This window comes from Micromonospora sp. NPDC018662, assembly GCF_044391475.1.
Lineage (GTDB): Bacteria > Actinomycetota > Actinomycetes > Mycobacteriales > Micromonosporaceae > Micromonospora.
The window spans coordinates 680368-736631 of the sequence record NZ_JBISAC010000003.1 but is presented as its reverse complement, the minus strand read 5'-3'; the positions used below and the strand labels follow the sequence as shown (position 1 = coordinate 736631).

General features: G+C 74.8%; 55 protein-coding genes (1 of these 55 running past the window's edge). 34 read left to right on the top strand and 21 right to left on the bottom strand.

Annotation, left to right across the window (positions count from 1 at the left end; genetic code table 11):
- Positions 1 to 534, bottom strand: the 5' portion of a protein-coding gene (locus ACH495_RS12900; protein WP_396857896.1) for an MFS transporter. The gene continues 702 nt to the left of window position 1, outside the view; 534 of the gene's 1236 nt are visible here — the first part of the coding sequence; the start codon lies at positions 532 to 534; its stop codon lies off the left edge, out of view.
- A 119-nt stretch (positions 535 to 653) separates the two neighbouring features.
- Here ACH495_RS12900 and ACH495_RS12895 point away from each other — a divergent pair, with 119 nt between their 5' ends.
- Positions 654 to 1643 carry a LacI family DNA-binding transcriptional regulator gene (locus ACH495_RS12895; protein WP_396857895.1) on the top strand — a complete coding sequence of 330 codons (990 nt, stop codon included), beginning with the start codon at positions 654 to 656 and terminating at the stop codon, positions 1641 to 1643.
- An 11-nt stretch (positions 1644 to 1654) separates the two neighbouring features.
- On the opposite strand, the gene ACH495_RS12890 is transcribed toward ACH495_RS12895, so the two are convergent.
- Positions 1655 to 2803, bottom strand: coding sequence for an aromatic acid exporter family protein (locus ACH495_RS12890; RefSeq protein WP_396857894.1), 1149 nt, complete (start codon positions 2801 to 2803; stop codon positions 1655 to 1657).
- Positions 2804 to 3009: 206 nt separating this feature from the next.
- Between ACH495_RS12890 and ACH495_RS12885 the strand changes: the two genes are divergently transcribed.
- The 17 genes from ACH495_RS12885 to ACH495_RS12805 all read left to right on the top strand — a co-directional run bounded on the left by ACH495_RS12885 (position 3010) and on the right by ACH495_RS12805 (position 18361).
- On the top strand, positions 3010 to 3507 hold the full coding sequence (locus ACH495_RS12885; protein WP_396857893.1) for a nitroreductase/quinone reductase family protein: 498 nt from the start codon (positions 3010 to 3012) through the stop codon (positions 3505 to 3507).
- A 131-nt stretch (positions 3508 to 3638) separates the two neighbouring features.
- Positions 3639 to 4451: an LppM family (lipo)protein gene (locus tag ACH495_RS12880; RefSeq protein ID WP_396857892.1), complete on the top strand. Its 813-nt coding sequence runs from the start codon at positions 3639 to 3641 to the stop codon at positions 4449 to 4451.
- Positions 4452 to 4763: 312 nt separating this feature from the next.
- The gene (locus ACH495_RS12875) at positions 4764 to 5108 is read left to right on the top strand and encodes a hypothetical protein (protein WP_355518374.1); all 345 of its coding nucleotides are present in this window, start codon (positions 4764 to 4766) and stop codon (positions 5106 to 5108) included.
- A 14-nt stretch (positions 5109 to 5122) separates the two neighbouring features.
- Positions 5123 to 5731, top strand: a complete 609-nt coding sequence (locus tag ACH495_RS12870; RefSeq protein WP_396857891.1) for a glycine zipper family protein — start codon at positions 5123 to 5125, stop codon at positions 5729 to 5731.
- Entirely contained in the window at positions 5728 to 6411 is a 684-nt protein-coding gene (locus tag ACH495_RS12865; RefSeq protein ID WP_396857890.1) for a carboxypeptidase regulatory-like domain-containing protein, read from the top strand. Before ACH495_RS12870 ends, ACH495_RS12865 begins: the two co-directional genes overlap by 4 nt.
- Positions 6412 to 6428: 17 nt before the next feature.
- Positions 6429 to 7652: a phage tail sheath family protein gene (locus ACH495_RS12860; RefSeq protein WP_396857889.1), complete on the top strand. Its 1224-nt coding sequence runs from the start codon at positions 6429 to 6431 to the stop codon at positions 7650 to 7652.
- A gap of 1 nt (position 7653) precedes the next feature.
- The gene (locus ACH495_RS12855; protein WP_396857888.1) at positions 7654 to 8133 is read left to right on the top strand and encodes a phage tail protein; all 480 of its coding nucleotides are present in this window, start codon (positions 7654 to 7656) and stop codon (positions 8131 to 8133) included.
- Positions 8134 to 9406: 1273 nt separating this feature from the next.
- Positions 9407 to 9811, top strand: coding sequence for a hypothetical protein (locus tag ACH495_RS12850; RefSeq protein WP_396857887.1), 405 nt, complete (start codon positions 9407 to 9409; stop codon positions 9809 to 9811).
- Entirely contained in the window at positions 9811 to 10569 is a 759-nt protein-coding gene (locus ACH495_RS12845) for a hypothetical protein (RefSeq protein WP_396857886.1), read from the top strand. Before ACH495_RS12850 ends, ACH495_RS12845 begins: the two co-directional genes overlap by 1 nt.
- Positions 10566 to 12137 carry a phage baseplate assembly protein V gene (locus ACH495_RS12840; RefSeq protein WP_396857885.1) on the top strand — a complete coding sequence of 524 codons (1572 nt, stop codon included), beginning with the start codon at positions 10566 to 10568 and terminating at the stop codon, positions 12135 to 12137. Before ACH495_RS12845 ends, ACH495_RS12840 begins: the two co-directional genes overlap by 4 nt.
- Complete coding sequence (locus ACH495_RS12835; protein ID WP_396857884.1) at positions 12137 to 12475, top strand: hypothetical protein; 339 nt, start codon at positions 12137 to 12139, stop codon at positions 12473 to 12475. The genes ACH495_RS12840 and ACH495_RS12835 overlap by 1 nt, the downstream gene beginning before the upstream one ends.
- On the top strand, positions 12472 to 12957 hold the full coding sequence (locus tag ACH495_RS12830; RefSeq protein ID WP_396857883.1) for a GPW/gp25 family protein: 486 nt from the start codon (positions 12472 to 12474) through the stop codon (positions 12955 to 12957). The genes ACH495_RS12835 and ACH495_RS12830 overlap by 4 nt, the downstream gene beginning before the upstream one ends.
- Positions 12954 to 15602 carry a putative baseplate assembly protein gene (locus ACH495_RS12825; protein WP_396857882.1) on the top strand — a complete coding sequence of 883 codons (2649 nt, stop codon included), beginning with the start codon at positions 12954 to 12956 and terminating at the stop codon, positions 15600 to 15602. The genes ACH495_RS12830 and ACH495_RS12825 overlap by 4 nt, the downstream gene beginning before the upstream one ends.
- Complete coding sequence (locus ACH495_RS12820) at positions 15583 to 16179, top strand: phage tail protein (protein WP_396857881.1); 597 nt, start codon at positions 15583 to 15585, stop codon at positions 16177 to 16179. Before ACH495_RS12825 ends, ACH495_RS12820 begins: the two co-directional genes overlap by 20 nt.
- Positions 16176 to 17096: a hypothetical protein gene (locus ACH495_RS12815; protein ID WP_396857880.1), complete on the top strand. Its 921-nt coding sequence runs from the start codon at positions 16176 to 16178 to the stop codon at positions 17094 to 17096. Before ACH495_RS12820 ends, ACH495_RS12815 begins: the two co-directional genes overlap by 4 nt.
- On the top strand, positions 17093 to 17569 hold the full coding sequence (locus ACH495_RS12810) for a hypothetical protein (RefSeq protein WP_396857879.1): 477 nt from the start codon (positions 17093 to 17095) through the stop codon (positions 17567 to 17569). Before ACH495_RS12815 ends, ACH495_RS12810 begins: the two co-directional genes overlap by 4 nt.
- A gap of 27 nt (positions 17570 to 17596) precedes the next feature.
- Complete coding sequence (locus ACH495_RS12805; protein WP_396857878.1) at positions 17597 to 18361, top strand: hypothetical protein; 765 nt, start codon at positions 17597 to 17599, stop codon at positions 18359 to 18361.
- Here ACH495_RS12805 and ACH495_RS12800 read toward each other — a convergent pair.
- The 8 genes from ACH495_RS12800 to ACH495_RS12765 form a co-directional block, all read right to left on the bottom strand.
- Positions 18354 to 18968 carry a bifunctional 4-hydroxy-2-oxoglutarate aldolase/2-dehydro-3-deoxy-phosphogluconate aldolase gene (locus tag ACH495_RS12800; RefSeq protein WP_396857877.1) on the bottom strand — a complete coding sequence of 205 codons (615 nt, stop codon included), beginning with the start codon at positions 18966 to 18968 and terminating at the stop codon, positions 18354 to 18356. The two genes, ACH495_RS12805 and ACH495_RS12800, sit on opposite strands and share 8 nt — an antisense overlap.
- A complete protein-coding gene (locus tag ACH495_RS12795) occupies positions 18965 to 19948 on the bottom strand; it encodes a sugar kinase (protein WP_396857876.1) in 984 nt (327 codons plus the stop codon). The genes ACH495_RS12800 and ACH495_RS12795 overlap by 4 nt, the downstream gene beginning before the upstream one ends.
- Entirely contained in the window at positions 19945 to 20796 is an 852-nt protein-coding gene (locus ACH495_RS12790) for a PmoA family protein (RefSeq protein ID WP_396857875.1), read from the bottom strand. The genes ACH495_RS12795 and ACH495_RS12790 overlap by 4 nt, the downstream gene beginning before the upstream one ends.
- On the bottom strand, positions 20793 to 21437 hold the full coding sequence (locus tag ACH495_RS12785; protein ID WP_396857874.1) for a hypothetical protein: 645 nt from the start codon (positions 21435 to 21437) through the stop codon (positions 20793 to 20795). Before ACH495_RS12785 ends, ACH495_RS12790 begins: the two co-directional genes overlap by 4 nt.
- The gene (locus ACH495_RS12780; protein ID WP_396857873.1) at positions 21434 to 22306 is read right to left on the bottom strand and encodes a carbohydrate ABC transporter permease; all 873 of its coding nucleotides are present in this window, start codon (positions 22304 to 22306) and stop codon (positions 21434 to 21436) included. Before ACH495_RS12780 ends, ACH495_RS12785 begins: the two co-directional genes overlap by 4 nt.
- A complete protein-coding gene (locus ACH495_RS12775; RefSeq protein WP_396857872.1) occupies positions 22303 to 23283 on the bottom strand; it encodes a carbohydrate ABC transporter permease in 981 nt (326 codons plus the stop codon). Before ACH495_RS12775 ends, ACH495_RS12780 begins: the two co-directional genes overlap by 4 nt.
- A gap of 26 nt (positions 23284 to 23309) precedes the next feature.
- Positions 23310 to 24653: an ABC transporter substrate-binding protein gene (locus ACH495_RS12770; protein WP_396857871.1), complete on the bottom strand. Its 1344-nt coding sequence runs from the start codon at positions 24651 to 24653 to the stop codon at positions 23310 to 23312.
- 97 nt (positions 24654 to 24750) lie between these two features.
- On the bottom strand, positions 24751 to 25797 hold the full coding sequence (locus ACH495_RS12765) for a LacI family DNA-binding transcriptional regulator (protein ID WP_396857870.1): 1047 nt from the start codon (positions 25795 to 25797) through the stop codon (positions 24751 to 24753).
- Between the two features lie 238 nt (positions 25798 to 26035).
- Here ACH495_RS12765 and ACH495_RS12760 point away from each other — a divergent pair, with 238 nt between their 5' ends.
- The 9 genes from ACH495_RS12760 to ACH495_RS12720 all read left to right on the top strand — a co-directional run bounded on the left by ACH495_RS12760 (position 26036) and on the right by ACH495_RS12720 (position 39062).
- Entirely contained in the window at positions 26036 to 27364 is a 1329-nt protein-coding gene (locus ACH495_RS12760; protein ID WP_396857869.1) for a Gfo/Idh/MocA family protein, read from the top strand.
- 15 nt (positions 27365 to 27379) lie between these two features.
- A complete protein-coding gene (gene uxaC, locus ACH495_RS12755; RefSeq protein ID WP_396857868.1) occupies positions 27380 to 28813 on the top strand; it encodes a glucuronate isomerase in 1434 nt (477 codons plus the stop codon).
- Positions 28810 to 30111 (top strand): enolase C-terminal domain-like protein, encoded by a 1302-nt coding sequence (locus tag ACH495_RS12750; RefSeq protein WP_396857867.1) that lies wholly within the window; start codon positions 28810 to 28812, stop codon positions 30109 to 30111. Before uxaC ends, ACH495_RS12750 begins: the two co-directional genes overlap by 4 nt.
- On the top strand, positions 30102 to 31592 hold the full coding sequence (locus ACH495_RS12745) for a mannitol dehydrogenase family protein (protein WP_396857866.1): 1491 nt from the start codon (positions 30102 to 30104) through the stop codon (positions 31590 to 31592). The genes ACH495_RS12750 and ACH495_RS12745 overlap by 10 nt, the downstream gene beginning before the upstream one ends.
- Before the next feature lie 67 nt (positions 31593 to 31659).
- Positions 31660 to 32865 (top strand): Gfo/Idh/MocA family protein, encoded by a 1206-nt coding sequence (locus ACH495_RS12740; protein WP_396857865.1) that lies wholly within the window; start codon positions 31660 to 31662, stop codon positions 32863 to 32865.
- Entirely contained in the window at positions 32858 to 34237 is a 1380-nt protein-coding gene (locus ACH495_RS12735; protein WP_396857864.1) for a polysaccharide lyase family 1 protein, read from the top strand. The genes ACH495_RS12740 and ACH495_RS12735 overlap by 8 nt, the downstream gene beginning before the upstream one ends.
- Positions 34238 to 34429: 192 nt before the next feature.
- The gene (locus ACH495_RS12730) at positions 34430 to 34840 is read left to right on the top strand and encodes an ATP-binding protein (protein WP_396857863.1); all 411 of its coding nucleotides are present in this window, start codon (positions 34430 to 34432) and stop codon (positions 34838 to 34840) included.
- 95 nt (positions 34841 to 34935) lie between these two features.
- The gene (locus ACH495_RS12725; RefSeq protein ID WP_396857862.1) at positions 34936 to 38295 is read left to right on the top strand and encodes a hypothetical protein; all 3360 of its coding nucleotides are present in this window, start codon (positions 34936 to 34938) and stop codon (positions 38293 to 38295) included.
- Positions 38296 to 38342: 47 nt separating this feature from the next.
- Complete coding sequence (locus tag ACH495_RS12720) at positions 38343 to 39062, top strand: HD domain-containing protein (protein WP_396857861.1); 720 nt, start codon at positions 38343 to 38345, stop codon at positions 39060 to 39062.
- A 70-nt stretch (positions 39063 to 39132) separates the two neighbouring features.
- Here the strand turns inward: ACH495_RS12720 and ACH495_RS12715 are convergent, their stop codons facing one another.
- The 3 genes from ACH495_RS12715 to ACH495_RS12705 all read right to left on the bottom strand — a co-directional run bounded on the left by ACH495_RS12715 (position 39133) and on the right by ACH495_RS12705 (position 43190).
- The gene (locus tag ACH495_RS12715) at positions 39133 to 39597 is read right to left on the bottom strand and encodes a barstar family protein (protein WP_396857860.1); all 465 of its coding nucleotides are present in this window, start codon (positions 39595 to 39597) and stop codon (positions 39133 to 39135) included.
- Positions 39598 to 39655: 58 nt separating this feature from the next.
- Entirely contained in the window at positions 39656 to 40096 is a 441-nt protein-coding gene (locus tag ACH495_RS12710) for a ribonuclease domain-containing protein (protein ID WP_396857859.1), read from the bottom strand.
- 184 nt (positions 40097 to 40280) lie between these two features.
- On the bottom strand, positions 40281 to 43190 hold the full coding sequence (locus tag ACH495_RS12705; protein ID WP_396857858.1) for a M36 family metallopeptidase: 2910 nt from the start codon (positions 43188 to 43190) through the stop codon (positions 40281 to 40283).
- Positions 43191 to 43313: 123 nt separating this feature from the next.
- Here ACH495_RS12705 and ACH495_RS12700 point away from each other — a divergent pair, with 123 nt between their 5' ends.
- Positions 43314 to 43850: a hypothetical protein gene (locus ACH495_RS12700; RefSeq protein WP_396857857.1), complete on the top strand. Its 537-nt coding sequence runs from the start codon at positions 43314 to 43316 to the stop codon at positions 43848 to 43850.
- A gap of 82 nt (positions 43851 to 43932) precedes the next feature.
- Here ACH495_RS12700 and ACH495_RS12695 read toward each other — a convergent pair whose 3' ends face one another.
- Both ACH495_RS12695 and ACH495_RS12690 read right to left on the bottom strand, forming a co-directional pair.
- Complete coding sequence (locus tag ACH495_RS12695) at positions 43933 to 44865, bottom strand: HNH endonuclease (RefSeq protein WP_396857856.1); 933 nt, start codon at positions 44863 to 44865, stop codon at positions 43933 to 43935.
- Between the two features lie 68 nt (positions 44866 to 44933).
- Complete coding sequence (locus ACH495_RS12690) at positions 44934 to 45776, bottom strand: alpha/beta fold hydrolase (RefSeq protein WP_396857855.1); 843 nt, start codon at positions 45774 to 45776, stop codon at positions 44934 to 44936.
- A gap of 74 nt (positions 45777 to 45850) precedes the next feature.
- Here ACH495_RS12690 and ACH495_RS12685 point away from each other — a divergent pair, with 74 nt between their 5' ends.
- A complete protein-coding gene (locus tag ACH495_RS12685; protein WP_396857854.1) occupies positions 45851 to 46621 on the top strand; it encodes a phosphotransferase enzyme family protein in 771 nt (256 codons plus the stop codon).
- A 6-nt stretch (positions 46622 to 46627) separates the two neighbouring features.
- Here the strand turns inward: ACH495_RS12685 and ACH495_RS12680 are convergent, their stop codons facing one another.
- Positions 46628 to 46867, bottom strand: a complete 240-nt coding sequence (locus ACH495_RS12680; protein ID WP_396857853.1) for a winged helix-turn-helix domain-containing protein — start codon at positions 46865 to 46867, stop codon at positions 46628 to 46630.
- A 313-nt stretch (positions 46868 to 47180) separates the two neighbouring features.
- Here ACH495_RS12680 and ACH495_RS12675 point away from each other — a divergent pair, with 313 nt between their 5' ends.
- Positions 47181 to 47459, top strand: coding sequence for a DivIVA domain-containing protein (locus ACH495_RS12675; RefSeq protein WP_396857852.1), 279 nt, complete (start codon positions 47181 to 47183; stop codon positions 47457 to 47459).
- On the opposite strand, the gene ACH495_RS12670 is transcribed toward ACH495_RS12675, so the two are convergent.
- Both ACH495_RS12670 and ACH495_RS12665 read right to left on the bottom strand, forming a co-directional pair.
- Positions 47450 to 47575 carry a hypothetical protein gene (locus tag ACH495_RS12670; protein WP_396857851.1) on the bottom strand — a complete coding sequence of 42 codons (126 nt, stop codon included), beginning with the start codon at positions 47573 to 47575 and terminating at the stop codon, positions 47450 to 47452. The genes ACH495_RS12675 and ACH495_RS12670 overlap by 10 nt on opposite strands.
- A gap of 137 nt (positions 47576 to 47712) precedes the next feature.
- Complete coding sequence (locus ACH495_RS12665; RefSeq protein WP_396857850.1) at positions 47713 to 48258, bottom strand: hypothetical protein; 546 nt, start codon at positions 48256 to 48258, stop codon at positions 47713 to 47715.
- 521 nt (positions 48259 to 48779) lie between these two features.
- Between ACH495_RS12665 and ACH495_RS12660 the strand changes: the two genes are divergently transcribed.
- Positions 48780 to 49667: a hypothetical protein gene (locus tag ACH495_RS12660; RefSeq protein WP_396857849.1), complete on the top strand. Its 888-nt coding sequence runs from the start codon at positions 48780 to 48782 to the stop codon at positions 49665 to 49667.
- Positions 49668 to 49838: 171 nt separating this feature from the next.
- Here the strand turns inward: ACH495_RS12660 and ACH495_RS12655 are convergent, their stop codons facing one another.
- Entirely contained in the window at positions 49839 to 51590 is a 1752-nt protein-coding gene (locus ACH495_RS12655) for an ABC transporter ATP-binding protein (RefSeq protein ID WP_396858049.1), read from the bottom strand.
- A gap of 119 nt (positions 51591 to 51709) precedes the next feature.
- Between ACH495_RS12655 and ACH495_RS12650 the strand changes: the two genes are divergently transcribed.
- Positions 51710 to 52129: a MarR family winged helix-turn-helix transcriptional regulator gene (locus tag ACH495_RS12650; RefSeq protein ID WP_396857848.1), complete on the top strand. Its 420-nt coding sequence runs from the start codon at positions 51710 to 51712 to the stop codon at positions 52127 to 52129.
- An 86-nt stretch (positions 52130 to 52215) separates the two neighbouring features.
- Here ACH495_RS12650 and ACH495_RS12645 read toward each other — a convergent pair whose 3' ends face one another.
- The gene (locus tag ACH495_RS12645; RefSeq protein ID WP_396857847.1) at positions 52216 to 53463 is read right to left on the bottom strand and encodes an RNA polymerase sigma factor; all 1248 of its coding nucleotides are present in this window, start codon (positions 53461 to 53463) and stop codon (positions 52216 to 52218) included.
- Entirely contained in the window at positions 53460 to 53810 is a 351-nt protein-coding gene (locus ACH495_RS12640) for a YciI family protein (RefSeq protein WP_396857846.1), read from the bottom strand. The genes ACH495_RS12645 and ACH495_RS12640 overlap by 4 nt, the downstream gene beginning before the upstream one ends.
- A 122-nt stretch (positions 53811 to 53932) precedes the next feature.
- Here ACH495_RS12640 and ACH495_RS12635 point away from each other — a divergent pair, with 122 nt between their 5' ends.
- Both ACH495_RS12635 and ACH495_RS12630 read left to right on the top strand, forming a co-directional pair.
- Complete coding sequence (locus tag ACH495_RS12635) at positions 53933 to 55258, top strand: flavin monoamine oxidase family protein (RefSeq protein ID WP_396857845.1); 1326 nt, start codon at positions 53933 to 53935, stop codon at positions 55256 to 55258.
- Positions 55259 to 55383: 125 nt separating this feature from the next.
- Complete coding sequence (locus ACH495_RS12630) at positions 55384 to 56130, top strand: lysozyme (protein ID WP_396857844.1); 747 nt, start codon at positions 55384 to 55386, stop codon at positions 56128 to 56130.
- Positions 56131 to 56264: the final 134 nt, after the last annotated feature.

Sequence of the window (56264 nt, the reverse complement as noted above, 5' to 3'; positions counted from 1 at the left end):
GATCGGTACGCCGAGCCGCGCGGCCCCCGCGCCGAGCCCGGCCCCGGCCACCGAGCCGAGACTCCAGGCGGCGTGGAAGCGGGGCATGATCGTCCGGCCGAGCCGCTTCTCCACCGTCGCGCCCTCGACGTTCATCGCCACGTCACACAGGCCGGAGCCGAAGCCGAACGCGGCGATCCCGAGCCCGACGCCGACCGCCCAGCCGGCCAGGCCGGTGGCGAGACCGGCGACCGTCATGCCGAGCGCGACCAGCACGGTCGCCACCACCACCGTGCGGGCCGGGCCGAGCCGCTGGCTGACCAGACCGGCCGCGGGCATGGCCAGCAGCGCGCCCACCGACATGCAGAGCAGCAGCAGGCCGAGCCGGCCCGGGCTGAGGCCGAGCGCCTCCCGGACCGCCGGCACCCGGGAGAACCAACTGGCCACCGCGAGCCCGTTGAGGGCGAAGACGACGGCGACGCCGGTGCGGGCGGCCAGCACCGGCCGGGAAGCCGGTGGCCGCGGCGCGGCCGACGCGTCGAGGGTGTTGCTCACGGTGCGGTCGTCCCTTCCCCGGAATGGTTCCCGACGACCATCGCACACCTGAGAGCGCTACCACCACAAGCGCTCCCGCCCCTTACCGTGCACGCGCCGGACCGGGCATGATGCGCGACATGAGTACGCCGACCGCACGACCGGCCACGCTCGACGACGTGGCCCGGGCCGCCGGGGTGTCCCGGGCCACCGCCTCGCGGGTGCTCGGTGGCTACGGGTTCGCCTCGGCGGCGGCCCGGGCCCGGGTGGGCGCCGCCGCCGACCAGCTCGGCTACGTGCCGGACGTCACCGCCCGGGCGCTGGTGCGGGGCGCCGGCGTCCGGCTGGTGGTGGCCGTGGTGGGCCGGGACGACACGGTCTTCGACGACCCGTACGTGCACCGGGTGGTGAGCGCCGCGTCGCGGGTGTGCGCGCCGCACGGGATCGGGGTGGCGCTGGAGTGGCTGCCGCTGGGCGACCCGTCCGGCCTGGTCCGGCTCGGCGCGGACCGCGGTGTCTGCGGCGTGATCCTGGTCAACACCACCCAGGCGGCGCTGGACGCGGTGCCGGCCCGGCTGCGCGGCCGGGTCGCCTCGATCGGTCAGGGGTCGGCCGCCGTGCCCTCGTTCGACGTGGACAACGCCGCCGGCGCCGGCGCGGTGCTGCGTCACCTGTACGCCACCGGCCGCCGCCGCATCGCCATGGTCACCGGCCCGCGCTGGCTCACCTGCGCGGAGCGGTCGGTGACCGAGTACCGGGAGCTGATGCGGGCGGCGGGGTCGCCGGAGCGGCTGGTGACCGGCGACTTCACCGCGGCCCGGGGCGGCGCGGCGGCGCTGGCGGCGCTGCGCCGGTGGCCGGACCTGGACGCGGTCTACGCGGCCAGCGACGAGACCGCGTTCGGGGTGATCGCCGCGTTGCGCGGGCAGGGCGTGGGGGTGCCGCACGACGTGGCGGTGGCCGGTTTCGACGACCTGCCGTACGCGGCGATGAGCAGCCCGGCGTTGACCACCGCGACCCACCCGGTCGACCGGATCGCCGCCGCCGCGGCCACCGCCGTGCTGGCCCAGGCGCCGGTGGCGGCGAGTACCGCGTTCGCGTCGACGCTGGTGACCCGGGAGAGCGCCTGAGGTGACGGTGGTCAGCGCTCCGGCCCGGTGACCGCCGCGTCGACCCGGCTGAGCACCGTCGCGGCGTCGTCCACGCCCACGCCGCGCAGCAGGTCGATGGCGGTGGCCCGGACCTGGCCGATGATCAGCGCGAGCGGCAGCGTCGGACCGGCGGCGAAGAGCCGGCCGACCGACCGCACCGCCGCCAGCGCGGCCGTGTCCGCCCGGGCGGCGTGCGCGTCGGCGATCTCCTCCTGCCCGCCCAGGTCGGCGGCGAGCGCGTCGCCGGCGGAGCGGACGGCGTTGGCCAGCGTGCGTACCGCGGCACCCAGGTCGGTCGGGACGGGCGCGTCGCCGCGGGTGACCGTGACCGCGGCCCGGGCCAGCACGCGGACGTTGCGCACCGCGTAGTCGATCTGCCGGATCGAGCCCGCCACCGAGCGCAGCCGGCCGAGGTGCCGGCGACGGCGGACGTTGAGCCGGAGCGCCTCGCCGGCGGCCTGGACCGCGTCGCGCAGGCGCTCCACCCCGGCGTCGGCCTGCCGGGCCCGGTCCAGCGCGGCCAGGGCGGCCTCGTCGTCGGCGTGGTCGAGCGCGTCGGCGATCTCGTCGAGCACGCCGGCCAGCTCCGCGAACGTGTGCCGGAACTCGGCCACCAGCGGGGCGAGCGGCCGGCGGGCGTCGACGAGCTGACTGGCGACCACCGCCACCGCGCCGCCGATCAGCGCGTCGACGAACCGGAACGGGATCAGCGACTCGGTCGGGGGCGAGACCACCACCAGGTAGAGCGCGGAGACCGCGGCCTGGACCACGGTGACCGAGCTGGCCCCGACCGCCACCGCCAGCGCGACGGTGAGCAGGATGACGGTGAACACGGTCCAGGTGGTGCGCGGGCCGAGTGCCTGGACCACCAGGTCGGCGACGAGCACGCCGGCGGCCACCCCGAGCACCACCTCCACCGCCCGGCGAATCCGCTGTCCCCGCGCCTGCCCGAGCACGATCAGCGCGGCGGCGGGCGCGAAGAACGGCTGCGGGTGCCCGACCAGCCGGGTGGCGAGCATCCAGGCGACGGTGGCGGCGAGCGTCGCCTCGACCACCGGCAGCCAGCCCCGCCGCAGCCGCCCGGCCGCCGCCCGCACCGCCGCCGCGCTCCGCCGCCGGCCACCGCGTACCCCGCTCATCGCTGCCTCCCGTCCCACCCGGCCCCTATCCTGCGGGACCGGCCCGCACCCCGCGCGCGATCTTGCGCTTCCGGCCCGCGCGTCGGGTCGTTCACCCGGTTTGTCGGGGCGGGAACCGCAAGATCGACGCATGGGGTGCCGATCGACCCTGGTCGTCGCCGCCCGCGCCGGTCCTGAATGGAGACGGAGGAGAGAGGGGACGACTGATGCGTACCGGATTGTGGCGACGGCAGGTGAGGTGGTTGTACCGCGACGGCCGGCCGAACCGGCTCGCCCGGGTGTTGAACGGGCTCGCCGCCCGGCAGCACGGCGCCGGGCTCGGCCCCCGGAACTGGGTGACCCTGGAGGTGCGGGGCAGACGTACCGGCCGGACCGTCGCCCTGCCGCTGGTGGTCGCCGACCACGAGGGCGAGCGGTACCTGGTGTCGATGCTCGGCGACCAGGTCAACTGGGTGGCGAACGTCCGGGCCGCCGGCGGGCGGGCGGTGCTGCGCCACGGCGGCCGGGAGCCGGTCCGGCTGGTCGAGGTCGACGTGGCCGACCGGCCGCCGATCCTGCGTCGCCACCTCGCGCTCGCGCCCGGTGCGCGCCCGCACGTGCCGGTGGACCGGCACGCGCCGCTCGCCGAGTTCGCGCGGGTCGCCCCGGGCATCCCGGTCTTCCGGATCAGCACGGACCGGCCGGCGCCGGAAAAGGCGGAGTGACAACCTTTCAGGATATCGATCGCGTACGTTGTCGGGGTCGTCCGAATGGGAGAGTGCACCGGTAAGATCGGCGACAAATCGGCGGCTGATCGCTGACTGCCGAACCCGTCCCGACCGCCCACACTGGGCGCATGAATACGAGACTCCGCCGCAGCCGGGCATTCCGCCTCGCGGTGTGTCTCGCCCTCGTGGCGACGCTGAGCGGCTGCATGCAGCTCAACCTCGGGCTGACCGTGAGCGCCGACGACACGGTCTCCGGCCAACTCCTGCTGACCGCCGAGAAGTCCGTGCTCAAGCAGCGCAACCCGGACGTCGCGGCGGCCTTCGCCGAACTGCGGCAGAACATTCCGACGCTTCCCGCCGGCACCGAGAGCCGATACGAGGACGCCACCTTCTACGGCATCCAGATCACCTACCGGAAAACACCGCTGTCACAATTCACCAGCGAGAGCGTGAATCTTGTCCGGGATGACGATCTCTATCGCTTCTCCCTTCCGCTCGATCCGAAGAAATACGGCGGAAAGGTGGCCGAACAGGATCCGCGGAACCAGGCGGCGTTCATGACCCTGATGGCGTTCGAGATATCCGTGACGTTCCCGGGGCGGGTGCTCGACACCAACGGGACGATCAACGGACGCTCGGTGAGCTGGAAGGTGGTCGCCAACCAGCCCAAGCCGGCCGAGCTGCGCGCCGTCGCCGAGGCGCCGCCACCGCCGGCCACCACCGCTGCCGCCGCCGTGACCGGTGACGGTTCCCTGCCCTGGCTGCCGCTCGTCGCCGGAGCGGTCGCGCTGCTGCTGGTCGTCGCCGTGGTGATCGTCCTGCTGCGGCGCCGTTCCCGGGGCGGGCCGGCCGCCCCGGCCGCAGCGCCGCCCGCACCCACTCCCTCCCCCGCTCCGACCGACCCGACCGCGCCGACGCCCCCGAGCGACCGGCCGACCTGAGTCCGGCGGCCACACCCGCCGGCCCGGTCCTCCCCGCCGGCCCCGAGACCTCCCGACCGACCCGAGACTCCCCGGCCGACCCCGAGACCTCGCGAACGACCCGAGGTTTCCCGGCGGGCCCCGAGACCTCCCGACCACATCGCTCGTCCCGTTCCCACCGATCCGCGCCGACGACCTCCGGGTTGGCGGACCGCGACCCGACCGACCGGCGGCACCCCGCCGGTGCGCCACCACCGACCGGGCGGGCACCCGTGGCCGCCGCACCATCCCACCCGAGACCGCACCACCGCACCGTCGAAAAGGGGGATCGCCGTGAACGATCTCTTCACCTGGGCCGCCCTGGGCAGCCTCACCGGCGCCAGCGCCGCCACCCTGCTCGCCACCAACGTCATCGGCGGCCTCATCGGGCCGAGCGGCGACAAGGCGCGCAAGTGGATCGCGCTGGGGTTCGCGCTCCTGCTGTCGTACCTGACCGCCGCGTTCGCCGCCGACGCCGGGCCGGAGAAGTGGATCATCGCGTTCTTCAACGGCCTGGTCATCTTCTCCGCCGCGCTCGGCATCAACCAGCTGCCCCCGGGCAACCGGCAGGCGACGCAGGCGTCGCCGACCCAGCTCGCCCAGGGGCGCGAGCCCCGCTTCGTTCGCTCCTGGGTCTGAGAGAGGTGACCGTCATGGTCTTCGGCATCCTCAGCGCCGCCGCGCAGATCGTCTTCGGCGCGGTGCTCGGGCAGGCCGCCGCCGGCACCGTCGGCCTGCTGGTCGGCGCGGTCGTCGGGCTGCTCGTCGGCGCACCGTTCGGCTGGGCGACCGCCTCGGCCGGCACCTACGGCGGCGGCGCGAAGGGCATCGTCCGCTTCGTGGTCGACCACACGTGGAGCCTGCTCAACACGTTCGCCGGGGCGCTCTACCTGGCCCTGCACCTGGTCGTCGGCCACCAGCTCGACCGGGTCGTGTCGGCCGGCAGCGGCCGGGTCAACGTGGTCGAGGGCGTCTCGCCCCGGTACGCCACCACCATCGGCACGGTCTGCGCCGGGTCCAGCCCGGGCATCCAACGGCACGAGGACGTGCACGTGTTCCAGGCCCGGCTGCTCGGCCCGCTCTACCTGCCGCTGGTCGCGCTCAACTACGCGCTGTTCACCGTCGCACCGGTGTGGCTGCTCTGGCACGACCACACCAACGCGCCGATCAACCGCTTCACCCGCTACTTCGAGATCGGCGTCTACCCGCACGTCTGGAACGAGGCCATCGCGTACCGGATCCAGGGGACGCCGCCGCGATGACCGGCGCCATCGAGGCGGCCGTCGCGGACGTCGCGGACTGGCTGACCGGGACGGCGGGTGAGCCCGTCCCGGTCGGTCCGCCCCGCGACGACCCGGCCGGCGGGCTCACGGTCTGGCCGCTGGAGCTGCGACCGGCCCGGCAGACCGCGGCCGGCGGCGCGGCGCGCGAGCCGTACCGGTTCGTGGTCCGGCTGCTGGTCACCGGCGGCGGGCCGGCGGCGCTGCCGGCGCTGGACCGGGTGCTCGCCGCCGCCACCACCGGGACCGGCCGGGCGGAGCTGGTGCTGGCAGCCGGCGACCCGGCGCTGTGGCGGGCGCTCGGCGTACCGCCCCGGCCGGCGCTGCTGCTCGACGTGCCGGCCCGGATCGACCGGCCGGCGCCGACCGCGCCGCCGGTACGCCAGCCGCTGCGGCTGCGGCAGCTCGCCATGCGCACGCTCGACGGCCGGGTGGTCGGGCCGCAGGACCAGCCGCTCGCCGCGATGCGGGTGGAGCTGGTCGGCGCCGCCCAGGCCACCGAGACCGACGTGGCCGGCCGGTTCCGGCTGGTCGGCGTGCCGCACGACCCCGACGTCCCGGACCGCCCGGTGCGGATCCGGCTGATCGGCCGGGGGCGCGTCCACACCGCCGAGTTCGACCCGGCCACCGACGACGTGGTCGTCGTGCCCGCCCCCGACTGACGTCCCGAGGAGGACCGATGCCCACCTACTTCTCCCCCGGCATCTACGTCGAGGAGGTGCCCTCCGGGGCCCGCCCGATCGGGCCGGTCGGCACCAGCACCGCCGCGTTCGTCGGGGTCGCGCCGAACCGCACCGCCCACGTCGACCGGCCACTGGCGGTCAACAGCTGGACCGAGTTCCTGCGCCTCTACGCCGACGGCGAGCACCTGGAGAGCACGCCGCTGGCCCGGGCCGTGTTCGGCTTCCTGGACAACGGCGGCACCCGCTGCTGGGTGGTCAACGTCGGTGAGGGCGGCCAGCTCACCGGCACCGGCGGGCGGCGAAGCGGCCTGCAACTGCTGGAGGCGATCGACGAGATCGCCATCCTGGCCGCGCCCGGCTACCACGACCCGGTCTCGCACGAGGCGCTGATCAGCACCGCCGAGCGGCTGCGCACCATGGTGGCGATCTGCGACCCGCCGCCCGAGGTCACCGACGTCTCCCGGCTCACCCGGGTCGCCACGCCCGGCAAGCCCACCACCGGCAAGCCCGCGGAGGGTACGCCGGCCGGCGACGACGACGCGCCCGGCACCGGCGGCGACCGGCCCCGGCAGTCGGACTTCGCCACCTTCTACTTCCCCTGGATCCGGGTCCGCGACCCGCTCGGCGGCGACCTGGTGCTCACCCCGCCGAGCGGGCACGTGGCCGGCATCTGGGCCCGCACCGACGCGCTGCGCGGCGTGCACAAGGCGCCGGCCAACGAGCCGGTACGCGGCGCGGTCGACCTGGCGTACCGGGTCACCCGGCCGGAGCACGACGTGCTGAACCCCAAGGGCGTCAACGTGATCCGGTTCTTCGCCGGCGAGGGCATCCGGCTCTGGGGCGCCCGTACGCTCGCCGCCGAGGCCAGCGAGTGGCGCTACCTGAACGTGCGCCGGCTCTCCATCTCCATCGAGCAGGCCATCGCCAACGGCACCCGGTGGATGGTGTTCGAGCCGAACGACTTCACGCTGTGGCGCTCGATCCGGCGCGACATCGGCGCGTTCCTGACCCGGGTGTGGCGCGACGGCGCGCTGCTCGGCCGTACGCCGGAGGAGGCGTTCTTCGTCAAGTGCGACGAGGAGACGAACCCGGCCGACGTGCGCGACGCCGGGATGGTGGTGGCGCACATCGGCATCGCGGTGGTCAAGCCCGCGGAGTTCGTGGTGTTCAAGCTGAGCCAGTGGGCCGGCGGCACCGAGACCGAGACGATCGGAGGCTGACATGCCGACCACGGCCACCCCGCAGCCGGGCGCGCCCGTCGACCCGTACCGGGCCTACCACTTCAAGCTGCTCATCAACGGCATCACCAACGGGCACTTCACCGAGGTCAGCGGCTTCGAGGTGGCGATACCGTCGCTGGCCTACCGGGAGGCCGGCAACGAGCGCATCCGCGCCGTGCCCGGGCAGGTGGAGTACGCCCCGGTCACCCTCCACTTCGGCCTGACCAACGCCCGGGAGCTGTGGGACTGGGTGAACGCGGCGGCGAAGGGCACGGTCAACCGGCGCAACGTGTCGGTGGTGCTGCTCGACCCGGCCGGCACCGCCGAGGTGCTGCGCTGGAACATGATCAACGCCTGGCCGACCCGGTGGCGGGGCGCCCACCTGAACACCCTCTCCCAGGAGATCGCCATCGAGGCGCTGACCCTGGCGTACGAGGGACTGGAGCTGGAGTCCGGCAGTGCGGCCGCCCCGACCGCGTGACCGGCTGGCCCGCGCCCTGCGGGCCACCGCCGACCGCCTCACGGACCGGCCGCCCGCCGCCCGCCGGCCTCCCGCCGTGCCGTCGGCGGCGCTGCCGTCGCGCCACCCCGGCGAGCCCCCCGAACACTGGCTCCGCCTGGTGGCCGCCCACGCCCCCGGCCTCCTCCGGGACCTTCCCCACCCCACGCCCCCCGGCGGTGATCAAGGAGTTGGCGTCGGCTCCGACCCCGTCGCCGACCCGAACTCCTTGATCACCGGACGGTCCGCGAGGGGCGGGGCGGGGTGGGGCCGGGTGGGACGGCTGTGGCGTGGGTGGAGGGCGCGGCCGACCGATGGCGTGGGCTGGTCACGACGGCTCGGCTGGCCGAGATCTTGGTACGAAAGGGCCCCCTGGGGGGCCGATTCCTACCAAGATCTCGGCCAGGTCCCGATCATTGGGACGAGTGTCCTGTCCAGTGGTAGTGAGACGGGCGGTGGGGGGTGGCGGCGCGGCGGGTCGGATGCGGCGGCGGTGATCGGCTCCGACCTGGACGGCGGGACGGCGCGGATCGACTCGGAGTGGCGGCCCGGCCCGAGGGAAGCGGGTGCCGGACCGGCCCGGGTGGCGACGGGACGGGATCCGGACGACACGACACCGGCGGGCCGCGGCATGCCGCCGGCCTGGGCCGACCCGACGCGGGCAGCGTCCGGGGCGGTGTCCTCCGGCCCCCGGGCCGATGCCGGACCCCGCTCTGCCGGACCCCGCTCTGCCGGATCCCAGGCTGCCGGATCCCAGGCTGCCGGATCCCGGGTTGCCGGGTCGCCGGCACCTGACGCAGCGGCTTCCGGAGTCTCCGCGGCATCCGCTGGCGGCACCACGAGGCGCCACGGCACACCGAGGCGGAACGATGCCGCGGAACCGGCCGACACGGGGTGGCCGGCCGACACCAGACGGCCGAGCGACACCAGACGGCCGAGCGACACCAGACGGCCGAGCGACACCAGACGGCCGAGCGACACCAGACGGCCGAGCGACACCGGACAGCCGAGCGACACCGGACAGCCGGCCGACACGGGGTGGCCGGCCGACACCCGATGGCCGAGCGGCACCCGAGGGCCCGACCAGGGCGCGGACCGGGTGGACGTACCCGGTGGAGCCGGGCCGGGCTGGTCGCGGGCGTCGGGCCGACGCGCGGCGGCCGACTCCCCTCGTGGTGGCCGGGAAGGGCGTCGGCCCGACGCCGCCGTCGGGTCGGCGCGCGCCGGGGCGGACGGGTGGTCGGAGCGGGCGGGTGTGCTCCCGCTGTCGTTCGGGCCCGCGCCGCGGGGCCCGGTCGACGGATCCGACCGGGCCGGACACGACGGGGTCGACCCGGTGCGCGGCGGCGGGTTTCCGGTGCCGCCGTCGTGGCGGCGACCGCATCCGTCGCCGCCGCCGCCGGAGCACGACGGAGGCCGGCGCCGGCCGGTCGACCCGTGGCCGGCCCTGCCGGACGAGACCGGCACGGGCCGGGCCGGCGGCGCGGGGCGACCGTTCGGGGTGGGGCAGCCGACCGGCGCGGGCGGGACGACGCAGGCGGGCACGGCGCACCGGGACCCGTGGCCGGCGCTGCCGGACGAGCCGGCGGTCCGGCTCCCGGTCGCGGGTGGCGTCCTGTTCCGGGACGCCCGGCTGGACCGGGAACAGGCGGGTGGCTGATGGAGCGCGTCGCCTTCCTCGTGGACGAGTCCGGCACCCGGGTCGACTGCCTGCTCAATCCGGAGACCGTGCAGGTCACCCGGCTGGCCGGGGTACGTCGGCGCGGCGGGCCGGACGGGTCGCTCACCGGCGCCGGCCTGGCCGACGATCCGTTGGTCTTCACCGGCGGCGGGCGCACCGAACTGGTGCTGGACCTGCTCTTCGACCTCGACTTCGTGGAGTCCCCGGCCCGTCCCGAGGACGTCCGCGCGCTGACCCGCCCGCTGTGGATGCTCGCCGAGAACTCGACTGTCGAGCACGGCTGGCCCCGTCCGCCGCTGGTCCGGCTGGTCTGGGGCAAGACCTGGAACGTGCCGGGCGTGATCGCGGCGATCGCGGAACGCTTCGACGCGTTCACGCTCACCGGCACGCCCCGGCGTTCCTGGCTGCGGCTGCGGCTGGTCCGGGTGGCGGAGAGCGCCGAGGCGGCCCAGGCCGGCTTCGAGGCGGAGCTGGCCGCCGCGAGCACCCCGACCGTGGCGCCCGGCTCGGCGGTGGTGGCCGCCGCGGACGGCGCGGCCGAGCCGGGCTGGTCGGGGGTGCGCTTCGACCTGCTGGCCCACGACGCGTTGGGCTCGCCGCTGCGCTGGCGGTTGCTCGCCGAGCACAACCGGATCACCGACCCGCTCGCCGTGCCGGCCGGCACCGCACTGGCGGTGCCCCCGACCGACGCCGTCGCGCCCCCACCCGGGGCGACGGCCACGGGAGGCGTGCGGTGAGGCGGGCAGTGGCGGTACGGGTGGACGGCCGGCCGCTGACCGAGCCGGGGCGACTGCGTGGGGTCCGGGTCGCCGCCCGGCTGGACCAGCCGACGCAGTGTGAGCTGGCGCTGGCCACCGCGCCCGGCGCGGGCGCCCTCGACCCACCGGTACGCCCCGGCGCGACGCTCGACGTCCGCCTGGACGGCCACCCGGACGCGCTGTTCACCGGCGAGGTGACCGCCGTGGAGGTGGAGTACGCGGGCGACGGCGCCGCGCTGCTGCGGCTCCGGGCGTACGACCCGCTGCACCGGCTGCGCAAGCGGCAGGAGCTGCGGGTGTTCGAGTCGGTGACGGCCGCCGAGCTGGCCGGGGAGCTGTGCGCCGGGCTGGGGCTGGAGGTGGCCGCCGAGGCCGACGGGCCGCGCCTGGACCGGCTGCTCCAGCACCGGCACACCGACCTGGAGCTGCTGTGCGAGGTGGCCGGTCGGGCCGGGCTGCACCTGAGCGTGGACGGCGACCGGCTGCGGCTGCTCACCCTCGACGGCCACGGCGAGCCGGTGCCGCTGACGCTCGGCGAGAGCGTGCACGCGCTGCGCGTCACCGAGAACCTGGACCGGGCCGGGGCGGAGTGCGCGGCGCTGGGCTGGCACCCGCAGCGCGCCGAGCCGCTGGGCCAGCGGGCCGGTGAGGCGCGCAGCGGACGGCGGATCCCGCTGCGCCCGGCGCCCGGCGACGTCGGCGCGGACGGGGTGCGTACCGCGGTGGACCAGCCGGGGCGCAGCGACGACGAGCTGGCCGCGCTGGCCCAGGCGGCACTGGACGCGCGGGTCGCCGCGCTGGTCACGGTCGAGGGCACGGCCGAGGGCGACCCGGCGTTGCGGCCGGGTCGGCGGATCGCGCTGGCCGGCGTCCCGGAGCCGGTGGCCGGCGTGTACGTGCTCACCGAGGTGGTGCACACGGTGGACGCCGACGGCCACCTGACCCGGTTCTCCACCGCCCCGCCCGAGCCGCCGCCGGTGGCCGTGCCGCCGGCGGCGACCGTCACGCTCGGCACGGTCACCGACGTCGACGACCCGGACGCGCTGGGCCGGGCCCGGGTGACGTTGCCGGCGTACGGGGACCTGGACGCCGGCTGGCTCGCCGTGCTCTGTCCGGGTGCGGGCCGGGGCAAGGGGATCGTCGCGCTGCCCGACCCGGAGGACACCGTGCTGGTGGCGTTGCCCGGTGGCGAGCCGGCCTCGGGCGTGGTGCTCGGCTCGCTGTTCGGCGCGGTCGAGCCGTACGACGCGGGGATCGTGTCGGGGCGGTCCCGCCGCTGGTCGATGCGGACCGGCACCGGCCAGTCCATCGTGATCGACGACGACGGGCGCACGCTGCGGCTGGCCACCGACGCGGGCAGCTTCGTCGAGCTGCGTCCCGAGCTGACCACCGTGCACGCCGCCGGTGACCTGGTGCTCTCCGCGCCGGGCCGGGCCATGGTGGTGCGCGCGAAGACAGTCGACTTCCTGCACGCCCCGGCGGTCGAGGACGCCGAGACCGCCGCCACGCAGGCCCGTACGCTCGCCCGTTCCTCCGGAGGTGGCTGATGCGCTGGATCCACCGTGACTCGCTGATCACCTGCGGCCACGACGGGCGGGTGGCGAACCGTCCGTCGCAGCGCTGGGTCACCGTTCGGGGCGTGCCGGTGCTGGTGCGGCCGGACCCGGAGGGGCGCGACATCACCGCGTGCCCGAACTACGGCCCGACGGTCAAACCCTGCCTGCACACGATGACCGTGACGGTCGGCTACAGCGCCTGGCTGCGGGTGGACCGGCAGCCGGTGGTGCTGTCGCACCTGGACGGCCTCACCGACGGCACGCCGCCGGGGACCGTGCACCACCAGGTCCGCGACCCGCGGCAGATGTTCCTGGGGGCGGACCGGTGAGGGCCTTCCGGTTCGTCGGCGCCGGCTTCGACGCCGGCCGCGCCGGCGGGCTCGCGCTGACCGCCGCCGGCGGGCTCGCCATGACCGACGGCGACGAGACGGTACGCCAGGCGCTGTACCTGCTGCTGTCCACCACGCCGGGCGAGCGGCTGATGCGTCCCGGGTACGGGTCGCGGCTGCACCGGCTGGTCTTCGCCCCGAACGACGACACCACCGCCGGTCTGGCCATCCACTACGTGCGGCAGGCGATCCGGCGCTGGGAGCCGCGGGTGGAGGTGCTCGACGTGGACGCCGGGCCGGACCCGGACGACCCGTGGCGCCTGGTGATCCGGCTGGACTACCGGGTGCGGGCCAGCCTCTCCCCCGGCCAGCTCGTGTTCTCCGTCGACCTGCTGCCGCCCGACGACGAGCCCGGTGACGACCCGGGCGACCGGCCCGGCGGCCGCCCCGGCGGTTGCCCCGGTGAGGAGGCCACGCCATGACGCTGCCGGTGCCGCACCTGGACGACCGCGCCTTCCTCGACCTGGTCACCGAGGCCCGGGAACGGATCCGCCGCTCCTGCCCGGACTGGACCGACCTGTCCGCGCACGACCCGGGGATGGCGCTGCTGGAGGCGTTCGCCTACCTGACCGAGGTGATGATCTACCGGCTGAACCAGTTGCCGGAGAAGGCGTACGTGGCGTTCCTGAACCTGCTGGGCGCGACCCGGCACCCGCCGGCGGCGGCCTGGGCGGACGTCCGCCTCGTCCGCACCGGCCCGGATCGCGGCCCGGTGCGGGTGCCGGCCGGCACCCGGGTCGCCGCCGCCCGCGGCGTGGACCCCCGGCCGGTCGTCTTCGTGACCACCGAACCGGCCGTGTTGTCCGCCGGCGAGACCGAGGTGACGGTACGCGTGCACCACTGCGAGCCGGTCGAGGCGGAGCTGCTGGGCACCGGCACCGGCCAGCCCGGGCAGGCGTTCCGGGCCGCCCGCGCGCCGCTGACCCGGACCACCGAGACGCTGGACCTGCTGCTCGGGGTGGAGGTGCCGGCCGGCGCGGTGGAGCCGGGCGCCGCGGCCCGCGAGCACGAGGGGCGCACGTACGAGATCTGGCGGCCGGTGGACAGCTTCGCCGGCCTGGGCCCGCAGGCCAAGGTCTACCTGGTGGACCGGGCGTCCGGGGTGGTCACGTTCGCGCCCGCGCTGGACCTGCGCCCGGCCACCGGCGACGGGAGCGGGCCGGACGCCGGGAGCGGGGGCGGCCCGGCCGTCGAGGGGGCGGCCGGGGCGACCACGGTGGCGGCGGTGCCGCCGGCCGGGCGGCAGGTGCGGCTGTGGTACCGGTGCGGCGGGGGGCCGGCCGGGAACGTGGCCGCCGGCGTGCTGACAAGCCTGCGGGACCCGCTGCCGGGGCTGAGGGTGGAGAACCCGCTCCCGGCCACCGGCGGCCGGGAGCTGGAGTCGCTGGAGTCGGTGCTGGCCCGCGGGCCGTACGAGTTCTTCGCCCAGCAGCGTGCCGTGACCGCGCGGGACTTCGAGATCCTCGCCACCGGCTCCGGCGCGGTGGCGCGGGCGCGCGCGTTCACCCGGGCCGCCGTCTACAGCTTCGCCCGGCCGGGCGAGGTGGAGGTGGTGCTGGTGCCGTACGTGCCGGCGGCGGCCCGCCCCGGCGGCCGGCTGCCGGTGGCGGTGCTGCGCGAGCACGAGGTGGAGGAGGCGCGCCGCCGGGTCGAGGCCGACCTGGAGCGGCGCCGCGCGCTGGGCACGGCGGTGCGCGCCGGCTGGGCGCGGTACAAGGCGGTCTCGGTCCGGGCCCGGGTGGTGGTGCGCCGGGAGGAGGACGTGGACGCGGTCCGCCGCCGCATCCACGACCGGCTGCACCAGACGCTGAGCCCGCTGCCCACGCCGCTCAACCCGGCCGGCTGGGCGTTCGGCGAGCCGCTGCGCGCGTCCAACGTCTACCGGATGCTGGAGCACGCCGAGCCGGGCGTCCGGTACGTCGAGTCGGTGCGGTTCGTGGTCGACGAGGCGCCGGACGCGCAGGTCCGGACCGTCGCGGTCGACCAGTACCAGCCGGACACCTGGTACGCCGGGCGCGGGCCGGTGCTGTTCCGGTCGACCGACGCGGGCGCGGGCTGGGAGCCGGCCGGCCGGTTCGACGACGAGACAGTGGTGCGGGTGGCGCCCGCGCCCGCCCCGGTACGCCCCGGCGTGGTGCCCCGGGCCGGTTCGGTGGCGGTGGTGACCGCCCGCGACGCCGGTGGTTCCCGGGTGCGGCTCAGCACCGACCTGGGCGAGACGTGGACGCTGCTCACCGATCTCGACTCCGGCGTGCGGGACCTCGCCTGGATCGACCGGGACGGCACCGGCGCGCTGCTGCTGGCCACCGACGCCGGCCTGTACGAGGTGCCGCTGCTGCCGGGCGCGGTGCCGTTGCAGATCCTGGTCGACCCGGCCGACGCGGACCGCGGCTTCTACGCGGTGCGGTCGTTCGTCTCCGAGCGCGGCGCACCCGGCGTGGCGGTCGCCGCGCAGGCCGGCTTCGGCGTCTACCTGTCCACCGCGGCCGGCCGCCCCGGCACGTTCACCCACGTCGGCCTGGCCAACGTGGACAACCGGGTGCTGGCCGTGCAGTACGACGGCCCGGCCACGCTGCTGTGGTGCGGCGCGGGCGAGCCGGACCCGAAGAAGCCCGGCCAGGGCGCGCACCGCACCCGGCTGTTCGAGTCCGACGTGCGGTGGCAGTCGATGGCCGCCGGTTGGATCGGCGGCACCTGCCGGGACCTGGCGTTCAGCGGGCCGCTGGCGTTGGCGGCCACGCAGAGCGGCGGCGTGGTCCGGCTGGACACCCTCGCCGGGCAGCCGCAGTGGCGGCCGGTGATGGTCAACTGCGGGCTGCCGCTGCGGGACCGGACCCGGTTCGTGCCGGTGGACGCCATCGCCGCGACCGCGCCGTCCGCCGGCGGCGACCGACTGGTGCTGGCCGGCGGCGAGCGCGGCGTCTACCGCAGCGGCGACGGCGAGGACTGGTCGGCCAGCGCCAACCAGTCCACCGCCGACGTGGTCACCGTCCCCGGCACCTGGCTGCTCTGCTCCGGCGAGCACGACATCGAGGTGGTGCGGCAGGATGCGCCGAACGGCGATTGAGCGGCTGTTGCCGGCCGCGTACCAGCGGGCCGCCGGCCCGGGCAGCGTGCTGGGCGCGCTGCTGGACGTGATGGCGGAGCTGCACGCCCCGGACGAGGCGGTGCTCGCCGACGTGGACGCGTTGTTCGGGCCGTACCGGACGCCCGACGGGTTCGTGGCGTACCTGACCCGCTGGGTGGCGATGGACCACGTGGTCGCCGCGCCGCGCGTCGACGCGCCGCTGCCGCTGCCGTTGGGCCGGCTGCGTGACCTGGTCGCGCACGGCGCGCTGCTGGCCCGCTGGCGGGGCACCCCGTACGGGTTGCGCACCGCGCTGGAGCTGGCCACCGGCGTGACCGGGTTCGTCCTGGACGAGCCGGCGGACCGGCCGTTCCATCTGGTGGTGCGCGTGCCGCCGGCCGCCGCCGACAAGCTGGCGCTGGTCGGCCGGATCGTCGAGGCGGAGAAACCGGCAGCGGTCACCGCCGAGGTGGTCGGCCCCGCCGACGACCCACCCCCGCCCGGGCCGGTACGCGCGGTCGGCCGGGCGCACGTGCCTTCATCCCCGTCCCCCGAGCCGCCCGAGGAGCCGTCATGACCACCGAATGGACAGTCGTCGCCGCCGCCGAGCAGTTCACCCTGGACGCCCGCAACGCCGGGGAGCTGACCTTCACCGTGTCGAACCCGGGCCCGGCGCCGGACACCGTGGTGGTCGACGTGGCGCCCGGCGAGGGCAGCCAGCGGGCCTGGTTCACGGTGACCGAGCCGCAGCGGGTGGTGCCCGGGCAGGGGTCGGTGTCGGTGCTGGTCCGGGTCGCCGTGCCGCCCGGCACCCCGCCCCGGCGGTACGACATGACCGGGTTCGCGTACTCGGCGAACACCGCCCCGGAGGAGAGTTCCCGCTCCAGCGGACGGGTGACGTACGACGTGCGGGCCGTCGCGCCGCCGAAGCGTACGCCGTGGCCGTGGCTGGCCGCCGCGGCGGTGCTGCTGCTGGTGGTGACCGGCGTGGCGGTCTGGCTGGTGACCCGGGGCCCGGACACCCCGCCGACGCCGCGGGCCGGGGCGGTGACCGTGGAGGCGGAGACGCTGGTGACCGCCGCCGAGGTCAGCTCGACCACCGCCGCCAAGGCGGCGGTGGTGGCGCAGCAGAACTGCTGCGACGTGACCTGGTCCGGCGACGCGCAACTGTTCTTCCTGGGCCGGGCGGTCGGCGACCGGGTGACCGTGCCGGTGGACCTGCCGGCGGACGGCGCCTGGCGGTTCTCCACCGTGCGCACCACCTCGCTCGACTACGCGAACACCATCTGGCTGGTCGACGGCCGGCAGGTGGGCGACGCGTTCCTCGGCTTCACGCCGACTGTGGTGCGCACCGCCGACGTGGAGGTGGGCACGCTGGAGCTGACCCGGGGCACGCACAAGCTGACGCTGGTGGCGGTGAGCCGGACCCAGGGCACCGACCGCTACTTCGCCGGCGTCGACCAGATCCGGTTCACCCCGGTCGGCCGGCCATGAGCGGTCGGCAGAAGCTGCTGGTGGTCGCGCTGGCCGGGCTGCTGGTGGCGCTCTACCTGGTGGCGGCGGCCGGGCGGCACGGCGACGTCGGTGACCCGGCCGCCGGGCCGGGCCCGCTGGCCCGGCTGGGGCGCGGCGCCGGCACGGTGGACCCGGCGACGGTGGGCGTGGCGTGCGTGCCGCCGGCCACCGACCCGACCACCACCGCCGACGGGGTGGTGGTCGCGTTCGGCGCGACCTGCCGGCTGCGCGTCGCCGACCCGGGCGCGCTGCGCACGCTGGTGCTGCGCGGCGCGACGCCGTTCCAGGTGACCGCCCGCACGCCCGGCGACGCGGACGTCACGGTCACCGACGAGGTCACCCCCGGGCCGGACGGCGCGACGGTGGCCAAGGTGGCGGTGGACCGGGAGACCGAGGTGCTCCTGCGCTGCCCGGGAGGTGGCGGGTGCACGGTCACGCTCGCCCGGTCCTGACCGGGCCCGGCCGCCGGGAGGCCCGACGTGGGTGAGCTGCGGAAGCCGTTCCTGCTGCTGGCGCTGCTGGCGGTGGCGCTGGTGGTCGGCGTGGAGCTGGGCGCGGCGGCGCTGACCGGCGGCGGGGACGCGGGCACCGCGCTGCGGGACAGCGCCGGCGGGCTCGGCGTCGAACTGGGCAACGTCGGCGCGGTGGCCGAGCCGTCCGGCCGGGGCACCGGCTACCTGGCGCTGATCGACGTGGTGGCGCTCTGGACCACCGGGCTGTTCGCGCTGAGCCTGGTGCTGCCGGACCGGGTCCAGGGCCGGGTGCAGGGCGCGGCCACGCTGGTCTTCTCGGTGGTGCTGCTGCTGGTGTCGCTGGTGCTGCTGGTCGTCGCGTTCGTCGAGCTGACGGTGATGGTCTCGCTGTTCCTGGCGGCCCCGTTCGGCACGCTGGCGTACCTCGCGGTGTGGGGGTTCTTCCCGGTCGGCGACGCGGCCGTGCTGCTCGGGCTGGCGCTGCTGCTCAAGCTGGTCTGGGCCGGGCTGCTGCTGGCCGCGCAGCCGCGCTTCCTGCGCAACAAGGGGCTGGTGCTGCTGGCGTTGACCACGCTGCTGTGCACGGTGGTGTTGCAGTTCCTGCACGGCCTGGTGCCGGTGATCCTGGTCAGCGTCGTCGACGACCTGGGCGCGGTGGTGTTCGCGGTGGTGGCGATCATCTGGGCGCTGGTGCTGCTGGTCGGCTCGATCCCGGCGATCGTCAAGGCGGTGCGCGCCACCGCGACGACGTCGGGCCGCACGGTCAGCTGACCGGGTCGCCGGCGGCGAGCGCGGCCAGGCGCGGGAGCTGCGCCGGGTCGGTGAGCGCCGAGCCGACCGCCACCACGCGTACCCCGGCGGCCAGGAAGTCGCCCGCGTTGCCGGCGTCGATGCCGCCGGTGGCCACGAACCGCGCCTCCGGCAGCGGCCCGGCGACCGCCCGGAACCAGGCCGGGCCGAGGCTGACCGCCGGGAACGCCTTGAGCCAGACCAGGCCGTGGTCGAGCGCCCGCTGCGCCTCGGTCGGGGTGGCCACGCCGGGCAGGTGCGGGATGCCGTAGCCGCGCGCCGCGTCCGCGACGGCCAGGTCCAGGCCGGGGGCGACGGTGAACGCCGCGCCGGCGCTCATCGCCTGGCGGACCTGGGCCGGGGTGCGGACCGTGCCGGCGCCGACGATCCGGTCCCGGCGCCGTCCGGCGGTGACGGCGGCGCGCAGCGCGGGCACCGCCCCCGGGGTACGGATCGGGACCTCCACCACGCCGATGCCGAGGTCCCAGGCCAGCTCCGCGAGCCGGACCGTCTCCTCCGGCGGCAGGTCGCGCAGGATCACCATGACCCGCGCGTCGCCGAACAGTGGTGCGAAGTCGTGTTCGATCATGTGCTGCTCCCTCCGTCGCGCCGCCTCGCCGGCGCCGCCCATTCCCGGTCCGTCAGTGCCAGCGCCCGGGCGATCCCGGCCGGGTCGGGTGGCGGCGCGGTGTCGCCCGGCGCGGCCAGCACCGGCGCCGCGGTGAGGTGTCCCATTCGCAGGCAGGCGCGCAGGTCGAGATCGCGCAGCAGCCCGGCGAGGAAGCCGGCGGCGAACGCGTCCCCGGCGCCGACCGGTTCCACCACGTCCACCGGCGGCGTCGGCACGAAGACCGCCGGCCCGGTACGCGGCAGCGCGGTCGCGCCGACCGGCCCGTCCTTGACCACCACCAGCTCCGGGCCGGGCAGCAGGTCGCGGACCGCGCCCGGGTCGGCGCTCCCCCAGAGCGTCGCCGCCTCGTCCAGCCCGACGAGCACCACGTCGGCGCGGTCGGCCAGGTCGCGCAGGACCGGTGCGGCCCGGTCGGCGGCCCAGAGCGCGGGCCGGTGGTTCACGTCGAACGTGGTCCGGGCGCCGGGCAGCGCCGGACCGCTCAGCGCGTGCGCGAGCAGGTCCCGGCAGGAGTCGGAGAGCGCGGCGGTGATCCCGGACAGGTGCAGCAGCCGCACCCCGCCCAGTCGCGGGTCGGCGAGGTCCGACGCGCCGAGCCGGCTCGCCGCGGATCCGGCCCGGTGGTAGTGGACCCGGGTGCCGGCCGGCCCGGGGTCCTTGAGGTAGACGCCGGTCGGCGCGACCGGGTCGACAGTGACCGTGCGGACGTCCACCCCGGCGGCGGCGATCTCGGCGACCACCCGGCGGCCGAACGGGTCGTCGCCGACCCGGCTGACCCAGGCGGCGCGGTGGCCGAGCCGGGCCAGTCCCATGGCCACGTTGGACTCGGCGCCGCCGACGCCGACCGCCAACCGGACGGCGTGCTCCAGCGGTCCGCCGTCGTCGGGCGTGAGCACCACCATGGTCTCCCCCACGCAGGCGACCTCCGGACCGGTCATGACACCACCGTCATCCGCTCCCGGATCTCGGTCCGGTCCAGGTGGCCGTCCACGACCAGCACCCGGTGCCGGTTGCGGCGGGGCCGGTCGGCGGCGACCACCGCCGGCCGGTCGAACGCGTACGCGACGCAGACGCCCGGGTACATCGCGGTGCGAACGAACCACCTGTCGCCCGGCCCCAGACCGCTGAACACCAGCGTGTACGCGCCGCCGCCCGGTGCGGTGCCGGACAGCGCCAGCCAGGGCGCGGCCGAGCCGTTGACCGCCTCCTCGCCGGCCGCGTCCACCGTGCACACCCGGGGTTCCGGGTCGGCGAGCGCCCGCCAGAAGAAGCCGCCGTAGCCGGCGCCGCCGGGGCGGCCGTTGGTGGCCGGGCTGCCCAGGTGGACGTCGGCGCCGGTGGCGGACGTGAGCGTGGCGGACAGGTCGAGCCACCAGGCGTCGTCCCCGGCCGGCCCGACGGTGAGCCGGCGGTGCTCGCGCAGCAGCGTCCGGCCGTTCCGGTCCCGCCATTCGAGGTCGTGGTCGAGCCGGTCGGCGGCCCGGTCCCGCCAGCCGGTGTGGGCGATGACGCCGTGGTCGTCCCGCCAGGTGTAGCCGGTGTCCCGCACGTACGTCCGGCCGCCCCAGAGGTTGGCGCCGGCCACGTCCTGCACGGCGAGGGACGCGCCGAGGTGCCAGACGTGGTCGGCCGGGAGCGCGTCGGTGACCGGGGTACCGGCCCGGGTGCGCACCGGGTGCAGGTAGGGCCGGGGGCCGTGGCGCGGGTCCAGGTCGGGCCGCACCACGTAGCGGGCCACCTCGACCCCGGCCACGGTCAGGCGTTCCTCGGCGGGATCGGCGGTCACGACGCCACCGGCCCGATCGTCGCGGGGTGGGCGTCGACCGGTTCCGGCGCGCGCGCCCGGCGTCGGGCGTCGACCGCGTGCAGCGCGGCCAGGGCGTACCCGCCGAGGATCGGCACCGCCACCGGGGTGACCAGCGCGGCGAGCAGCGCGGCGAGCGCGCAGAGCCCGGCCGCGGCGGCCCACCCGCCGGGGTGCCGCGCGCAGGTGCGTGCCGTCGACCGGGCGGCGGACCGCCAGCCCCGGCCACCGGTGCGCCCGACCGCGACGGCGACCAGGCCGGCGTACCCGAGCACTGCCGCGACCACGACGGCGGTGACCGCCAGGGCGGGCCCGCCGCCGGGCACCCGGCCGGCGGCCAGCGCCAGCAGGTCGACGGCGAGCAGCGCGGCGACCGCGAGCGCGACGGCGCTGACCGCCGCGCCGGCGGGCGCCGCGCGGCCGAACCGGGTCAGGCTGGTCCGGACCGGCGGCCAACTTCCGGTGACGGACCGGTCGTGCAGCGCGGCGGAGGCGGTGGCGACGGCCGGGGCGAGCGTGAGCACCGGCAGCGACGCCACCGCCACGGCGAGGCCGAGCAGCGCCAGGTCGGCCGCCTCGGCCACGGTGTCCCGCCAGTCCCGGCGGGGGGCGTCGGCGCTCATCCCTTCAGCCCGCTGGTGTTGATGCCCTCGACCAACATCCGCTGGAAGGCGAGGAAGAACAGGAACACCGGCAGCAGGGACAGCACCGACATGGCGAACATCGGGCCGACCGCGCTCTGGCTGGTCGAGTCGATGAACAGGGTCAGCGCCACCGGGACGGTGTAGTCCTCCAGCGTGGACAGGAAGACCAGTTGCCGGAAGAAGTCGTTCCAGGTCCAGATGAACGAGAAGATCGCGGTGGTGACCAGCGCGGGCCGGCTCAGCGGCAGGATGACGTGCCGGAAGACGCCGTACGGCGACGCACCGTCGATCTTGGCGGCCTCGTCCAGCTCGCGGGGGATGCCGCGCATGAACTGCACCATGAGGAAGACGAAGAACGCCTCGGTGGCCAGGAAGTGCGGGATGAGCAGCGGCAGGTACGGCCAGTCGCCGCCGACCAGGCCGAGGCTGCGGAACAGGATGTACTGCGGCACGATCAGCACGTGCCCGGGCAGCAGCAGGGTGCCGATCATGACGGTGAACCACGCCTTGCGGAACCGGAACCGCAGCCGCCCCAGGGCGTACGCGGCCAGCAGGCAGGACAACGCGTTGCCGACCACGGTGAGCAGGCTGACCATGGCGCTGTTGAGGAAGAACCGGCCGAAGCTGACGTCGAAGTTGGTCCAGCCCTCGGCGTAGTTGCCGGGGGTGAACGTCTCCGGCAGCAGGCCGATGTTGTTGACGATCTCGGCCTGCGACTTGACCGAGGTGCCGAGCATCCAGATCAGCGGGTAGAGCACCACCGCCACGATCGCCACGAGCACCGCCAGGCGCAGCGCCTGCCGGTTGCGCGGGCGGCGGCGGACCGGAGCGGCGGTCACCGCGGTCATGAGTCCTCCCCGTCCGAGTAGTGCACCCAGAACCGGCCGGTGCTGAAGAAGACGGCCGTGATGAGCGCGATGGCCAGCAGGAACACCCAGGCCATCGCCGAGGCGTAGCCCATCTCCAGGTCGGTGAAGCCGGAGATGTAGAGCTTGAGCGTGTACATCAGGGTGGAGTCGACCGGGCCGCCGGTGCCGTTGCTGAGCACGAACGCGGCGGTGAAGCCCTGGAAGCCGTGGATGGTCTCCAGCACCAGGTTGAAGAAGATCACCGGGGAGAGCATGGGCAGCGTGACCGCGCGGAACTTGCGCCAGGTGCCGGCGCCGTCGACCGAGGCCGCCTCGTACAGCTCGGTGGGGACCTGCTTGAGCCCGGCCAGGAAGATCACCATGGGCGCGCCGAACTGCCAGATCGCCAGCACCATCAGGGTCTGCAACGCCCAGTCCGGGTCGGCGACCCAGGGCAGCCCCTCGACGCCGAAGAGCGCGAGGAACGAGTTGAACGCGCCGTCCCGGTTGAACATGTTCACCCAGACGATGGCCAGCGCGACGCTGCCGCCGAGCAGCGACGGCAGGTAGAACAGGCCGCGGAACAGCCCGACGCCGCGCCAGGTGCGGTTGAGCAGCAGCGCCACGCCGAGCGCGGCGGCCAGCTTCAGCGGCACGGCGACCAGCGCGAACGTCAGCGTGACCCGCACCGCGTGCCAGTACGACGGGTCGGCGGTGAACATCCGCTCGTAGTTGGCCAGCCCGACCCAGCGCACCTCGGACAGCGGGGTGAGGATGTCGTAGTCGGTGAAGCTCAGCCAGAGCGAGAGCAGCATGGGGAGCGCCGTGATGCCCATCAGTCCGATGAGCCAGGGCGAGAGGAAGACGTACCCTGCCAGGCCCTCGCCGTACCGGGCCCGGCCGGCCCCGCGCCGCGTGGGGCGAGGGCCGACCGGTCCGGTTCGTGGGCTCCGGCCGGGCGCCGTGGTGAGGGCCACGGATCCGGGTCCTTTCCGTCGAGGGGTCAGGCGATCGCGGCTTTGCAGGCGGTGACGAACTGCTCCGCCGCCTGGGCCGGGGTGGCGCGGCCGTACTGGGCGTTCTCGGCGGCCTTGGTCAGCTCGGACTTGACCTTGCTGTGTCCCTTGATCGGGACCTGCGGGGACGGGCCGAACTTCTGCGCCAGGTCGGACTCGACCTGGATGGACTGCTTCATCGCCGGGTCGGTGGCGGTCTCGCTGACCTTGGCCCGCAGGTCCATGTTGGACGGCAGGCCCCGGTCGGTGCCGAGCAGCGCGACCGCCTCCGGGTCGTTGTTCAGGAAGTTGATCACGTCGACCGCGGTGTCGCGGTGCTTGCTGCCCTTGAACACCGACCAGTACATCGAGGCGCGGGCCCACTGGGCGCTCGGGTCGCCCGGGTACGCCACCACGCCCAGCTCGTCCTTGGTGTTCTTCTTCAGGTCGGGCATCTGGTTGGCCCAGACCCAGGAGGTGGCCGCCTTGCCGGTGACCACGAGCTGCTTGGTGATGTCGGTGGCGTTGCCCTGGTGGATGACGTCGGCGGTCGGGGTGGCGCCCCGGTCGCGGGCGCCCTTCCACAGCTCGAACCACCTCGTCACGTCCTCGACGGTGAAGCCGAGTTCCTTGCCCTTGTAGAGGTCCTTGCCCTGCTGGCGCAGCCAGACCCAGAGCGCCTTGTAGTCGGCGCTCGGGTCCTGGGTGCCGGGCACCTTCGTCTTCTTCGTCACCTGCTCCGCCCAGGCGATGTGCTCCTCCCAGCTCATCCCGGTGGTCGGCTCCGGCAGCCCGTTCTTCGTCAGCAGCGTCTTGTTGTAGACCAGCCCCTGGGTGTTCTCCCCGGCGGCCACCCCGGCGAGCTTGCCGTCGACCACGCCGTACTCCAGCAGGCTCTTCGGGAACTTCGACACGTCGAGCTTGCCGGAGTCGCGGTAGCTGCCCAGGTCGAGCGTGGTGCTGCGGCCGGCGTACTCGGCCAGGTAGTTGTCGTCGATCTGGAACAGGTCGGGCGGGTTGCCGCCGGCGGTCAGCGTGGCGAGCTTGTCGAAGTAGCCCTGGTTGGCCTGCCAGGTCTTCTCGAACGTCACGTCGGGGTGCTTCTTCGTGTAGAGGGCGAGGGCGTCCTCGGTGAGCTTGGCCCGGGCCTCGCCGCCCCACCAGAAGACGGAGAGTTTGACCGGGCCGCCGTCGCCGGCGGCGTCGTCGTCGCCGCAGCCGGCCGCGCCGAGCGCGAGCGGCGCGGCCAACGCGACGACGGCCAGGCCGCGCACGAATCGGCGTCGGGACAGGGGGGTACGGTGGGTCCGCCCGGCGGGTGCGCCGGCGGTGGGGGGCGTTGCGGCGTGCATCTGCGCTCACTCCTCGGCTGTGGGAGGCGACGACGTCACCGGCGGCCGTCCACGGGTCGCCCGGGTCCGCACCGCTATGCGGGCCCGGGCCACCTGCTCAGGCCCCGGTGCCGTCCCGACCGGGCTCGGGAACGGGCCCGGTCGAGTCGCGGACGACCAGTACGGTCTGGAGCATTACCTGTGCGGTGGTGCGACGGTCGCCGGCCGACGCGCCCCGGCCCCGCACGCCACGCGGCGCGTCGGAGTCGAGTTGCAGCAGCATGTCGACGGCCGTCCGGCCGGCGGCCGCGGTCGGCGTGGCCACCGTCGTCAACTTGGGGCGGGTGAGCCGGCTCAGCGCGATGTCGTCGACGCCGACCACGCTGACGTCCTGCGGCACCCGGAGCCCCAGCGCGTCCAGCCCCTCGATCAGGCCGAGCGCCATCAGGTCGTTGTAGGCGAGCACGGCGGTGACGCCGCTGCGGCGTACCTGGTCGGCGAGCGCGCCGCCGCCGGTCTCGGTGGGTTGGTTGGGCCCGAGCACTGTCAGCTCGGCGCCGCCGGCCCGGGCCGCCGCCGAGGCGGCCCGGCGCATCTCCCGGGCGGTCCAGGAGCCGCGCGGGCCGCCGAGCAGCGCGATCCGCCGGTGGCCGAGGCCGAGCAGGTGCTCGATCGCGGACCGGGCGCCCTGCCCGACGTCCATCATCACGCAGGGCAGGCCGGCGACCTGGCGGTTTATCACCACCACCGGAACCTCGCGACTGACCTGCTCGATCAGGCTGTTGCTCATCCGGGGGCTGCACAGCAGCACGCCGTCGACCTGCTTGGCGAGTGCGTGGACCAGGTCCTCCTCGGCGGCCACGTCCTCGTTGGTGTCGGCCACGAACACGTGGTAGTCGCGGTGCCGGGCCTGCCCCTCCGCCGCCTTGATCAGCGGCGGGAAGAACGGGTTGGCGATGTCGGCCACGATCAGGCCGATGTTGTGCGTCCGGCCGGTGATCAGGGCCCGGGCGGCCCGGTTGGGCCGGTAGCCGAGGTCCTCCGCGCAGGCCAACACCCGGACCCGGGTCTCCGGGTTGACCAGGTGCGGGGCCGAGAACGTGCGGGAGACGGTGGAGATGTGCACGCCGGAGGCCCGGGCGACGTCCCGGATGGTGGCTGGCACGGTGGGCTCCCTCGTCCGATGTGGTGGGGGTCACGGGGTGCCGCCAATTAATGCAAACGGTTGCGCCGGTGTCAACGGTCCATTGTTGCGGCTCGATTGCGGTACCGCTCCCGGTGGGCGCACAAAAACGCACCAATGCGGATTCATGGGGCGGGATGTCCATCGACCGTTGACGACCTCTCGCCCGACGTGGTTTCTTCGGCTGCAAACCTTTGCATAACCGCGGGAGGCCGACGTCATGTCACCACCGGCCCGGAAACGGGTCCGCCACGCCCTGGTCGGCGCCGGGGCGCGCGCCGAGATGTTCGTCCGCGCGCTCGCGCTCGACCACGCCGACACCGCCGAGCTGGTCGCCCTGGCCGACGTCAACCAGCGGAGGATGGACGCGCACAACCGCTGGCTCGCCGACCTCGGCCACCCGCCGGTGCCCACGTACGCCGCCGCCGACTTCGCCGCCATGCTGGCGAAGGAGCGGGTCGACGTGGTGCTGGTGACCAGCGTCGACGTCACCCACGACGAGTACGTGACCGCCGCGCTGCGGGCCGGCTGCGACGTGGTCACCGAGAAGCCGATGACCGTCGACGCGCCCCGCTGCCGGCGCATCCTGGACGCGGTGGCGGAGACCGGCCGGCACGTCACCGTCGCGTTCAACTACCGCTACAACCCCCTGCACGAGCAGCTTCGTCGGCTGCTCGCCGACGGCGCGGTGGGCGAGATCGGCTCGGTGCACTTCGAGTGGCTGCTGGACGTGCGGCACGGCGCCGACTACTTCCGCCGCTGGCACCGGGACAAGGCCACCTCCGGCGGCCTGCTCGTGCACAAGGCCAGCCACCACTTCGACCTGGTCAACTGGTGGCTGGACGCCCGGCCGGTCGAGGTGTACGCGGCCGGCCGGCTGTTCTTCTACGGCGAGACCGGCCGCCGGCACGGCTACGCCCGCGACTACGACCGCGCACACGGCGCCCCGGCCGCCGCCGACGACCCGTTCGCGCTGCGGATGGCCGAGCACCCCCGGCTGCGCGAGCTGTACCTCGACGCCGAGGCCGAGGACGGCTACCACCGCGACCGCAACGTGTTCGCCCCCGGCGTGACCATCGAGGACGACCTCGCGGTGCTGGCCCGCTACTCCACCGGCGCGACCATGACCTACCACCTCACCGCCTACGCGCCCTGGGAGGGCTACCGGGTGATGGTCAACGGCAGCCGGGGCCGCCTCGAACTGGAGGTCACCGAGAGCGACCACGTCAGCCCCGGCGGCGCGTCCGCGCTCAAGGGCGCCGCGCTGCACGGCGACGAGGCCGCGGTGGAACGCGGCGCGGCCCGACTCACGCTGCGACCGTTCTGGGCGCCGCCGGTGGAGATTCCGGTGGACGGCTGGACCCGGCGCGGGCACGGTGGCGCGGACGCCCGGATGACCCGGGTGCTGCTCGGCGGCGAACCCGACCCGCTCGGCCGCGCCGCGACCGCGTACGACGGCGCGCTCGCGCTGCTCACCGGGCTGGCCGCCAACCGCTCGCTGGAGACCGGCGCGCCCGTCCGGGTCGCCGACCTGCTTCCCCTGCCCTGACCGAGGAGCCCCGCTGTGTCGATCGTCTCCCCCAGCGATCTGCTGCTGCCCGCCGAGCCCGGCCAACGCGCCCTGGCCCGCGAGCTGTACGCCCTGGCGGCCACGCAGCCGATCATCTCCCCGCACGGGCACGTCGACCCGGCGCTGCTGGCCGAGGACCGCCCGTTCCCCGACCCGGCCCGGCTGCTGATCGTGCCCGACCACTACCTGACCCGGATGCTGCTGAGCCAGGGTGTGCCGCCGGCCGACCTGGGCGTGCCGAGCGTCGACGGCAGCCCGGTCGAGACCGACGGGCGGACCATCTGGCGGCGGTTCGCCGCGCACTGGCACCTGTTCCGGGGCACGCCGTCGCGGCTGTGGCTGGAGCAGACGTTCCGGAACGTGTTCGGCGTGCACACGCCACTGAGCCCGGCCACCGCCGACGCCGTCTACGACGCGCTCGCCGACCGCCTCGCCGAGCCGGCGTACCGGCCCCGGGCGCTCTTCGAGCGCTTCGGCATCGAGGTGCTCGCCACCACCGAGTCACCCCTGGATGACCTGGGCCGGCACGCCAAGCTCGCCGCCGACGGCTGGGGCGGGCCGGGCGGGCGGGTGGTCACCACGTTCCGCCCGGACGACGTGGTGGACATGGAGTTCGACGGCTGGGCGGCCAACGTGGACCGGCTCGCCGACGTCTCCGGCGAGGACACCGGCACGTACGCCGGCTACCTGGCCGCGCTGCGGGCCCGGCGGGCCGCCTTCGCCGCCGCCGGCGCCACCTCCACCGACCACGGCCACCCCACCGCCCGTACCCTCGATCTCGGGCCGGCGGAGGCGGCGGCGCTCTACGACAAGGGCCGGCGCGGCCTCGCCGACCCGGGCGACGCGGAGGCGTTCCGGGCGCACATGCTGCTGGAGTTCGCCCGGATGTCGCTCGACGACGGCCTGGTGATGCAGCTGCACCCGGGCGCGGTGCGCAACCACAACCGGTGGCTGCACGCCCGGCACGGCCGCGACGTCGGCGGCGACGTGCCGCAGGCCACCGACTACGTGCACGGGCTGGCACCGCTGCTGGACGCGCACGGCAACGACCCGCGGCTGACAGTGGTGCTCTACACGCTCGACGAGGACACCTTCACCCGGGAACTCGCCCCGCTCGCGGGCGGCTACGCGGCGCTGCGGCTCGGCGCGCCCTGGTGGTTCCTCGACTCGCCGGAGGTGCTGCGCCGGTTCCGGGAGGCGGTCACCGAGACCGCCGGCTTCTACAACACCGCCGGGTTCGTCGACGACACCCGCGCGTTCTGCTCCATCCCGGTGCGCCACGACGTGGCCCGCCGGGTCGACGCCGGCTTCCTGGCCCGCCTGGTCGCCGAGCACCGCCTCGACGCCGACGAGGCCGCCGAGACCATCGTCGATCTGGCGTACCGGCTGCCCAAGCAGGTCTTCAAGTTCTCCGGAGGGCGCTCATGACCAGGATCGTCGACGTCGAGGTGCACGACGTGCGCTTCCCCACCGCCGCCAGCGGCGACGGCTCGGACGCGATCAACCGGGGCGACTACTCGGCCACCTACGTGGAGCTGACCACCGACGGCGGGCCGACCGGCGCCGGGTTCACCTTCACCAACGGCCGGGGCAACGAGATCACCTGCGCGGCGGTCCGCGCGCTCGCCCACCACGTGCGGGGGCGCACGGTCGCCGAGATCGCCGCCGAGCCGGTGGCGTTCTGGCGCTCGCTCACCGCCGACGTGCAACTGCGCTGGCTCGGGCCCGAGAAGGGGGTCATCCACATGGCCACCGGCGCGCTGGTCAACGCGGTCTGGGACCTGCGCGCCAAGCTCGCCGGCAAGCCGATGTGGCGGTTCCTCGCCGAGATGCCCACCGACGAGCTGGTGGCCACCGTCGACTTCCACCACATCACCGACGCGCTCACCCCGGACGAGGCGGCGGCCATCCTGGACAAGGGCCGCGACGGGCTCGGCGACCGGCTGGCCGGGCTGGAACGCGACGGGTTCCCCTCGTACACCACCTCGGTGGGCTGGCTCGGCTACCCGGACGAGCAGGTGCGCGCGCTGACCCGCGACGCGTACGCGGCGGGGTGGCGGGCGATGAAGATGAAGGTCGGCGGGCGGCTCGACGACGACCTGCGGCGGGCCCGGATCATCCGGGCCGAGATCGGCCCGGACGCGTTGCTGATGATGGACGCCAACCAGGTGTGGGACGTGGACGAGGCGATCGCCGCGATGGCGGTGCTGGCCGAGGTCGACCCGTACTGGATCGAGGAACCCACGCACGCCGACGACGTGCTCGGGCACGCCCGGATCGCCCGCGCGGTGACCGAGCTGTCCGGCGGCCGGTGCCGGGTCGCCACCGGCGAGGTCGCGGCCAACCGGGTCATCTTCAAGCAGTTGCTCCAGGCCGAGGCGATCGGCGTGATGCAGATCGACGCGTGCCGGGTCGGCGGCGTCGACGAGGTGCTCGCCGAGCTGCTGCTGGCGGCGAAGTTCGGGGTGCCGGTCTGCCCGCACGCCGGCGGCGTCGGGCTGTGTGAGTACGTGCAGCACCTCGCGGTCTTCGACCACCTGCGGGTGAGCACCGGCCTGGACGGCCGGATGGTCGAGTACGTGGACCACCTGCACGAGCACTTCGTCGACCCGGTCCGCACCCGCGGCGGGCGCTACCTGCTGCCCACCGCGCCCGGCTACAGCGCCACCATGCGGCCGGAGTCGATCGCGGAGTTCCGCTTCCCGGAGGGACCGGCATGGCGCTGACCGTCGACACCGGCCGGCTCGGGCTGGCCACGCTGCGCCGGCTGCCCGAGGCGAGCCGGCCGCTGCTGCGCCCCGGCACCGTGCCGGCCGGCGTCGTCCACCTCGGGCTCGGCGCGTTCCACCGCGCCCACCAGGCGGTGCACACCGAGGCCGCGGTCGGCGCGGCCGGCGGCGACTGGGGCATCATCGGTGTGGCGCCGCGCAGCACCGACGTGGTCGAGGCGCTGGCCGCGCAGGACGCGCTGTTCAGCGTCACCACACTCGCCGCCGGCGGCGCGTCCACCCGGGTGGTCGGCGCGCTGGCCGGGGTACGGCACGCCGCCGCCGACCCGGACGCGGTGGTGCGCCTGCTCGCCGACCCGGCGATCCGGGTGGTCACGCTGACCGTCACCGAGAAGGCGTACCAGCTCGACCCGGTGACCGGCGCGCTGGCCGCCGACGCGGAGCTGACCGCCGACCTGACCACCGACCGGCCGCCGCGCACCGTGCCCGGGCTGCTGGTCCGCGGGCTGCTCGCCCGTGCCGCCGCCGACGCCGGGCCGCTGGCGCTGGTGAGCTGCGACAACCTGCCGGCCAACGGGCGCCGGCTGCGCTCGCTCGTCGACCAGTGCCTCGCACTCGCCGGGGTGCCCGACGCGACGCTGGACCGGGTGGCGGCGCAGGTGACCTGCCCCGGCACCATGGTCGACCGGATCGTGCCTGCCAGCACCGACGAGACCCGGGAGACCGCCCGACGGGCGCTCGGCGTGGACGACCTGGCGGCGGTCGCGGCCGAGCCGTGGTCGCAGTGGGTGATCGAGGACGACTTCCCCGGCGGCCGACCCGCCTGGGAGCGGGCCGGCGCGGTCCTCACCGACGACGCCGGCCCGTGGGAACGGCTGAAGCTGCGCGCGCTCAACGGCGTGCACTCGGCCACCGCGTACCTCGGCGCCCTCGCGGGCGCGGAGACGGTGCTCGACGCGCTGGCGCTGCCGCACCTGGACGCGGTGCTGCGCCGGCTGGTCGCCGAGGAGATCGCGCCGAGCTTCACCCCGCCGCCCGGCGTCTCCGTGCCCGAGTACGGGGAACAGGTGCTCGCCCGCTTCGGCAACCCGGCGATCCGCTACCGCACGGCGCAGGTCGCCTCGGACGGCTCGCAGAAGCTGCCGCAGCGGGTGCTGCACACGGCCGTCGACCTGCGGGCGGCCGGCCGGTCGGCGCGGTGGAGCGCGCTGGTGGTGGCCGCCTGGCTGCGGTTCCTGCACGGCCACACCGACGACGGTCGGCCGCTGCCGCTGGACGACCCGCTCGCCGACCGGCTGCGCGCGGCGCTGGCCGACGGTCGACACACCCCGGCCGGCGTGGTCGACGCGGTCTTCGCGGTCCGCGAGGTCTTCCCCGGCGAGCTGGCCGCCGACGAGGAGTTCCGGGCGGACGTGACCGGCTGGCTGACCGCGCTGGACCGGCACGGCGTCCGGGCGACACTGGCCGGTGCCCGGTGACCGGCGACGCGCCGATCCGGCCCGGCGGCGCTGGCCTGGCGAGCGACGAGGCCCCCGGAGGTGCCCGGTGACCGGGGGCGCGCCGCCTCGGGTGGCGCTGGTCGGCGCGAACGGGCACGGGCGCTGGCACCGGCGGGTGATCGCCGCGCTGCACGCCGCCGGCCGGCTGCGGCTGGTCGCGCTGGTCGACGTGCGGCCCCCGGAGGAGGAACCGGACGCGCCGACACCGCCGGGGACCGGGATCTTCACCGACCACCGGGCGATGCTGGCCGCGTCCCGCCCGGACGTGGTGGTGGTGTGCACGCCGCCGCACACCCACCTGCCGATCGCGCGCGACGTGCTCGCCGCCGGCGCGGACCTGCTGCTGGAGAAGCCGCCGGTGCTCGACCTGGCCGAGCACCGGGCGCTGGTCGGCGCGGCCACCGCCGCCGGGCGGGCGGTGCAGGTCAACTTCCAGGCGCTCGGCTCGGCGGCGCTGGCCGAGCTGACCGGTGTGCTGGCCGCCGGGCGGCTCGGCCCGGTCACCGGCATCGCCACCATGGCGGCCTGGCAGCGTCCCGACGCCTACTACGCCCGCTCCCCGTGGGCCGGCCGGCGGTCGGTGGACGGCCGGCCGGCGCTGGACGGCGCGCTGGCCAACCCGCTCGCGCACGCGCTGATGCAGTGCCTGGCGGTGGCCGAGGCGGTGACCGGAGCGCCGGTGCGGCCGGCCCGGATCGAGGTGGAGCGCTACCGGGTGCGCCCGATCGAGGTGGACGACACCACGGTGCTGCGGCTGACCCCGGACGCCGGCCCGCCGGTGCTGGCCGCGCTCACCCTGGCCGCCGAGGAGCACGTCGCCGGCGACGTGCTGGTCACCGGCGAGCGGGGACGGGCGGTGCTGGAGTACCCGACGGACCGGCTGCGCCTGCCCGGCGACGCCCGTCCGCGCGCCGTGCCCGGCCGGGTCGGGCTGCTGGCGAACCTGCTGGACCACCGCGCCGCCGGGGTGCCGCTGATCGTGCCGCTGGCGCGTACCGGGCCGTTCACCGAGGTGCTGGACGCGCTGCGGGACGCGCCCGAGCCCACGCTGCTCGATGGCGACCTGGTGCGCCCCGTGGGCGACGGTCCGGACCGGGTGCGGGTGATCCGGGGCGTCAACGCCGTGCTGCGGGACGCGGCGGAGACCGGCGTGCTGCCGTCCGAGGCGGGCGTGCCGTGGGCGACCCGGCCGCACGTGGTGGACCTCCGTACCGACATCCCCGACAGACAGGACGGAACGAGTCATGCGTAGACGAACACTCGCCGCCGCGGTCCTCACCGCCGCGCTGACGGTCACCACCGCCGCGCCGGCGTCGGCCGCGCCGGCCGGGCAGCGGTCGTCCCGCGCGGCGGAGCCGATCGGCCGCCAGGAGTCGGCGGCGAAGCTGCTCGGCCGCCAGGCCCTGCCGGCGAACGACGGCTGGGCCGCCGAGGGCGCCGGCACCACCGGCGGCGGGGCCGCCACCGCCGACCGGGTACGCGTGGTGCGTACCCGCGCGGAGCTGGTCGCCGCGCTCGGCGGCGACAACGCCACAAACGCCACCGACGCCACCCCCAAGATCGTGTATGTGGCCGGCACGATCGACGGCTTCGAAGGGCCCGACGGCACGCCACTCGGCTGCGCCGACCTGGCCGACCCGGAGTACTCCCTGCCGGCCTACCTGGCCGCGTACGACCCGGCGGTCTGGGGCCGGGTGGACCCGAGCGGCCCGCTGGAGGCGGCCCGGATCCGGTCGGTGGCCGCCCAGACCCGGCAGACGCAGCTCAACGTCGGGTCCAACACCACCATCGTCGGCCTGCGCGGCGCCCGGCTCACCGGGCTGACCCTGATGATCGACCGGGTCGCCAACGTGATCGTGCGCAACCTGGAGCTCGCCGACGCCCGGGACTGCTTCCCCGCCTGGTCCCCCACCGACGGCGACGCCGGCAACTGGAACTCCCAGTACGACCAGATCTCGGTGCGGCGCAGCGAGCACGTCTGGGTGGACCACAACACGTTCACCGACGGCGACAACCCGGACAGCGCGCAGCCGAGCTACTTCGGCCGGCCCTACCAGGTGCACGACGGCTCGCTCGACGTCACGCACACCGCCAGCCTGGTCACCGCCTCCTGGAACCGGTTCGCCGGGCGGGACAAGCTGATGCTGATCGGCTCCTCCAACACGGTCGGCCCGGACGTCGACCGGCTCAAGGTCAGCGTGCACCACAACCTGTTCGACGGGGACCTGCAACGACTGCCCCGGGTGCGGTTCGGTCAGGTGGACGTGCACGAGAACCACTACCGGCTCGGCGGCCCCGGCTTCGAGTACGCCCTCGGCGTCGGCGTCCGGTCCGCCATCGTCGCGGAGAACAACTTCTTCACGCTGGCCGACGACGTCGACCCGGCGGACCTCATCCACGACTGGGGCGGCACCGCGCTCACCGAACGCGGGAGCTGGGTGCGGCAGGGCGAGGGCCGGGCCCGGCCGGTGGACCTGCTGGCCGCGTACAACGCCGCGCACGACCCGGACCTCGGCGGCGACGCCGGCTGGACGCCCACCCTGCGCGCCGCCCCGCCGCTGCCGACACCGCTGGTCCCGCTGGTCGTCGGCGCCTGGGCGGGCGCCGGCCGGCTCCCGCTCTGACCGCTGCCCCACACGCGACCGGGCCGGTGTCCCCTCCTGACGGACGCCGGCCCGACGGCGTCCGTCGGGGTGTCGGCTGACACGCCGGCCGCGATGCGCGATGATCACCTTTGACGGGGACCACCGGCGGTGGCATGAATCGGCGGTCACCGGGGACAAGAGGGTGAGAAGCGGGCGGGACGGAGGCCGGACGTGACGGGTGGGACATCCGGCCGGGTCCTCACCATCGACCTGCCGGCCGACCCCGGCCGGCTCGCGCCCACCCGGGAGCGGCTGCGCGGCTGGCTGCACGCGCACGGCGTCGGCGAGTGGGACGTCGAGACGGTGCTGATCGCCACCGGCGAGGCCTGCGCCAACGCGATCGAGCACGGCTACCGCTTCGCCCCCGAGGGGATCACCACGCTCCGCGTCGAGCTGCGCGACGACTGGCTGGAGATCGAGGTACGCGACCGCGGCGCCTGGCGGCCGACCGACGACGGCGACGACAGCGACCGGGGCCGGGGGCGGCTGATCATGGCGCGGGTGATGGACGAGGCGACCATCGTCGGCACGCCGGAGGGCACCTGCGTACGGCTGGTCAAGCGGCTCACCCCGACCGGCTGACGCAAACCCCGTCTGCGCAGCTCGGAGGCGGGTTAGCCTCGACCCGGGACGACGTGAGCATCGCTCGCGTCGGCGCTGTCCGGGGGGTGCCAGGTATGCGCGGTCCGCTCTGGCGTGGCTGGCTCTGGACGCCGCGAATCTGGTGGGCGCGGATCTTCCGCAGCGGCCAGACCACGTTCGGCAGCGATCTCGGCGACTACCACGGGCGGCACGTGGGCCTCTTTCCCACCCGGGCCCGGTGGTGGCACTACCCCTGGCTGTGGCTGGTCCTGTTCATCGTGGCGGCGCTGACCGTGGTGGTCCTCACCGCCACCCAGTTCATCTTTCCGCTGGTCCACCTGCTCTTCTACCACCTCGGCCTCGACCGGGCGTTCGGCCTCCTCGGGTGGCTGCCGCATCCGTGCGGCGACAACCCGCCCGGGCAGACCGGCGACAGCCCGGGCAGGTCCTGCGCGACCATCACCAGCTTCCTCACCCCGGTCACCGGGGCGGCGCTCGCGTTCTTCGCGTTCTATCTGTTCACCCGGATCCACGTGCGCCGGTGGTATCGCAAGCGGGCGCAGCACCAGCCGTGCGACCTGGTGCGCACGGCCAGCGACGACATCGATCGAGTGGTCGGGCGCGCGGAGTTGTGCGAGGTCCTGATCGAGCGCATCCGCGACGACCGGGTCCGCTGCCCCACCGTGATCGTGGGCGGCGTCGGCAGCGGCAAGACCGCCACGCTGGTGGCGCTGACCCGCGAACTGGCCCGCCGGGGCATCATCCCGGTGTCGATCCGGCTGCACGACGTCCAGGACAAGAACGACATCGACTTCGAGGATATGGCCCGGAAACGGTTCCTGGAGGAGATCGACGCCCGCCTGGTCAGCGACGCGCAGGGCGGTCGGCTGTGGCGGACGCTGCGGTGGAGCAACCACGTCGTGGTGCTGGCGGACGGCCTCGAGGAGGCGGTCCGGGCGGACAAGGAGCACAGCGGGGAAAGCGTCATCCGGACCGCCGTCGCCAAGGCCGCCGACGACCACCTGCCGCTGGTGATCGCCTCCCGCCCGTACGACCCGCTGCGCGGGATGCCGGCGATCATCGTCGGTCTCGAACCGCTCGGTGAGGGGGCGGCGCTGGAGTACGCGCTCGGCGGCGACGACCGCCCCGGCTCGGTCACCTGGGCGCCGGTGATCGACCTGGTGATCGCCGCCGACGTCACCGAGTCCCCGGTCTTCCTGCGGATCATCCGCGACCTCAAGCGGCAGGGTCGGCTGCGCCCCCGCGCGGGCTACCAGTCCCAACAGGGCGTGGCCGCCCGGGCAACCGATCGCTACGCCGTCCGGTGGCCGTTGCTGGAGGAGTGGCGCGACGCGCTGCAGGCCGGGCTGCTGCGGGCGGACTTCGCGTCGAACGCCGGCCAGCGCGAGGGCACCCTCTGGGTGCTCGCGGCGTTCGCCTGCGTCGGTTTCCTGCGCGACACCCTCCAGGTCACCTACGCCGGCCTCACCGACGAGGGGCACTGGGAGCGGGCGGACTCCCCGCACCGGCCGCTGTTCGACGCGCTGGTCCACCGGCTGCCGCCGAGCCGGAATCCCGGTGACCGCGACGTGCTCACCCACGCCGCGACCGAGGGCAGCGAACTGGGCGTCGTCGACGCCCAGAGCGACGGCGTCCGGTTCCACCACGGCGACGTCCAGGCGTACCTGGGCGCCCTGATGCTCACCGACCCGCAGGTGCGCGACGCGCTCCTGCCCCGTCTCCTGCGGGCGAAACCGGGCCGGGAGCTGCTCGACGCGCTGCGCCTGCTCTCCCGGTGCCTGGCCGACCAGCGGGAGGCCCCTCGCGGCGAACACTCCGGGCAGGGCTGGACCGTCCTGGCGAGCCTGCACGAGGTCTGGGCGAGCAATCGCCGACGGGCCGGAGACGCCGCGGACCTGACGCGACGGTTGCGGGCCCGCGCGCCGGAACAACTGGACCGGTGCTGGGAACTGGAGTTCTACGCGGCGGCCCTGGAGATCGACGCCAGCAGCACCCGGCCCGACCACGCCGACCTGGTGCACGAGGTGGCCGGACGCTGGCACCGGTATCAGGACGACACGCCGGACCGGCCGCTCGACGAGGCCAAGCTCGACCTGGTGCGCCGGGTCGGGGAGACCGGACGGCTGATCACCGACCGGCGGCGGTTCCCCGCCTTCGACCGGCGGCAGGCGCTGCACGCGCCGCCGTACGCGGACCTGTTCCGGATGGCCGGTCGGGAGCTGTCCTACCGGGTGCGGCTGGCCGCCGCGCGCGAACTGGGCCTCGGCGGGATGGACGCCACATTCGCCCTCACCGCGCCCGACCTGCTCCGCCCCCGGGTCGAGGTCACGGACCCGAGGGCGGACGACGGCCGGCAACGACGCGAGCAGCAGATGCGTGGCTGGGTCGTGCCGTTGCTGCACCTGTCCACCGTCCACGACACGGACTCCGGCCTGTCCGAGGAGGAGCGACGGCAGCACAGCGGCGCGGCCCTGCACCAGTGGTTGACCGCGCTGCCCGGGCACGGCCCGGACGACGACACGCTCACCATCTCCGCGGAGATGGCACTGGCGCAGGGCTTCCGGCTCGCCGCGAACACCCGACGGCTTCCCGTCGGCCGCCAGCAGTGGGACCGCAGCTTCCTGGCGGAGAAGGCCGAGTACGCGCTGCGCCACTCCCGCTTCTGGTACAGCCACCTGGCCCTGATCCAGGCGCTCACGCTGCTCTCCCTGCCCGACGACCCGGCCACCCCGCTGCCCCGCCGCGGACACGGCGCCAACCCGTACGGGCTGGTGCAGCACTGGGTGGCCAGCGCGGGCGCCGCGGTGCCGGGACGCGAGCGGTGCACGGCGCACCCGTTCGTGCTGGAGGTCGGGCGGCTCTGCGTACGCGCCCTGCTCACCCGTCGACCCGACCGGTTCTGCTGGGTCGACGAGCGGGAGACCGCGAGCCGGGTGGGGTCGTGCACCGCCTCGCCCCTGTTGCGCCGCGAGCAGCGGCTGTGGATTCCCGACTCGATGGGGTGGAGCATCCTCGACCGTCGGGCCCAGCGGCTGCTCGCCGACGTCATGCTGCTGCTCAACCTCGCCGACCGGGGCGAGACCTCGGCGGAACGCGAGAGCCGGCTGGCCCGGGCGGACCGCTGCGACCTGCCGCCCTGTCTGACCAACGACCGCTCGGCCATGCAGCCGCTGCGGACCGTCCGCGAGGACCAGCGGTGCGATCCGGGCGCCACCTGCCTGGACGACTGCGCGTTCCGGCTCTGCCCGCTGCCGGCCCGGGGTGAGCGGATGCCGCACGACCTGGACCAGAACTTCTGCGCCCGGCAGCGCGACCTGGCCACCCTGCGCTACGTCGCCCAGGCGCGGGCCCCGTGGCAGAACAGTGAACGCCGCGCGCTGCGGCGGTTCTGGCAGCAGATGGCCGAACGACAGTTGCCGGGTTGGCGCCGCTGACGGCCAGCCGACCTCCACGGCGAGCGAAGATCAGCTATAAGGGACGCATGGAGTTCCCCGCGTACCTCGCCAGCATGCCGATGCACGCGATCACCGAGATCCACGGTGAGCCCGGTCTGCTGGCCCGCTTCCGGCTGGAGGTCGCCGCGTTCGACGACGCGGCGCGTGACCGGTTGACCGAGGCGCTGGACCTCGCCGCCGACCTGCACCGCGACGACCGGCGGGTCCGCGAGCCGTACCTGAACCACCTGCTGCGGGTGGCGATCCGGATGATGCACCACTACCAGGTGCGGGACGTGGACGTGATCGTCGCCGGGTTGCTGCACGACGCGGTGGAGGACCACCCGGCCGAGCTGGCCGGCCCGCCGCCGGACGGGGACGTGACGACGGCGGCGCTGGCCGCGCTCGCCGACCGGTTCGGCCCGCGGGTGGCGCGGCTCGTCGCTGCGGTCACCAACCCGGCGTACGACCGGGACCGGGACCGGGACACGCAGTACCGGGAGCACGTGGCGGCCAGCCTGGACCGGGAGCCCTGGGCGCGGGTGATCAAGGTGTCCGACTTCACCGACAACGGCGTGGGCGTGATCCACACGGTCGGCCCGAAGGTGGCCCGGTCGGCCGCCAAGTACCGCCCGCTGGTGCCGGTCTTCCGCGAGCTGATCGCCCGCCCCGACACGCCCCTGTCGGCACCGGTCAAGCAACACATCTTCGCCCAGCTCGACCTCGCCGAGGAGCGCTTCAGCGCCATCCTCGACCCCCAACCCTGACCCCGCCCCCACCCCCACCCCCACCCCAGGCGCGGCCTCTTTCACGGAAAGAGTGGCCATTTCCGGCGGATTAGCCACTCTTTCCGTGAAAGAGCGGGCGGGACGGGTGGGGTGGGGCGGGGTGGGTGGGAACGGGCGGGGCGCCTAGGGCGGCGGCGACTCTGGCGCGCAGGGCGGGCAGGTGTTCCGGGTGCTCGCGCAGCACCACCCGCAGGGTGGCGTGACCGCCGGCGGCTGCCGCGCCGAGCACGTCGAGCAGCGTGCCGAGCTGGGCGGGTGGCTCGTCGGCGAGCAGGTTCGCCGCGTCCCGGACCACGAGGGTGAGCGGCCCGGAGTCGATCCGGTCGGCCAGCACGTCGGCGAGGGCGTCCCAGGTGCGGCCGTACCAGTCGGGCAGCGACAGCGCCTCGGCGAGCGTCTCGTGCAGGGCCGCCCGGGTACGGGTGGCCGGGCCGGGCACCGGCACGCCGGCCGGCTCGGGCGCGGGCCCGGCGTCGAGCGTGAGCCAGGCCGGCGGCGGGGACGCGGCACCCATCGGTCCGTCCTTTTCCCGCGTCGCCGGCCGGAGCACGCCCGGCCGGCGACGGCGTGCGTCAGAGTCGGTAGAAGTTGGCGTAGTGGTCGGGTGAGAACCAGGTCGTCCCGGTGCTCTTGTTCACCACGATCCGGTACGCGTCCCGGGCCGCGTTGCAGGCGCGCGGGTAGACGTCGTACTCGTAGTAGGTGGCGTCGGTGGGCAGCTGGCCCTCGTAGTTGTAGAAGCGACCACCGGCGAAGTTGCACTGTCCGCCGCTCCACGAGTACCAGCCCCGGCTGGTCGGGAAGCTCTTCGCCGACCAGCCGGAGCGCGCGGTGCGGGCGTCCGCGCAGCGGGACAGCGTGCAGGAGCTGTAGACGGCGGCCTCGGCGGGCTCGGTGAGGCGGGTGGAGACCGTGGCGGGGGCCACGAGCGCGGCGGCGGCCATGGCGGTGACCACTGCGGACGCGGCCAGGGCGCGGCGTAAGCGGGTGACAGCGGCGCGGAACGGGGTCAAGGGATCCTCCTTGCACGAACCGACAGGGCATCGACCAGCTTCGTTGGCTGGTCGGCGCTCAGTCTGCCGAGGATCCTGCCCGGCGTACAGCCCCACCTGAGCGACCGCGCCCCGAATGCCCGGTGAACACGCGGTGGCGGGTGCGGACGGACGGCGCACCGACCCGCCCGCACCCGCCGCGTGCTCAGCGCGCGAACGCCTGGAACTCGGCGATCCGCACGTTCTGCGCCTGCGGGCTGGCCGTCGCGCAGTCGGTCGCCGCCCGCGGGTCGGCGTCCTGCTCACCGGCGTAGTCCGGCGCACCGGTGCACTGGTTGGTCAGCACCTCGACGCGCAGGTGGGTGGCCCGGGTGCGCGGAATGTCGAACGAGCGCAGGATCAGCTCCGGCGCCCGGGGCCGCGGCGCCACCGCCGGGAAGGCGTCCGGCCGGCTCGTGTACACCGGCCGGAAGTCGGCCGCGTCGGCGCAGCTCACCGTGCCGCTGGCGGTGCACGCCAGGACCCGGAACTGCCGCACCGCGGAGTACCGGCTCTGGGTGCCGGCGTCCGCGTCCCCGACCACCGGGGGCCGCAGCATCGCGCTGACCTGCACCCGGCGTACCTGCTGGAGGCCGCCGGCCAGGTCGACGGTGACCTGCCGGCCGGCCACCGGCGCGCCGAGCGAGGCCCAGTTGGTGGCCTCGTCGTCATCCGCGACCGACCCCAGGTTGATCCCGTCGCCGGCGACCGTCGCGCCCGCCGCCGTGGAGGCCAGGTTGGGCCGCAGCACCACCGGCAGTGTCCGGTTCTGGCCGGCCTTCACGGTCACCGGGCCGATCCGGGTGTGCCCGTAGCCGGGCGCCCGCACCACGAACTCGTAGGTGCCGGGCACCAGGTCCACCCGGTCGGTCAGCGGGGTGGCCGCGTCGGTGTCCGCGACCGGCACCGCCCGCGCCTGGTAGCGCCCGACGAACAGCTGCGCGCCCGCCACCGGACCGCGGTCACCGAGCGGCAGCAGCCGCAGCGAGCCCTCCTTCGCGTACGGGGAGGTGAAGCCCGGCGTCGGATCGGGGTCGGCGTTGCCGACGCTGGCCGCGGTCTCGCCCAGGCCGCGCGCGGCGAACGCGTTCCAGAGCAGATCCTGGTTGGCCCCGCCGAAGCGGATCCGGTCGGCGGCGAGCATCGCGTCCCGCGCGTCGACCATGCTGACCTGGCTGACCGCCATCAGCAGGAACGAGTCGACGACGAGCTGGATCCAGCGCCGGTTGCCCGGGCAGGCCGTCACCGGCCGCTGCCCGTTCGCGCAGGCCTTCTGCACGGCCGGGGTGCCGGCGCCCCAGCGGCGCATCATGGCCGCCCGGATGTCGGTGTTGGTGGCGCTCCACACCTCGCCGGACGCGTGCACCTGGAGGCCGGTCACGTCGTAGTCGACCGACGAGTAGTTCAGCGGGCTGGCGCTCATGTTGTAGTTGCGGATGCCCGCGTTCGGGTCCTGGGTGGTGTACTCGCCGATGGTGAAGCCACGCCGGCCCGGCGCGGCGTACCCGTGCTCGTAGAGGTATTCCATGGCGAGCTGGTCCGACCAGCTCTCGCTCATGCCCTGCGGGGAGCTGACGCCCGCGCTCGGGCCGGCGATCATGCGGTTGGTGACCGCGTGGCCGTACTCGTGGGCGATCACCGACATGTCGAAGTCACCGTCCACGCAGGGCGCGTAGAACGAGCCGGCGACCGGCTGCCACAGGTACATGTTGGTGGTCGGCGCGACACCGTCCGGCGGGGTGATCTGGTTGGCGTTGTTCCGCGCCGGGAACGTCGGCGGACCGCCGCTGACGCCGCCGGCCTGCGCGTTGCCCTGCTCGGCGTCGCCGCCGAGGCCGCCCCGGCCGAGGTTGTCCTGTTGCAGGTTCCAGGTCTCCTCGGTGAAGCCCAGGTGGTAGGTCCAGTCGTGCATCCGGTTGTGCATCCCGAACAGGTTCGCGCGCGCCGCGTCGATGTCGTTCGCCTGCGGCGAGGTGAACACCTCCGGGTCGCAGCGCCGCTCCTGCCACTGGTTGGTCCACGGGTACGCGTAGCCGCGGTCCGGGCGCGGCGTGGCGGTCTCGGTGCCGACGCTGAACGGGTCGTTGCTGAACCAGTTCTGCACCGCCGTCGCGTTGTTGCCCTTCGTGGTGGTGGTGGACGCCCCGGTGGCCGGGTCCACGTCCCACGCCGGGTGCCCCGGCACGCCGACCACCTCGCGGCAGCCGGCGGCCGGCGCGGCGCACCACCGCACCCGGCTGTCGACGGAGGACCTGTCGACGCGCGGCGAGTTCGGGAACACGTCCCAGGACGGATTGTCCTCCGCATGGTCGATCAGGTCCTCGCGGACCAGCACGCCGCCGTCGCGGGCGTCCACGTAGGTGGAGTAGGCGGCCGGGTCCGCGCCGGTGGTGTCCGCGCCCAGCACGACCTCCCAGGCCGCGCGCGGCCCCCGGTCCGCGGTGGGCACCGCGACCAACGAGGTACGCAGGACCTGTGCGTCGGCGCGGCCGGCGTCCGCGATGGCGGCCCTGCGAGCCTGCGCGGCGTCGATCGTGGCCGGCGCCGGCGTGCCACCGTCACGGGCCAGCGACGAGCTGACGTGCCAGACCGCTCCGTCGCGTACGCCGATCGCCAGCATGCCGTCGACGGCGGCCGGCAGGTCCCCGAAGCGCTGGCGGAACAGCACTGTCGCGCCCTCCCCCATCGGCGCCACGGTCAGCTGCTCCAGCGCGGCGGCGCCCTCGGCGGTCAGCCCGAGCACGTCGGAGTTCGCCGTCACGTAGGCGCGGGCGGCGGCGGCCGGGTCGGCCGGCAGCCCGGTGGCGAGCGGCTTCCCGGTCGAGGTGAGCGTGGCGGGCGTACCGAAGTCGGTCCAGCGGACCCGGGCGCCCAGCGCGGCGGCCCGGTCCCGCTGCCGCGCGCTGGCGGCGACGCGGCCCTTCCGGTTGTCGCGGGCCTTGGTGTCGTGCCGGTCCCCCGGCAGGTGGTCGGGTGCGGCCTGGGTGCGGGCCTGGTCCCGGGGTGCGGCCTGACCGCCGGCTTGGGCGGTCAGGACCATGCCGGCTGCCATGAGCAGCACGGTGGTCCCCGTCAACGCACGGGATGGTGTGCGCACGGTCCCTCCTGTCATCGTCGAACGGCGATGTCCGTTCCGCCATCCGACCAGGATGATCGACCGGCCGACACCAGCCGAACATCCATTAATGACAGTGCGTCGATGCGTCAGGTGTCCGGCCCCGACGCCGCCGGGCGCGACGCAGCGACCCGCCTCAGATCGGCCGGACAGGTCGCCACGTACGGACGGTTGCTGGCGACGGCTGCGTACACGGCAGCGGTCGGGGATCGCCGGGACGCCGCCTCGGATCTCCTCGACGAGGCCGCCGAGGCGGGGCGCCGCGGAGGCGGCCGGGACGGGTTCGCGGATGTCGACGTCGCGCTCTACCGCATCGGCGTCAGCCGGGTGCTGGGCGACTTCGGCGCGGCGGTGCAGCATGCCCGCGCCCTACGACCCGTCCAGTTGGGCAGCGTGGAGCGGCGCGCCCGCTACTGGGAGGACTACGCGCTCGCGCTGCACGGCCGTGGCGCGTACGGGGAGTCGTTCCGGGCCTTGCAGGCGGCCGAGCGCATCGCGCCGCAGGAGGTCCGGTACCGGCCATGGGCGCAGCAGCTCAGTGCGGCGCTGCTCGACGCGGACCGTCGACAGTCGTTGCCCGGGCTGCGCAGCTTCGCCGCCCGCATCGGCACAACTGTCTAGACATTCGCCGCGGGCGCCCTCGTCAGGACCGTCGCTTCCTCCGTGCCGCTGAGGCCGCCTCCGGTGTGCCTGGCGTTGACGGTCAGGCTGCCTTGAAGACGGTGTCCAGGTGCCATTCGAGGAACTCGGCGGCGGGCCGGTCGACCCGCCGCTCCGGGAGTTCGATCACCGAGCCGGCCTTGGCGTAGAACTGGTCCCCGTTGCCGAACTCGCTGCGCAGCCGCGGGCTGACCATCAACCGGTACTTCGGATCGACGCCCAGATATCCACGGTCGAAGAGGATGTGCACGTCCGACTTGAGGAGCATGCCGTTGTCGATCCGGTGTTCGCCGCCCGCCGGTAATGGACGGATGTGGGCCGCCTGAAGCACCGGCTGGACCTTGTTCCCGGTGATCGCGCAGCGCCGGCCGTAGGCGCCGAGGACCACGGCCTTGAACGACTGCTGACCCAGGCGTTGCGGCATGAGCCGCGGATCACCGTAGACCGGGCCGGGGCGGTGCCACGGCTCGCGCGGGTCGAACTCCACCACGCCGCCCAGCAGCCGTTGCAGCAACAGCCCGAAGTAGTCGGCCGCGACCGGATCCGCCAGGTCGTACGTCTTCCCCTGCACCACGTTGGGTGCGAAGGCCGGGGGTGGGTCGACGGTGGAGTCGTCGGAGAAGAAGACGCTGTCCCGCACGAAGATGCAGCCGATGGAGGGGTCCTCGTCCGGCGCGATCGGCTGCCTGCGGTAGCCGCCGACGACCCGGCGCATCTCGGCGAGGCTGGCGACACCGTTGGCTTCACCGAAGAGTTCCCACGCCTCGGAGATCGTCAACCGCTGGAAGCCGCTGAAGAAGCCGCCGCCGACGACCCGGTTGAGCGGGTGGTGCGCCTTGAAGAAGAAGGGCTCTCCCGGCGTCAAGGCGCGGAACGCGCCGCCGGAGGGCCGCCAGAAGTTGACCTCGGTCAGGTCGGGTCGGGCCGCCAGAAACCGATGCCATTTCGCGTCGGTCACGCCGACGAAGGCCTTCACAACGGACAGCGTGCACCAGAACGGATCTTGTCGCCACCTCCGACCGGGTCGCAGATCCGACCGGTCTGTCAGGGCGTGGTCAGGAAGGTGGTCACCGCGCCTTGGAAGCCCTGCGGATCCTCGACCCACGGCAGGTGGCCGGCCCCAACCAGGCTCACCCGCGCAGCGCTCGGCAGCGCGCGGTGCAGTGAGTCGACGCCCCACCGGGGACGGATGTCCTCGGGTCCGTCGACGATCAGCGCGGGCACCTCCAGCGTTCGGCACCGCGCGGCCAGGTCAGCCTCCCTCAGCTCCCGTTTCACCTCGGCGTTGATGGCCCGGTTGCAGTCGCGGTTGAGACCCCGCCACGGCGTGGCCATGTCCTCGGCGTGCCGCAGAGCGACGTCGGGGTCGGCGAAGTCGGCCGACCACTGGAGGACCGCCCGTTCGCGTTCCTCGGCGGGAGTGCGGGCGCGTTCGTCCAGCGCCTCCCACCGGTCCCGATGCGGCTCGAGCCGCCGCCTGAGGTTCCGCTCGTAGTGCGGGTGCCAGCCACGATCGCTGTCGATCCCGGTGCCGGAGACGTAGATCAGGTGACTGACCCGCTCCGGGTGCTCGAGCGCGTACCGCAGCGCCAGGTGCGCGCCCCACGAGTGACCCAGCAGCGCCACTCGAGGGCCGCCGAGCTGCTCGCGTACCGCGTCGAGGTCCGCGACGAAGCGGTCGACCGTGTACGGCCCGCGCCGCTCGGAGCGACCGCACCCGCGCTGGTCCCACCGGATGACGTGGGCGTGCTCGTCGAGCAGCCGGGCGACCGGGCCGAGGTAGTCCCACATGCCCGGACCGCCGTGGCAGAGCACCAGCGGCGACCCCGCGCCGGCCTGGTCGGCCCACAGGCGACAACCATCTTCGGTACGCACGTGAGCGGCCATCGCGACAGTATGGCGATTCGTGCGCCGGCCGGCGGGGGCCTGCGGCGCGGCGGTCGATGTGGCACGTTGGGCGGATGAGCGCCGAGGAGATCCCGCTGACCGGCGGCAACGTGTCGGCGGGCGTGGTGCGGGTCGGCGACACCGTACGCCGGCAGGCCGGCCCCTGGACCCCTGCGGTGCACGCGCTGCTCGACCACCTCTGGTCGGTCGGTTTCCGGGGCGCGCCCCGGCCGCTCGGAATCGACGAGAAAGGGCGGGAGGTGCTCACCTACGCGGCGGGCGAGGTGCCCTGGCCGCACCGCTTCGACCTGCTCGAACCGCTGGACCAGCTCGCCCGGGTCGGTCGACTGGCGCGGGAGCTGCACGACGCGCTCGCGACCTTCACGCCGCCGCCGGACGCGCGGTGGAACGCCCTCATCCCGGCCGACCGGAACGAGATGATCGTCCACCACGACCTCGCGCCGTGGAACCTCGTGATCGGCGACCGCTGGGTGGTCATCGACTGGGACAACGCCGGGCCGGGATCACGCCTGTGGGACCTCGCCTACACGGCGCACGGCTTCGTCCCGCTGTCGGCCCATCCCGACTGGCAGCGCGCCGACGCGGGACAGCGGCTTCGCGCTCTCGTGGACGCGTACGGGCTGGACGAGCGGCAGCGTCGCGACCTGGTGCCGCTGCTGACGACGCGGGCCCGGGCGATGCACGACTTCCTGCGGGACCAGGCCGCGCTCGGGGTCGAGCCCTGGACGACGCACTGGCGGACCGGGCACGGCGACGCGTGGCGCAACGACGCCGAATACACCGAGCGCCACACCGACCAGTGGCTGAAGGCCCTGCTGGACTGACGCCGGTTACGGCTCTCTCATCCAGGTCTTCGGGTCGGTCACGAACACGCCCTTGCCCTGCTGGCGTCGGATCACCCGCAGCGCTTCCAGCCGCGCATAGGCCATCTGGACCGTTCCGTGGCTGACGCGGTAGTTCTCGCGCAGCACGGCGATCGAGGGCAGTTTGTCCCCCGGCTTCAGCTTCTTGGATCTGACATCGGCGATCACATCGTCGGCGATGCGCCAGTAATCCGGCACTTCTCGCATGGCACTCCTCGCGTGGCAATCCGATTCGATCACACCGCGACGCGCCTAACAAGCAGCGTTGACTCATCTGACATATCTAGTTATGTTGGAGCGGAGCCGATCCTCGCGTGGCAACGAGTTCGGCTCATTCCCCCGGTCGGGGCGGGTGCGCGTGCCCGTCCCGACCCACCGACGCGCTTCGCCTCCGTACCGCCGATCCGGGCTGCGGCGGCGGAGCGGGCGGGCCGTCCGCACGCCGGCCGCGGACGGCCCGCCCGTCCAGTCCCACCGCACCGACCCTCCGCGCTTCCGCCTGCCCTCAGAAAGGACCGATGTGACCGAGGTGTATCGCTCCGGCCAGCTCTACGGCACCGGACTGCCGGCCCGGATGACCCCGCACGAGGCGCGGAACCGCGCGTTCGACCCGCGCCGTCGAGGTGTCGACCAGGATCAGGTACGCGCGTTCCAGACCGAGGTCGCCAACGAGCTGACCGACCTGCACCGGCAGATCCGCCGGCTGACCGTGGAGAACGAGCGACTGAAGCGGGCGGTGCGTGACTGGCAGGCGATGCACGCCCGCGAGTGCCGCCCACCGAACCAGGGTCACTGGTAGCGGTGCGTCCGCAACCGGGTGACCTGCTGCGGATCGACGGCCGCGCCTCGGTGCAGTTCGGCGGCGACCGCGCCCTCACGTTCCGGGTCGTGTCGGTCGGCCCCGAGCTGACCCACCTCGGCTGGATCTGGCTGACCGGATACGTCCTCGATCGCCGTGGTGCAGCCACCGCGAAGCGGGAGATCTTCGTACAGCTCACGGGACTGCGGCGGGCCGAGGAGCCGGCGGCGCCCCGCCGGGCGGTTCGGGCGGCTCAGCCCCGGACCCAGGCGAACAGGGTCCGGACGTCGGCCTCGGTCGGCTCCAACGGGCGGGCCAGGAGGTAGGCGGACAGGTCGCGGAAGTCGGCCGTGGCGTTGTGGACGCACGCCGCCAGCGCGTCGTCGAACAGATCGCGTGCCGCCTGCGACTCGGGCGCGGTCACGTCCTCGACCAGCGGGATGCAAACCTCCCGCGTGAACACCACGTGGCAGGCGCTCCGGTCGGCCGTGACGACGCAGTGGTAGCGACCTTCGTCGGTCAACTGGTTCCTGATGTCCGCCCAGACCGTCGCCTCGGCGGCGTCCGTCACGTCCGCGCCGGCGGCGCAGGCCAGCCGGAAGAGCCAGCGGGTCGGGTCGCCCTGGACGACCGCGCCGTAGACCAGCGCCAGCCCGCCGCAGTGGAAGACGGCGAAGCCCTGCACATCCGGGATACGACCGAGGACGCGTGGAGTCCAGACCCGGTCGTACCGCAGCTCGGCGCGGGACCTGAGGAGTTCGACGGTCCGGCCGGCGTCCTGGCGAGCCTCCACGCCCATGGTCAGCCCCTTCCCGCGAACGCGTGCGGGAAGTCGGCCTCGGAATGGAACCGGGACCGCTCGGCGCTCAACTCCGCCGTGACGCGCGCGACCGATACAGCTCCGGCGATCAGCATTCACACCCCACAGAGACGACCGCATCCTTCCGGCGGCGCCCCACCGCCGGAAGGATTGCGGAGCCCCACGTTACGAAGCGCCACCTAGCGGATTCAAGACGTTACCCGGAGATCGATGTCCGTTCTGGACGGTCGGTCCCGTTCACGGGACCGACCGCCTGAGCACGTTAACAGACTCTGGACGCGAAGTCCCGTCGATAGGACTACCGGACACCTCATCCGATCGGCCGGTCGCCGGTCAGGCGGGTCGTCCGCGCGGCGGACCGCTCCGGCCGGCTTCGGTTGTTAGTTTGGAACGCGGATCGTCGCGCACGACGGTCCCACACCCCTCGTCCGACCGAACCTGGGCGCCGCCTACCCCACGGCGCCCGGGCGGACGGCTGCCGCCCGGCGGAGAGGGGTGCGATGACCGGAAAGCCGGAGGCTCCCGGCCCGCGGCCGAAACCCGGCATACCCGTCGATGGTTGGCGGCGGCGCTGGGCCGGCCGGGCCCGGATGCTCGGTGACGCGGCGCGCTCGCGTACCCGGAGGTTCTGGGCCGGCGCGCAGCCCACGCTGCGGCACCTGTGGTGGACCGAGGAGCCGGCGACACCGGTGACCACCGTCGACCGGCGGCACCCGGAGCCGCTGGTGGTGCCGGCCCAGGGCCAGGTCTACGTGTTCGGAGTACGGGCCACCTTCACCTGGTCCTCCGAGACCGCCCGGCCGGAGCTGTTCGGCTGGTACGTCGACTACTTCCAGCCGCAGGCGACGCAACGGCTGCGCCGGCTGGCGGTCCGCTGCGCGGCGGAGGTGCCGCCGCACCGCCCGCGCGACCTGCTCGCCGCGCTGACCGCGGCGCTGGCCGCCGACGACCCGACGCCCTGGGGGTACGCGCGCGGCGACGTGACGTTCACCTGCGAGCCGGACGTGACGGTGCACCTCGACGAACGGGTCCGTCGGCTACTCCAGCCGTACTGGGAGCAGCGCATCGCGCTGGAGTGCGAGCGCGACCTGGCCCGCCGACGCGCCGAGTACGCCGAGGAACGCCGCCGGCGCGACCCGCCGTCCACCCCGTCCGGGCCGCACCCGGACGCGAGCCGCCCGCCCAGGGATCCGGCGGACCGGATGGACCCGACGCGGCCGACCAGACACGCGAGTCGTCCCGCGACTCGGAGCGGACCACGCCCAGGCGCTCCGGTGGAGGCGTTCACCCCGCTGGAGCCGCTGCTGCCTCCACCAACCCCACGCCCAACTCCCCACCAGCGGCCCCATCCGTCCTTACCGAACGACCCGACCCCACCCACCCCCTGAACCGCCACCCCACCACGCTCCCGCCCGCGCCCGCCTCCCGCCTCCGCCGATCTTGGACTTGTGGCGCCATGGAATGTTCTTTTTGATGGGAATTCGGAGGTGCCACAACTCCAAGATCGACGCGCCGGGCGTGGTCGACGCGCGGGGGCGCACGGGGTGACGGGGCGGGGGTCAGCCGACGAGGGTGGCGTAGCGGCCCTGGTGGCCCAGGAGGGACTGGTGGGTGCCGGACTCGACGATGCGGCCGTGGTCGAGCACGGCGATCCGGTCGGCGTCGCGGACCGTGGAGAGGCGGTGCGCGATGGTCACCACGGTACGGCCCCGGGCCAGCTCGTCCAGGGCCCGCTGCACCGCGCGCTCGGTCTCGGTGTCCAGCGCGCTGGTCGCCTCGTCGAGCACCAGGATCCGCGGGTCGCGCAGCAGTGTCCGGGCGATGGCCAGGCGCTGCTGTTCGCCGCCGGAGAAGCGGTGGCCACGGGAGCCGACCATGGTGTCGTACCCGTCGGGCAGCGCGACGATCAGGTCGTGGATCCGGGCGGCGCGGGCGGCGGCCTCGAGGTCGGCGTCGGTGGCGTCCGGCCGGGCGTACCGCAGGTTGTCGCGCACGGTGGCGTGCAGCAGGTACGTCTCCTGGCTGACCACGCCCACGACGGCGGCCAGGTCGGCCAGGCGCAGGTCGCGCAGGTCGACGCCGTCGATGGTGATCCGGCCGGCGTCGGGGTCGTGCAGCCGGCTGATCAGGGCGGCGAGGGTGCTCTTGCCGGAGCCGGTCTCGCCGACCAGGGCCAGGCTGGTGCCGGCCGGGACGTCCAGGGTGACGCCGGCCAGCGCGGCGGTGTCGCTGCCCGGGTAGCTGAACGTGACGTCCTCGATGCGCAGGTGGCCACGGACCGTGGCCGGGTCCAGTGACGCCGGGCGGGCCGGCTCGGCGACCTCCACCGGCAGGTCGAGGTATTCGAAGATGCGGGCGAAGAGCGCGAGCGAGGCGGTGAGCGTGACGCCGACGTTGAGCAGGCCCATCAGCGGGCGGAACAGGTTGCCCTGCAACGCGGTGAACGCGACGAGCGTGCCGATGGTGAGCGTGCCGGCGGTGCCGGGCAGGCCGGCGCCGAGGTAGATCACGGCGGGGATGGCGGCGAAGACGACGGTCATGGCGGCCATCCGCCAGCGGCCGGCCAGCTCGGAGCGCAGTTCCAGGTCGACCAGGCGGGCCGAGGAGGCGGTGAACCGGTCGACCAGCGCCGCGCCGGTGCCGAGCGTCTTGGCCAGCCGGACGCCGCTGACCGACAGCCCTTCCTCGATGGTCACGGTGAGGTCGGCCAGCTCCCGCTGGCGCCGGGCGGTGATCTCCCGGCGCAGTCGGGCGACCCGGCGGGTGAGCCAGAGCGCGGGCGGCAGCACGATCACCGAGACGAGCGTGAGTCGCCAGCTCAGCGCCACCATGGCGACGGTGGTGGCGACCACTGTGGTGAGGTTGGCGGCGATGGAGGTGGCGGTGGAGGTGACCACCGACTGCATGCCGCCGATGTCGTTGGTGATGCGGGACTGCACCTCGCCGGTGCGGGTGCGCACGAAGAAGCCGATCGACTGCCGCTGGAGGTGGGCGAAGACGTCGGTGCGCAGCCGGTGCATGACCTCCTGGCCGACGCGGGTGGAGATCCAGGTCTGGACGACGCCGAGCACGGCGGTGACGGCGGCCACCGCGATCATGGCCGCGACCAGCCAGGCCAGCAGCGTCAGGTCGCGGTCGGGCAGGGCCCGGTCGATCACGGTACGCAGCAGGAACGGCGAGGCCATCGCGATGATCGACGACGCCACGATGATCGCCACCACGGCGGCGAGCGGGCCGCGGTGGGCGGTGAAGAGGCCGCCGATGCGGCGCAGCGACACGTCGCGGGCCTGGGCCTTCTCGGCGGGGGACACGGTTCGGCCGGCTCCGCGGCCGTCGGGGATGCGATCCAAGGGGGTGCTCCTTCGTCGGACTAATGCTGAGGTTACCTCATCATGAGGGAACAACAGGATCGGCTGCTACCGTATTCCGGGTGAGCGGCAGCGACGAGGAGAGCCTGGCCGAGGCGTTCTGGGCGGTGGCCCGGCGGCTGCGCCACCAGACCAAGGGCGCGCTGGAGCCGTGGGAGGTCAGCCCGGGGCAGGCACGGGCGCTCGGCGTGCTGCTGCGGCACGGCGCGTTGCGCCCCGGCGCGCTCGCCGAGCACCTGCACATCGCGCCACGCTCGGCCACCGAGGTGGTCGACGGCCTCCAGGAGCGCGGCCTGGTCGAGCGGCGGCCCGATCCGGGGGACCGGCGGGCCACGCTGGTCGCGCCCACCGCCGAGGGCGAGCGGGTCGGCGCCGCCATCCGGGCGGCCCGGGCCACCGAGGCGGAACGGTTCTTCGGCGCGCTCGACCCGGTCGACCGGACCGAGCTGACCCGGATCCTGCGCCGCCTGCGCGACGAGTAGCGCCACCCGGTCGACCGCCGGTGACGCCGACGGGGCCGACCCGGCCGCGACGCCGACGGGACTACTCGGCCGCGACGCCGACGGGACTACTCGGCCGCGACGTCGACAGGGCCGACCCGGCCGTCGCGCCAGCCGGCGAGCCGGTCGCGACGCCGGCGCAGGAACGCCCGCTCCGCCTCGTTGCCGGTGCCGGCCATCGCCGCGTCGTACGCGTCCCGCGCCTCGGCCGGCCGGTCCAGGCGGCGCAGCAGGTCGGCCCGGACGACGTGCCACACGTGGTAGCGGGCCAGGTCGAGCCGGTCCACCTCGGCCAGGGCGACGGCCGGTCCGCGTACCTCGGCCAGCGCGACCGCCCGGTTGAGCGCCACCACCGGCCCGGGCGCGCACGCCGCCAGCCGGTCGTAGAGCGCGAGGATCTGACCCCAGTCGGTGTCGGCGGCGGTGTCCGCGTCCGCGTGCACCGCGTTGATCGCGGCCTGGATCTGGTACGGGCCGGGCCGGCCCCGCCGCAGGCAGCGTCGCACCAGCTCCCGACCCTCGACGACCAGCGCCCGGTCCCATCGGCTCCGGTCCTGCTCGGGCAGCGTCACCGGCACCCCGTCCGGGCCGGTGCGGGCGGCCCGCCGCGCCTCGGTGAGCAGCATCAACGCGAGCAGTCCGAGTGCCTCCGGCTCGTCCGGCATCAGCGTCACCAGCAGTCGGCCCAGCCGGATCGCCTCGGCGCCCAGCTCGACGCGGCCCAGCCGCTCCCCCGCGCTGGCCGTGTGCCCCTCGTTGAAGATCAGGTAGACCACGGCCAGCACCCCGCGCAACCGGTCCGGCAGGTCCGCGTCACGGGGCACCCGGTACGGGATCCCGGCATCCCGGATCTTGGCCTTGGCCCGGACCAGGCGCTGCGCCATGGTCGGCTCCGGCACCAGGAACGCCCGCGCGATCTCGGCGGTGCTCAGGCCGCCGAGCAGGCGCAGCGTCAACGCCACCCGGGCGGCCGGGCCGAGCGCCGGGTGGCAGCAGGTGAAGATCAGGCGCAGCCGGTCGTCGGGCACGGGCCCCTCCTCGGCGGGCGGGTCGGCGGCGTACAGCAGGGCGGCCTCGGCGTGCCGGGCGGCGCGGGTGGACTCGCGACGCAGCCGGTCGATCGCCCGGTTGCGGGCGGTGGTGACGATCCAGCCGGCCGGGCTCGGCGGCGGCCCGTCCACCGCCCAGCGACGCACCGCGACGGCGAACGCCTCCTGGACCGCCTCCTCGGCGAGGTCGATGTCGCCGAGGAGACGGACCAGGACGGCCACCGCGCGGCCGTACTCGGCCCGGAAGACGCGTTCGACGTCGGTCATCCCTCGCCCTGGAACGGCCGGACCTCGATCGGCAGTGTGGTGGCGCGGGCGTAGCGGCGACCCCAGTCGAGCGCCGCGTCCAGGTCGGGCGCGCGGATGATGGTGACGCCACCGAGGTACTCCTTGCCCTCGACGAACGGCCCGTCGGTGACCAGCACGTCGTCGCCGGCCGGTCGCAGCACGGTGGCGGTCTCCGGCGCGTGCAGGCCGTCGCCGAACACCCAGCACCCGGCGTCGCGCAGCTCCTTGCCGATGGCCTCGACCTCGCGCATCACCCCGGCCAGGAACGCCGGGTCCGGCCGCTGCGCGCCGGCCGGCTGGTACATGCTGATCAGGTACTGCTTCACGGGTTCCTCCTCGGCACCACGGGCGACCCCCTGCCGCCCTCCACCCTTCACACGAACGGCGGACGCCGGTCTCGACACGCCGGGCGGGCGAGATTCCCGCCGGGATCCGGGTATGCCCGGCCGTGGGCGACGGCCGGGTGATCGTGGTGGGGGCGGGGTTCTCCGGGCTGGCCTGCGCGCTCGCGGTCGAGGCGGCCGGCGCGCGGCCGCTGCTGCTGGAGGCCCGGGACCGGGTGGGCGGCCGGACGCTGAGCCGACCGCTGCCCGGCGGCGGCTGGCTCGACCTCGGCGCGCAGTGGATCGGCCCCACCCAGGACCGGATGTACGCGCTGGTCGCCGCGTACGGCCTGGAGACGTTCCCGTCGCCGGCCCGAGGCGCGACGACGCTGGTGCTGGACGGTCGACCGGTGGCCGGGGCGCCGGCCGGCCTGGCCGGGCTGCTCGACACGCTCGACGAGCTGGCCGCCGCTGTCGATCCGGTCGCGCCGTGGCGGGCCGCCGGGGCGGCGGAGTGGGACCGGACCACGCTCGGCGGCTGGCTCGACGCCACCGCGCCCGACCCGGTCACCGCCCGCTACGCCGGCCGCCTGCTGGCCGGTGGGCTGCTGGCCGCCTCGCCGGACGAGGTGTCGCTGTTGCAGATGCTGTTCTACCTGCGCAGTGGCGGCGGCGTCGGGTCGCTGCTCGGCATGGCCGGCGGCGCCCAGCAGGACCGGATCGTCGGCGGACCGGCGGCGCTGGCGCAGCGGATGGTCGCCGCGCTGCCGCCGGGTCGGCTGCGGCTCGACGCGCCGGTGGACGCGATCGTCCAGGACGCCTCCGGCGTGCGGGTCCTCGCCGGCGGTCAGGTGCACCGCGGCGACGCGGTGGTGGTCGCGGTGGCCCCGGCGCTGGCCGGCCGGATCCGGTACGACCCGCCGCTGCCGGCGCTGCGCGACGGGCTGACCCAGCGGATGCCGATGGGCGTGGCGGTCAAGGTGCACGCGCGTTATCCGGAGCCGTTCTGGCGGGCCGACGGCCGCTCCGGGGTGGCCACCACGGACACCGGGCCGATCACCGAGACGGTGGACAACTCGCTGCCCGGGGTGCCGGGCGGGGTGCTCACCGCGTTCAGCTACGGCGCGGAGGCCCGCGCGCTGCGCCGACTGCCGGTCGGGGCCCGCGACGCGGTGCTGCGGGCCGCGCTGGTCGCGCTCCTCGGCCCGGCCGCCGCCCACCCGGTGGGCATCGTGGCGTACGACTGGTCGGCCGACCCGTGGACCCGGGGCTGCTTCTGCGGGATGCTCACGCCCGGCTCGTGGTGCGACTACGGGCCGGAGCTGCGCGCGCCGGTGGGCCGGGTGCACTGGGCCGGGACGGAGACCGCGACCCGGTGGAGCGGCTACCTGGAGGGCGCGGTGACCGCCGGTGAGCGCGCCGCCGCCGAGGCGCTCGCGGCGCTCGACTGAGCCCGAAGTTCAAAGAAAATCTTCGATACGTCTATTGAAAAGTTTCTCCATTCTGTGACCTAATGTTGACAGTTCCCTTCGTCATACTCCCGCCGCCACCAGGCGGCAACCCCCCGGGAGGAAAGATGCACCGTCACCTGCGATCGGCGTTGCGCGCGGCCGGAGCCGCCCTGCTCGCCACCGTCACCGCCGCCGCGGCGGCCCTGATCGGCGCCGCCCCCGCGCACGCCGCCCCGGCCGGGCTGCCCGGCATGGACGTCTCCAGCTATCAGGGCAACGTCAACTGGTCGGGCGCCTGGGCCAACGGCGCCCGCTTCGCGTACGTCAAGGCGACCGAGGGCACGTACTACACCAACGCCTACTTCGCCCAGCAGTACAACGGCTCCTACAACGTCGGGATGATCCGCGGGGCCTACCACTTCGCCCGCCCGGACACCACCACCGGCGCCACCCAGGCCAACTACTTCGTCGACCACGGCGGCGGCTGGTCGAGGGACGGCCGGACGCTGCCCGGCGCGCTCGACATCGAGTACAACCCGTACGGCGCCACCTGCTACGGGCTGAGCCAGGCGTCGATGCGGAGCTGGATCGCCTCGTTCGTCAACCAGTACTACGCCCGCACCGGCCGGTGGGCCACCATCTACACCACCACCGACTGGTGGAGCACCTGCACCGGCAACACGTCGCAGTTCGCGGCCAACAACCCGCTCTGGATCGCGCGCTACGCCAGCAGCGTCGGCACGCTGCCGGCCGGCTGGGGCACGTACTCGTTCTGGCAGTGGTCGTCCTCCGGCACGTTCCCCGGTGACCAGAACGTCTGGAACGGCACGCTGGACCGACTGCGCGTGCTGGCCTGCAACGGCACCTGCTGACCCCACCGGCGGGGGGGGGGGGGGGGGGGCCCCCCCCCCCCCCCCCGCGCCCCCCCGGGGGGGGGGGGGCCGGGGGGGGGGCCCGCCCCCCCCCCCCCCCGGGCGGGGGGGGGGGGCGGCGGCGGCCCCCCCCC

Coding starts and splice junctions, on each gene's coding strand:
- ACH495_RS12645 (WP_396857847.1), bottom strand. CDS start 53,463: ATGACCGACGTCGAACGCGTCTTCCGGGCCGAGTACGGCCGCGCGGTG.
- ACH495_RS12835 (WP_396857884.1), top strand. CDS start 12,137: ATGCGCTGGATCCACCGTGACTCGCTGATCACCTGCGGCCACGACGGG.
- ACH495_RS12680 (WP_396857853.1), bottom strand. CDS start 46,867: ATGCGAGAAGTGCCGGATTACTGGCGCATCGCCGACGATGTGATCGCC.
- ACH495_RS12700 (WP_396857857.1), top strand. CDS start 43,314: ATGCGTCAGGTGTCCGGCCCCGACGCCGCCGGGCGCGACGCAGCGACC.
- ACH495_RS12880 (WP_396857892.1), top strand. CDS start 3,639: ATGAATACGAGACTCCGCCGCAGCCGGGCATTCCGCCTCGCGGTGTGT.
- ACH495_RS12885 (WP_396857893.1), top strand. CDS start 3,010: ATGCGTACCGGATTGTGGCGACGGCAGGTGAGGTGGTTGTACCGCGAC.
- ACH495_RS12745 (WP_396857866.1), top strand. CDS start 30,102: ATGGCGCTGACCGTCGACACCGGCCGGCTCGGGCTGGCCACGCTGCGC.
- ACH495_RS12770 (WP_396857871.1), bottom strand. CDS start 24,653: ATGCACGCCGCAACGCCCCCCACCGCCGGCGCACCCGCCGGGCGGACC.
- ACH495_RS12795 (WP_396857876.1), bottom strand. CDS start 19,948: ATGACCGGTCCGGAGGTCGCCTGCGTGGGGGAGACCATGGTGGTGCTC.
- ACH495_RS12815 (WP_396857880.1), top strand. CDS start 16,176: ATGACCACCGAATGGACAGTCGTCGCCGCCGCCGAGCAGTTCACCCTG.
- ACH495_RS12760 (WP_396857869.1), top strand. CDS start 26,036: ATGTCACCACCGGCCCGGAAACGGGTCCGCCACGCCCTGGTCGGCGCC.
- ACH495_RS12725 (WP_396857862.1), top strand. CDS start 34,936: ATGCGCGGTCCGCTCTGGCGTGGCTGGCTCTGGACGCCGCGAATCTGG.
- ACH495_RS12860 (WP_396857889.1), top strand. CDS start 6,429: ATGCCCACCTACTTCTCCCCCGGCATCTACGTCGAGGAGGTGCCCTCC.
- ACH495_RS12630 (WP_396857844.1), top strand. CDS start 55,384: ATGCACCGTCACCTGCGATCGGCGTTGCGCGCGGCCGGAGCCGCCCTG.
- ACH495_RS12855 (WP_396857888.1), top strand. CDS start 7,654: ATGCCGACCACGGCCACCCCGCAGCCGGGCGCGCCCGTCGACCCGTAC.
- ACH495_RS12890 (WP_396857894.1), bottom strand. CDS start 2,803: ATGAGCGGGGTACGCGGTGGCCGGCGGCGGAGCGCGGCGGCGGTGCGG.
- ACH495_RS12750 (WP_396857867.1), top strand. CDS start 28,810: ATGACCAGGATCGTCGACGTCGAGGTGCACGACGTGCGCTTCCCCACC.
- ACH495_RS12825 (WP_396857882.1), top strand. CDS start 12,954: ATGACGCTGCCGGTGCCGCACCTGGACGACCGCGCCTTCCTCGACCTG.
- ACH495_RS12870 (WP_396857891.1), top strand. CDS start 5,123: ATGGTCTTCGGCATCCTCAGCGCCGCCGCGCAGATCGTCTTCGGCGCG.
- ACH495_RS12665 (WP_396857850.1), bottom strand. CDS start 48,258: ATGGGCGTGGAGGCTCGCCAGGACGCCGGCCGGACCGTCGAACTCCTC.
- ACH495_RS12720 (WP_396857861.1), top strand. CDS start 38,343: ATGGAGTTCCCCGCGTACCTCGCCAGCATGCCGATGCACGCGATCACC.
- ACH495_RS12735 (WP_396857864.1), top strand. CDS start 32,858: ATGCGTAGACGAACACTCGCCGCCGCGGTCCTCACCGCCGCGCTGACG.
- ACH495_RS12690 (WP_396857855.1), bottom strand. CDS start 45,776: ATGGCCGCTCACGTGCGTACCGAAGATGGTTGTCGCCTGTGGGCCGAC.
- ACH495_RS12685 (WP_396857854.1), top strand. CDS start 45,851: ATGAGCGCCGAGGAGATCCCGCTGACCGGCGGCAACGTGTCGGCGGGC.
- ACH495_RS12660 (WP_396857849.1), top strand. CDS start 48,780: ATGACCGGAAAGCCGGAGGCTCCCGGCCCGCGGCCGAAACCCGGCATA.
- ACH495_RS12895 (WP_396857895.1), top strand. CDS start 654: ATGAGTACGCCGACCGCACGACCGGCCACGCTCGACGACGTGGCCCGG.
- ACH495_RS12780 (WP_396857873.1), bottom strand. CDS start 22,306: ATGACCGCGGTGACCGCCGCTCCGGTCCGCCGCCGCCCGCGCAACCGG.
- ACH495_RS12785 (WP_396857874.1), bottom strand. CDS start 21,437: ATGAGCGCCGACGCCCCCCGCCGGGACTGGCGGGACACCGTGGCCGAG.
- ACH495_RS12810 (WP_396857879.1), top strand. CDS start 17,093: ATGAGCGGTCGGCAGAAGCTGCTGGTGGTCGCGCTGGCCGGGCTGCTG.
- ACH495_RS12865 (WP_396857890.1), top strand. CDS start 5,728: ATGACCGGCGCCATCGAGGCGGCCGTCGCGGACGTCGCGGACTGGCTG.
- ACH495_RS12845 (WP_396857886.1), top strand. CDS start 9,811: ATGGAGCGCGTCGCCTTCCTCGTGGACGAGTCCGGCACCCGGGTCGAC.
- ACH495_RS12800 (WP_396857877.1), bottom strand. CDS start 18,968: ATGATCGAACACGACTTCGCACCACTGTTCGGCGACGCGCGGGTCATG.
- ACH495_RS12820 (WP_396857881.1), top strand. CDS start 15,583: ATGCGCCGAACGGCGATTGAGCGGCTGTTGCCGGCCGCGTACCAGCGG.
- ACH495_RS12715 (WP_396857860.1), bottom strand. CDS start 39,597: ATGGGTGCCGCGTCCCCGCCGCCGGCCTGGCTCACGCTCGACGCCGGG.